This is a genomic window from Roseivirga sp. UBA838, from assembly GCF_002296035.1.
Classification (GTDB): Bacteria; Bacteroidota; Bacteroidia; order Cytophagales; family Cyclobacteriaceae; genus Roseivirga; species Roseivirga thermotolerans.
The window spans coordinates 53,919-111,589 of record NZ_DBHC01000022.1 but is presented as its reverse complement, the minus strand read 5'-3'; the positions used below and the strand labels follow the sequence as shown (position 1 = coordinate 111,589).

The 57,671-nt window shown below is 43.3% G+C and carries 50 protein-coding genes and 1 tRNA gene (1 of these 51 only partly in view); 19 read left to right on the top strand and 32 right to left on the bottom strand.

The features are described from left to right. From B3O12_RS08880 to B3O12_RS08835, 10 genes are all read right to left on the bottom strand, one after another. Nucleotides 1–94: the 5' portion of a hypothetical protein gene (locus tag B3O12_RS08880; RefSeq protein WP_286756028.1), read on the bottom strand. Its footprint begins 374 nt before the window's first position; only the first 94 of its 468 coding nucleotides appear in the window; the start codon lies at nt 92–94; its stop codon lies off the left edge, out of view. 13 nt (nt 95–107) lie between these two features. Then, the gene (locus tag B3O12_RS08875; RefSeq protein WP_286756026.1) at nt 108–3,692 is read right to left on the bottom strand and encodes a hypothetical protein; all 3,585 of its coding nucleotides are present in this window, start codon (nt 3,690–3,692) and stop codon (nt 108–110) included. 15 nt (nt 3,693–3,707) lie between these two features. Further along, entirely contained in the window at nt 3,708–4,799 is a 1,092-nt protein-coding gene (locus B3O12_RS08870; RefSeq protein WP_286756025.1) for a hypothetical protein, read from the bottom strand. A 3-nt stretch (nt 4,800–4,802) separates the two neighbouring features. Next, complete coding sequence (locus B3O12_RS08865; protein WP_286756024.1) at nt 4,803–5,894, bottom strand: hypothetical protein; 1,092 nt, start codon at nt 5,892–5,894, stop codon at nt 4,803–4,805. Nucleotides 5,895–6,061: 167 nt separating this feature from the next. Beyond that, nucleotides 6,062–7,057: a hypothetical protein gene (locus tag B3O12_RS08860; RefSeq protein WP_286756023.1), complete on the bottom strand. Its 996-nt coding sequence runs from the start codon at nt 7,055–7,057 to the stop codon at nt 6,062–6,064. Nucleotides 7,058–7,165: 108 nt separating this feature from the next. Beyond that, complete coding sequence (locus tag B3O12_RS08855; RefSeq protein WP_286756022.1) at nt 7,166–7,582, bottom strand: hypothetical protein; 417 nt, start codon at nt 7,580–7,582, stop codon at nt 7,166–7,168. A gap of 57 nt (nt 7,583–7,639) precedes the next feature. After that, on the bottom strand, nt 7,640–8,098 hold the full coding sequence (locus B3O12_RS08850) for a hypothetical protein (protein WP_286756021.1): 459 nt from the start codon (nt 8,096–8,098) through the stop codon (nt 7,640–7,642). Between the two features lie 143 nt (nt 8,099–8,241). Beyond that, nucleotides 8,242–9,009 (bottom strand): succinate dehydrogenase/fumarate reductase iron-sulfur subunit, encoded by a 768-nt coding sequence (locus tag B3O12_RS08845; protein WP_189631694.1) that lies wholly within the window; start codon nt 9,007–9,009, stop codon nt 8,242–8,244. Nucleotides 9,010–9,035: 26 nt separating this feature from the next. Continuing rightward, nucleotides 9,036–11,045: a fumarate reductase/succinate dehydrogenase flavoprotein subunit gene (locus tag B3O12_RS08840; protein WP_286746887.1), complete on the bottom strand. Its 2,010-nt coding sequence runs from the start codon at nt 11,043–11,045 to the stop codon at nt 9,036–9,038. A gap of 10 nt (nt 11,046–11,055) precedes the next feature. Then, a complete protein-coding gene (locus B3O12_RS08835) occupies nt 11,056–11,745 on the bottom strand; it encodes a succinate dehydrogenase cytochrome b subunit (RefSeq protein WP_189631692.1) in 690 nt (229 codons plus the stop codon). Between the two features lie 310 nt (nt 11,746–12,055). Between B3O12_RS08835 and B3O12_RS08830 the strand changes: the two genes are divergently transcribed. From B3O12_RS08830 to B3O12_RS08815, 4 genes are all read left to right on the top strand, one after another. Then, on the top strand, nt 12,056–14,923 hold the full coding sequence (locus tag B3O12_RS08830; protein WP_286746890.1) for a gliding motility-associated C-terminal domain-containing protein: 2,868 nt from the start codon (nt 12,056–12,058) through the stop codon (nt 14,921–14,923). Further along, complete coding sequence (locus B3O12_RS08825; protein WP_189631690.1) at nt 14,923–15,324, top strand: thiol-disulfide oxidoreductase DCC family protein; 402 nt, start codon at nt 14,923–14,925, stop codon at nt 15,322–15,324. The genes B3O12_RS08830 and B3O12_RS08825 overlap by 1 nt, the downstream gene beginning before the upstream one ends. Nucleotides 15,325–15,366: 42 nt before the next feature. Beyond that, entirely contained in the window at nt 15,367–16,239 is an 873-nt protein-coding gene (gene fabD, locus B3O12_RS08820) for an ACP S-malonyltransferase (protein WP_286746893.1), read from the top strand. Nucleotides 16,240–16,596: 357 nt separating this feature from the next. Beyond that, entirely contained in the window at nt 16,597–17,454 is an 858-nt protein-coding gene (locus tag B3O12_RS08815; RefSeq protein WP_229838770.1) for an alpha/beta hydrolase, read from the top strand. Between the two features lie 12 nt (nt 17,455–17,466). Here B3O12_RS08815 and B3O12_RS08810 read toward each other — a convergent pair whose 3' ends face one another. Then, nucleotides 17,467–17,844, bottom strand: a complete 378-nt coding sequence (locus tag B3O12_RS08810; RefSeq protein ID WP_286756020.1) for a hypothetical protein — start codon at nt 17,842–17,844, stop codon at nt 17,467–17,469. A 263-nt stretch (nt 17,845–18,107) separates the two neighbouring features. Further along, entirely contained in the window at nt 18,108–18,602 is a 495-nt protein-coding gene (folK, locus tag B3O12_RS08805; protein ID WP_189631687.1) for a 2-amino-4-hydroxy-6-hydroxymethyldihydropteridine diphosphokinase, read from the bottom strand. Between the two features lie 74 nt (nt 18,603–18,676). Here folK and bioB point away from each other — a divergent pair, with 74 nt between their 5' ends. Then, nucleotides 18,677–19,780 (top strand): biotin synthase BioB, encoded by a 1,104-nt coding sequence (gene bioB / locus B3O12_RS08800; RefSeq protein ID WP_189631686.1) that lies wholly within the window; start codon nt 18,677–18,679, stop codon nt 19,778–19,780. Between the two features lie 32 nt (nt 19,781–19,812). Here the strand turns inward: bioB and B3O12_RS08795 are convergent, their stop codons facing one another. The 9 genes from B3O12_RS08795 to B3O12_RS08755 form a co-directional block, all read right to left on the bottom strand. Further along, nucleotides 19,813–20,415: an outer membrane beta-barrel protein gene (locus B3O12_RS08795; protein WP_286746905.1), complete on the bottom strand. Its 603-nt coding sequence runs from the start codon at nt 20,413–20,415 to the stop codon at nt 19,813–19,815. A 179-nt stretch (nt 20,416–20,594) separates the two neighbouring features. After that, complete coding sequence (locus B3O12_RS08790) at nt 20,595–21,185, bottom strand: outer membrane beta-barrel protein (protein WP_189631684.1); 591 nt, start codon at nt 21,183–21,185, stop codon at nt 20,595–20,597. Nucleotide 21,186: 1 nt separating this feature from the next. Then, nucleotides 21,187–22,083 carry a flavin reductase family protein gene (locus tag B3O12_RS08785; protein WP_189631683.1) on the bottom strand — a complete coding sequence of 299 codons (897 nt, stop codon included), beginning with the start codon at nt 22,081–22,083 and terminating at the stop codon, nt 21,187–21,189. Continuing rightward, nucleotides 22,080–22,484: a DoxX family protein gene (locus B3O12_RS08780; protein WP_286756019.1), complete on the bottom strand. Its 405-nt coding sequence runs from the start codon at nt 22,482–22,484 to the stop codon at nt 22,080–22,082. The genes B3O12_RS08785 and B3O12_RS08780 overlap by 4 nt, the downstream gene beginning before the upstream one ends. Before the next feature lie 134 nt (nt 22,485–22,618). Then, the gene (gene fahA, locus B3O12_RS08775) at nt 22,619–23,890 is read right to left on the bottom strand and encodes a fumarylacetoacetase (RefSeq protein WP_286756017.1); all 1,272 of its coding nucleotides are present in this window, start codon (nt 23,888–23,890) and stop codon (nt 22,619–22,621) included. Nucleotides 23,891–23,985: 95 nt separating this feature from the next. Beyond that, nucleotides 23,986–25,125 carry a 4-hydroxyphenylpyruvate dioxygenase gene (hppD, locus tag B3O12_RS08770; protein WP_286756016.1) on the bottom strand — a complete coding sequence of 380 codons (1,140 nt, stop codon included), beginning with the start codon at nt 25,123–25,125 and terminating at the stop codon, nt 23,986–23,988. Between the two features lie 107 nt (nt 25,126–25,232). Then, entirely contained in the window at nt 25,233–25,589 is a 357-nt protein-coding gene (locus B3O12_RS08765) for a hypothetical protein (RefSeq protein WP_189631679.1), read from the bottom strand. Nucleotides 25,590–25,614: 25 nt separating this feature from the next. Then, on the bottom strand, nt 25,615–26,772 hold the full coding sequence (locus tag B3O12_RS08760; RefSeq protein WP_189631678.1) for a homogentisate 1,2-dioxygenase: 1,158 nt from the start codon (nt 26,770–26,772) through the stop codon (nt 25,615–25,617). A gap of 172 nt (nt 26,773–26,944) precedes the next feature. Further along, entirely contained in the window at nt 26,945–28,171 is a 1,227-nt protein-coding gene (locus B3O12_RS08755) for a Glu/Leu/Phe/Val dehydrogenase dimerization domain-containing protein (RefSeq protein ID WP_286746916.1), read from the bottom strand. Nucleotides 28,172–28,408: 237 nt separating this feature from the next. Here B3O12_RS08755 and B3O12_RS08750 point away from each other — a divergent pair, with 237 nt between their 5' ends. The 4 genes from B3O12_RS08750 to B3O12_RS08735 all read left to right on the top strand — a co-directional run bounded on the left by B3O12_RS08750 (nt 28,409) and on the right by B3O12_RS08735 (nt 33,915). Next, a complete protein-coding gene (locus tag B3O12_RS08750) occupies nt 28,409–28,879 on the top strand; it encodes an Lrp/AsnC family transcriptional regulator (protein ID WP_189631676.1) in 471 nt (156 codons plus the stop codon). Between the two features lie 11 nt (nt 28,880–28,890). Then, nucleotides 28,891–29,682, top strand: a complete 792-nt coding sequence (locus tag B3O12_RS08745; protein ID WP_286756015.1) for a DUF6090 family protein — start codon at nt 28,891–28,893, stop codon at nt 29,680–29,682. Between the two features lie 39 nt (nt 29,683–29,721). Next, a complete protein-coding gene (locus tag B3O12_RS08740) occupies nt 29,722–31,071 on the top strand; it encodes a methyltransferase RsmF C-terminal domain-like protein (RefSeq protein ID WP_286756014.1) in 1,350 nt (449 codons plus the stop codon). A gap of 159 nt (nt 31,072–31,230) precedes the next feature. Continuing rightward, a complete protein-coding gene (locus B3O12_RS08735; RefSeq protein WP_286756013.1) occupies nt 31,231–33,915 on the top strand; it encodes a valine--tRNA ligase in 2,685 nt (894 codons plus the stop codon). 60 nt (nt 33,916–33,975) lie between these two features. On the opposite strand, the gene B3O12_RS08730 is transcribed toward B3O12_RS08735, so the two are convergent. Then, nucleotides 33,976–35,292, bottom strand: coding sequence for a phosphatidylserine decarboxylase (locus B3O12_RS08730; protein WP_286756012.1), 1,317 nt, complete (start codon nt 35,290–35,292; stop codon nt 33,976–33,978). A gap of 250 nt (nt 35,293–35,542) precedes the next feature. Between B3O12_RS08730 and B3O12_RS08725 the strand changes: the two genes are divergently transcribed. After that, nucleotides 35,543–36,352: a thioredoxin family protein gene (locus B3O12_RS08725; RefSeq protein WP_286756011.1), complete on the top strand. Its 810-nt coding sequence runs from the start codon at nt 35,543–35,545 to the stop codon at nt 36,350–36,352. On the opposite strand, the gene B3O12_RS08720 is transcribed toward B3O12_RS08725, so the two are convergent. Both B3O12_RS08720 and B3O12_RS08715 read right to left on the bottom strand, forming a co-directional pair. Then, nucleotides 36,349–37,983 (bottom strand): B12-binding domain-containing radical SAM protein, encoded by a 1,635-nt coding sequence (locus B3O12_RS08720; RefSeq protein WP_189631670.1) that lies wholly within the window; start codon nt 37,981–37,983, stop codon nt 36,349–36,351. The genes B3O12_RS08725 and B3O12_RS08720 overlap by 4 nt on opposite strands. 271 nt (nt 37,984–38,254) lie before the next feature. After that, nucleotides 38,255–38,962 (bottom strand): TIGR04283 family arsenosugar biosynthesis glycosyltransferase, encoded by a 708-nt coding sequence (locus B3O12_RS08715; RefSeq protein WP_286756010.1) that lies wholly within the window; start codon nt 38,960–38,962, stop codon nt 38,255–38,257. A gap of 137 nt (nt 38,963–39,099) precedes the next feature. On the opposite strand from B3O12_RS08715, the gene B3O12_RS08710 reads away from it, so the two are divergent. Together B3O12_RS08710 and B3O12_RS08705 are read left to right on the top strand one after the other, a co-directional pair. Further along, entirely contained in the window at nt 39,100–39,366 is a 267-nt protein-coding gene (locus B3O12_RS08710; protein ID WP_189631668.1) for a phosphoribosylpyrophosphate synthetase, read from the top strand. Between the two features lie 12 nt (nt 39,367–39,378). Continuing rightward, on the top strand, nt 39,379–40,458 hold the full coding sequence (locus B3O12_RS08705) for a glycoside hydrolase family 130 protein (RefSeq protein WP_286756009.1): 1,080 nt from the start codon (nt 39,379–39,381) through the stop codon (nt 40,456–40,458). A 131-nt stretch (nt 40,459–40,589) separates the two neighbouring features. Here B3O12_RS08705 and B3O12_RS08700 read toward each other — a convergent pair. Continuing rightward, a tRNA-Val gene (locus tag B3O12_RS08700) sits at nt 40,590–40,664 on the bottom strand. A 200-nt stretch (nt 40,665–40,864) separates the two neighbouring features. On the opposite strand from B3O12_RS08700, the gene B3O12_RS08695 reads away from it, so the two are divergent. From B3O12_RS08695 to B3O12_RS08680, 4 genes are all read left to right on the top strand, one after another. After that, on the top strand, nt 40,865–41,356 hold the full coding sequence (locus B3O12_RS08695; RefSeq protein ID WP_189631667.1) for an RNA polymerase sigma factor: 492 nt from the start codon (nt 40,865–40,867) through the stop codon (nt 41,354–41,356). A gap of 14 nt (nt 41,357–41,370) precedes the next feature. Beyond that, nucleotides 41,371–42,261: a FecR family protein gene (locus B3O12_RS08690; RefSeq protein WP_286756008.1), complete on the top strand. Its 891-nt coding sequence runs from the start codon at nt 41,371–41,373 to the stop codon at nt 42,259–42,261. Beyond that, nucleotides 42,261–44,996 carry a carboxypeptidase-like regulatory domain-containing protein gene (locus B3O12_RS08685; RefSeq protein WP_286747818.1) on the top strand — a complete coding sequence of 912 codons (2,736 nt, stop codon included), beginning with the start codon at nt 42,261–42,263 and terminating at the stop codon, nt 44,994–44,996. Before B3O12_RS08690 ends, B3O12_RS08685 begins: the two co-directional genes overlap by 1 nt. Nucleotides 44,997–45,202: 206 nt before the next feature. After that, nucleotides 45,203–46,147, top strand: a complete 945-nt coding sequence (locus B3O12_RS08680; protein WP_286756007.1) for a FecR family protein — start codon at nt 45,203–45,205, stop codon at nt 46,145–46,147. A gap of 108 nt (nt 46,148–46,255) precedes the next feature. Here B3O12_RS08680 and B3O12_RS08675 read toward each other — a convergent pair whose 3' ends face one another. After that, nucleotides 46,256–47,536: a UDP-N-acetylmuramoyl-tripeptide--D-alanyl-D-alanine ligase gene (locus B3O12_RS08675; protein ID WP_348655482.1), complete on the bottom strand. Its 1,281-nt coding sequence runs from the start codon at nt 47,534–47,536 to the stop codon at nt 46,256–46,258. 95 nt (nt 47,537–47,631) lie between these two features. Between B3O12_RS08675 and B3O12_RS08670 the strand changes: the two genes are divergently transcribed. Further along, nucleotides 47,632–49,788, top strand: coding sequence for an FG-GAP-like repeat-containing protein (locus tag B3O12_RS08670; protein WP_286756005.1), 2,157 nt, complete (start codon nt 47,632–47,634; stop codon nt 49,786–49,788). After that, the gene (locus B3O12_RS08665; RefSeq protein ID WP_286756004.1) at nt 49,785–50,174 is read left to right on the top strand and encodes a hypothetical protein; all 390 of its coding nucleotides are present in this window, start codon (nt 49,785–49,787) and stop codon (nt 50,172–50,174) included. The genes B3O12_RS08670 and B3O12_RS08665 overlap by 4 nt, the downstream gene beginning before the upstream one ends. Here the strand turns inward: B3O12_RS08665 and B3O12_RS08660 are convergent. From B3O12_RS08660 to B3O12_RS08635, 6 genes are all read right to left on the bottom strand, one after another. Then, the gene (locus B3O12_RS08660; protein WP_286756003.1) at nt 50,164–50,940 is read right to left on the bottom strand and encodes an amidohydrolase; all 777 of its coding nucleotides are present in this window, start codon (nt 50,938–50,940) and stop codon (nt 50,164–50,166) included. The two genes, B3O12_RS08665 and B3O12_RS08660, sit on opposite strands and share 11 nt — an antisense overlap. A 24-nt stretch (nt 50,941–50,964) precedes the next feature. Next, entirely contained in the window at nt 50,965–52,236 is a 1,272-nt protein-coding gene (locus tag B3O12_RS08655) for a DASH family cryptochrome (RefSeq protein ID WP_286756002.1), read from the bottom strand. Further along, nucleotides 52,233–53,762 (bottom strand): cryptochrome/photolyase family protein, encoded by a 1,530-nt coding sequence (locus B3O12_RS08650; RefSeq protein ID WP_286756001.1) that lies wholly within the window; start codon nt 53,760–53,762, stop codon nt 52,233–52,235. Before B3O12_RS08650 ends, B3O12_RS08655 begins: the two co-directional genes overlap by 4 nt. Nucleotides 53,763–53,809: 47 nt before the next feature. Further along, nucleotides 53,810–53,974: a DUF2256 domain-containing protein gene (locus B3O12_RS08645; RefSeq protein ID WP_286756000.1), complete on the bottom strand. Its 165-nt coding sequence runs from the start codon at nt 53,972–53,974 to the stop codon at nt 53,810–53,812. A gap of 120 nt (nt 53,975–54,094) precedes the next feature. After that, nucleotides 54,095–55,564 carry a cryptochrome/deoxyribodipyrimidine photo-lyase family protein gene (locus B3O12_RS08640; RefSeq protein WP_286755999.1) on the bottom strand — a complete coding sequence of 490 codons (1,470 nt, stop codon included), beginning with the start codon at nt 55,562–55,564 and terminating at the stop codon, nt 54,095–54,097. A 41-nt stretch (nt 55,565–55,605) separates the two neighbouring features. Next, the gene (locus B3O12_RS08635; protein ID WP_286755998.1) at nt 55,606–56,325 is read right to left on the bottom strand and encodes a hypothetical protein; all 720 of its coding nucleotides are present in this window, start codon (nt 56,323–56,325) and stop codon (nt 55,606–55,608) included. An 86-nt stretch (nt 56,326–56,411) separates the two neighbouring features. Here B3O12_RS08635 and B3O12_RS08630 point away from each other — a divergent pair, with 86 nt between their 5' ends. After that, the gene (locus B3O12_RS08630) at nt 56,412–57,551 is read left to right on the top strand and encodes a methionine aminotransferase (protein WP_286755997.1); all 1,140 of its coding nucleotides are present in this window, start codon (nt 56,412–56,414) and stop codon (nt 57,549–57,551) included. Nucleotides 57,552–57,671: the final 120 nt, after the last annotated feature.

Below are 57,671 nucleotides of genomic sequence, written 5' to 3'. Positions count from 1 at the left end.
CCAACCGTGACTCCCCCCTTGCACTTTGAGCATTAGAAGAGTCTATTATTAGAAAAAATAGCACAAAAACTATCGTTAGCTTTAGCAAATTCATGTGTTTATCAAATTTAATTGCAGGTGTTTTTTACTTGAACTGTAGCATCATAGGTATTTGGAAGACCATTGGTACTATTGGAATAAATCCTGATGTTAGCGCTCTGATCCCAATTATTAATATTTGTACTACCCGTATATCGTATTCTGAATACACCACTTGATTGAGGTGCTATATAGAGAGGTAATTGGTAAGAACCTGAAATACCCTGACGCCACTCTCCACTTGGATTGTACAATATTTCTAATCCGTCATTCTGATCAGCTTGATCCAGAACAATTTGCTCTACCTCTAGATAATCATTTCCACTATTCTGAATGGTAACAGTAGTTTCTACAAATGGAGCCGTCACAGCAGCACATGTAGAAGTCAGTGACATAATTCTGGAGGGAGTTTCGACACTGGCACTAAGATTAAAACTTAAATATACAGGTCCACTACTGACTTCCTTGATCACAGCACCACCGCTAACCCCTCCTTGTGATGAAGGGGCAGTGAAGGTAATAGGAAGGTTAAAGGTTTCACCCGGTGCTATTGCAAAACTCGAAAAAGAGGTATAAAAATAGGTTGGTAATGCTAAGTGACTGATATCCATAACAGTATTACCCGTATTCTTAATCTTGAATACCTTAGTTTTGGATTCATTTGGTGCAACAACTCCAAAATCTGTTGAACCTTGATTTAGTATGAGCGATTTTGCTTCAGCAGGCTCAAAATTGTAATCATACTGTTTTAAAATATGTCCATTGTCGTCTTTTAAATGTCTAAGACGTTCGTTCACATCATACTCATATGACACACTTAACCTATTGGGATCTGCCTGCTTAATCATTCCCACAAAAGGGTTATGCACATAGGTAGTAACATAGGCTGCACTAGTGTTAGAATGACTTCTAATATCTGACTCAAAATCACTTCCGCTCAAAGCCACATTATATGCCACCAACAAGTCGTTGTAACTAACTCCATTAGCTCTAACAACTGGTAATGTATTATTGTATCCCCAAATCAAAGAACTATATACCCCGGCCTTATCCACTACTTCCAATAATCGGCCTTGGGAATCATACTTGGTAAAATGATTCTCCAACTCATACCCACCAGTAAAGGAAGTGCCGGTAGTTGGCACAAAACTTCCTTTGTCTTTATTATAGCTATATGTCTTTCTAAGCACAATTAGATTGCTGGCATCAACTTCGAAGAGATTTGCCTGGGCAGAAACTAACTGATTATTCACTTCAAACTGGGTTTCGATAATGGGCTCTACGAGGTTCCTTTGAATCATATCTACTAAGACTTGAGGACTACTGCAGTTATCGCAAAGATCATACGGCCTGATATACCTTGTCCTAGTCATTTTCCCTCGTGAACCGAAGGTTTCTTCACTTTGAAGTTGATAATGGGTGTTGTATGAGTAGTTAGTAGTCTGGTCGATATTTCCTGAGCTATGATAGCTTGTAGTTTGTTTCTGACTAATTCCGTCAAAAGTTTGTAACACTTTGTACCTAAAAAAGAACTCTAAGGAGTTATTCGAAAAGATCAAGCGAATGCCCTTTACCTCCCCAGTTGAACTATTGAAATAAGAGTAGGTTGATGACTCTACCGTAAGGCCCTGAGAATTCTTGGAAGTTTCCCCAATCAGCTGTCCATTTTTGTAAGCTTCAGACCCTAGAACTCTATAGTTCTCCCAGTCAGGTTGTAACACCGTGGGCACGTTCTCGAACTCGTAAATCCTTTCATAGCTCTCAGTTATACCTTCGAAAACCTCAACAACTCTCGAATACCCAATATTTTTTCCCTGTGCCGAATGCACAGCCAACATTTCATTGGCAGAAATAAATCGAGTCGCATATGTCCCATCGTTTTCAGGATCCCAATAAAAATAATACCACAGTGGGGTCATTATTTTACCCGATGATTTATTGGGGTTTGTGGCATCCACATATAAGTAACTGGTTTTGCTAGCCCGTTGCCCTTTCTCTGAGTAAGTGCTTTGCCCCTTCAACCTCAGACCGCCTCCATGTACATTTCCTGCATCCCCATTACTGTTAATACTTTCAGCACCATTCTGAACATTTGCACCATCTACATAATAATCGTGCAATTCGTATTCAAACTCTGTGTATCCCCCTGTTGGATAGTAAACTCTTTTAAGTGCCCCTATTTTTGCCATATCGAAGTTAGCCTTAGCATTGCTCGTCTGATAAAAAGTAGCGTTTTGAGGGGTTGAGGTAGAGAAATTATTAATAGCGAACCTTTGAAAAGTAGTTCCATCATAGTTTTGGATGTCTTTGAAGTAGTATCCAAAATTATCTATACCCCAGTTGGATTTATTAGGTAAGCCAAAATCCCCATATTCATACTCAAAACGATATACCTGATCTTCAATGGTAACGGCATTTAGCCTACTCCTCAAGAACTGATAGGCGTCAGTTTGCTGTATGTAATCACTATTAAAATATCCTTGATTAAAGCTTATTTGCTTTTCAAGTGTAGAAAACCCTTGCCCAATTACAGAAATTGAAGTGTAACGTTTAAGATAGGCGCTGCTACTCATGATATTCGAACTACCTGCAGGCGCGTAGCCACCTGCACCCAAGAACCTCTCTAGGTCATAGCGGTCTTCCATAGAAAAAACTATATTAAGCTCACCACTCAGAGTAATGCTTTTAAGGTATACATGCTCTTGAATTGTTCTAAACATTGGAGTGCTGCCCGTTGATAGTGTTTCTCCAAAAGAAGGCTGGGTAATTGAAACATATTTACTTCTTCCATCCGCTTCAAGGTCATATTCGAAGTTAACTACCTTACCATTAGGAGCTTCAAGTCTTTCAATATACCATGAGGTAATATTTCTATAACGACCACTATTTTTTAAATCCGTAAGTGAAGGATAATTAGAGTAACTAACCCATGTGGCCGGACTAGTACCGGCAGTCCCCGAAATTGACGTTGTTCTCTCCTTGACGGAGAAATATCCTTTAAACCCCGCTGGTGTGGTTATTATAAAGCTTTGATCAGCTTCATTAAACGTAACCTTAACGTTGTCGTTATTCAATTTGATCGCTGGAATACCCGAATCAACTATTTTTTGCTCGAGAGTAAATGACCCTGAGTATCCAAAAAAGTTGTAATGAAAAATATCAGGTTGCGTATCTATCCACCCTGAGTTGATATTAGTCCAATAGGTGTCTCCATATTGAATATTATCTACTAATTGCTGAGAATATACGTATCCCTTGGCATTACCATAATTGACCAAATCATCCTTTCCTTCAATAGTCCGAGAAATAAGCGCAGTTGCATTAAGTGTCCAACTTAAGCCTACTTCCGAAGCTTCTTGATTTACCTTTACTCCACCAGCATCATAACTCAATGATATTGGCAGTTTAATTCCCTCAAAATCAAATCGATATAAAGGTATATTAACATTAGAAGTTCCTGTATAAAGGTTGGGTTGTTGGGCACTGAAATTTGTCATCTGAAAGGCATTTGGTGTAGGAGGAACTACCCCTTGTATACCACCAGAAGACTGTGCTCTCAAGGAAGTACAAGTCAAACTTCCTATTATCAATAAAATTAAAGTGGGTTTATTCATGATTGTGTCAAAATTCTAGTTATCCAGTGCCTTACGTAGTAGGTTCATTATTAGCTCATTATCTCTTTTAATACGGTCGACATCTTTTTCCAACTCCGATATTCTATCATTTTTAATATTAATGTTCTTTTCGAGTTCAATAATATAAAGCGTCAACTCCTCTATCTTCTCTAATAGCTTTTGTTGGATTAGCCCCAGATCCTGACCATTGGCTTCTACTTCCTTAGCGGTGGGCACATTGGGAAGGTGGTCGTTTTCCTTAATGAAGGCTTCTAGCTCAGACAAACTTTTGAGCTGATATTCATTTGCAAATACATAATCTGGGAATGAGCCGGGAGCGGCAGAGACTTTTACTTTCTTGGATTCGAGATCACCCTGAATTAAGGCATTTCCATTTACCTCTAGCTTTTCTGAGGGAGAGGTCGTTCCGATACCAACAAATCCATTGTTTTGGATTCTAAACTTTTCTGATTCCGTGTAAGCACCATCTCTTGTAAAAAAGGCAATATCTGGCTGCCCATTGCTGCGATATATTGATCTTATGCTACCTAATGGAGTAGCTCCATTGGCACCTTGGGTGAAATAAATACCATCAAAACTGCCATCGGTAATTCCACCAACGTTTCTTAATTCTAATTGACCTGTTGTAGACTGAACATCCCTAGATATCGTCAACCTCCTTCCTGGATTCATCGTACCAATTCCAACAAACGCATTGTGCTTAAGGCTCAGGACAGGCTTGAATAATGACAAGTCTTTTTCCGAATTATCATTATTCCAGTCTATTCCAACAAAGTTCAAATTTCCATCTCCACCGGAAGTCATATGCATAATCATTCCTTTGCCAGTAGCGGTACCGTTGCCAGGCCACTCTGCCTGAAACCGATTATAATTACCCGAAACAGAGGAAGAATTTAGAAATGCATTAAATCCGATGTACCCGAAATTATTCATCCGTGTACTACCAATAGAGGTGTAAGCACCAACTTTTACATCTTTGCGACTATTATTGTAGTCTGTGGTTCCACTAGTATTGTAGTACTGAATTTGACCGACAAGAGATAATGAGGAAATTAATCCCAGGAGGGTAAAGGCAATTCTTTTCATATACTACCATTTGTCTTTCTTGATTATTTCTTCCTTCAATTGCTGCATTTGTTGTTCCAATTCAAGGTTTTTGATTTCCAGATTTTTCAGCCCTTTGTTTTGTTCGAGTATGTATAAGGTCAGTTCCTCTATCTTCTCTAAGAGCTTTTGTTGAATGAGGCCCAGGTCTTGTCTTTCTTCCTCTATTTCCTTAGCTGAAGGAATTCCAGGTAAATGACCATGCTCCTTAATGTATTGCTGAAGTTCATCTAAAGACAGTAGAGGGTGCCCATCGGAAAAAACATAATCAGGCCAAGCCCCCTCTACCTGAACTTTTACCTTTTCCATTATGGCATCTCCACCAACAGAGAGCTTGTAGCCAGAAGGTAAATTGTCTGTTCCTACCGAGAGCTCATCCAAACTATTGGGCATAATACCCAAAAGTTCTGCAATGGTAGGTTCGTTACCATTCACTTCATCTATGCGGGGGGCATAGAAGTATTGGCGATCGGAGGTATTTGAATCGTAATAGAGGTATGAGCGGTGTCGAAGGCTCGATGTTGAGGTTTGAAATTTGAAATCAGTGATATTTACCACCTTTTTACCAGTCACTCCATCATAAATCCCACCATAATTCTCGGTGCTGTTATCACCACTGCCATGAACATAGCCAACAATCAAATACCATCGATCTAATGTTGGGGGGTCACCTACCCAGAAATAAGCATTGTTGTTTACGGAACCGTCCAAATTCAAAACATGACTCCCGCCCCCAGTGCAACCAAGGTAGCTATGGCCATTATTGGAATTGGTCTTCTTAATCCAAACAGACACTCTATATTCCTTTGAATGGTCAATAGCATAATAATTAGAGTCCCATCCTCCACTTGTCCCCCCCCCTGCATCTGGACTTGCTTTCCAAAGAATCACCCTGTTTCCATGAGGACCAATGCCCCACTCTCTTGTGTTTTCGGATGTTGAACCATTTTGACTGAAGCCGGAAGCGCTACCAGAACCTATAGTCCAGCCATTTAGGTCAAGAAGGTTTTGTGCATAAAAATTGAATGGAAGGCTTAATAGTAATAAACAGGCTAGGGATTTCAGTGTGTGTTTCATTGTTTGAAATTTACCTAAAGTATTAAGTATTTCGATTATTTACATATTAATCTTTCTTAAATCTTACTCTAAAATTGATCATCGGCAAAGTGAATGAAAGAAGTTCATCCAATCATATATTCAAACAACAAAAAACTATATTCGAACAGGAATATGCGTGATCATTCTTAATTGTCACTTTTTAGCTTTTCTATTTCAGCGGCCTGGCTTTTTATGGTCTTTTCCATTTCAATCATGTGAAGCGTCAACTCTTCAATCTTCTCCAGTAGCTTGAGCTGTAAATCTCCCACATCCTGACCATTGACTTCTATTTCTTTGGCATTGGGGATATTGGGAAGGTGGGAATTGGTTTTGATAAATTCTTCTACCTCACTTAAAGACTGAAGCTTATAGTCATTAGCAAAAACATAATCGGGAACCGAGCCGGGGTCGGCCGTAACTTTTACTTTCTTGGATTCGAGATTGCCTTGAACAAACGCATTACCATTAAGAGTGGTATTTCTGAAACGGTCAAAATAAATGGCCGCATAATTCAAATTACCCTTGCCAATAGGCAAGTCTCCGCTTGTAGTTCCCAAACCAAAACCTGCAGTTTCATTATCTGCGTTTATAAAAAAATCGAGATACCTCAAACTTCCAGAAGTATTTTTTGAATCAAACCTCATGCCTTTATTCAAGTTCCCCGTTGAACCTTGAGAATGGGCGAACCGAGCCATTAAATTACCAGTAGAAGAGTTATTAGAGACCGAAAACATCTCGCTACTTGAGGGAGTAGCACCAATACCTAAACTAGAGTTTATAACTCCTCCACCTTCTGTCAAAACTCTATTACCTAACTCGTAGATATGACCATTAGAATTGCTAATGTAAGTACTTTGGAAATCATAAGACATAATATCATCTCTGACCTTAAGCTTACTCCCAATATAGACACCCGTTCCAAAATCATTATTAGCATTGATATAAAGCCAGTTATTGTTAAACGAAAAAGCCCTGCGATCATCAATATCAATACGGTCAGTTTTTATTATGCCTGTTGCCCTTAGGTTACCGTTAATGGTTTGCCCCACAGAAAAGTCATTATTAACATCTGTATATGCCGGATTTTGAGCACTGAGGGAAACTGAAGCCAAGAAGCTTATTGCAATCATTATTTTTTTCATGAGATTTTATTTTGTGTGTAAAGAGGATTTAAAAAAAGTAGAATGGAAGATAACAAAAAAGCCTCCAAGTCAGAGGCCTTCATTTCATAGTTCTATCAATTCAATTTTCTAGTTGGAAGACCTACTTTCCAATATCTTGATTTTCTCAGCCTGACTCTTCACTGTCCGTTTGAGCTCTACCATTTCCTTGTTCTGCTCAATCATATAAAGTGTCAACTCCTCAATCTTCTCCAACAACTTCAACTGCAAGTATCCTACATCCTGCCCATTGGTTTCAATTTCCTTGGCATTGGGAATATTGGGCAAATGGGAGTTTGCTTTGATAAATGCCTCCACTTCTGCCAAGGTCCATAGTTTATAATTGGAGAAGAATACATAGTCGGGAACTGACCCCGGAGTGGCAGTGACTTTTACTTTTTTGGATTCTATATATCCTTTAGCCAAGACATTTCCTCCAACTGATAATTTAAAGTTCGCGGAAGGTGTAACTCCTACACCAAGATTGCCTTCCTTATTTAATCTCATCCTCTCACTGCTTCCTCTAGCTCGAAATACTAAATCATGGTTAGTAGTAGTTCCCATTCACCCATCAGTACCAGCAAAAACAATTTCATTGTGATCCAGCCCCAAACCAAAGTCAGTGCTTCCAACCAGCAACCAAGCACCTGATAAATTTGGGGCTCCTGCAATGGTCAAGTTGCTACTCAAGTTTAATTGGCCATTGGATGCCTTAGTTACCACTTGTTTCCAATTCTGCCAACTGCCATTGTAATTATACCTCAACCATAAATCCTGTTGATTTAGCCCGAAGGCCAATTGAGCATCGTACCTTACATCTCCAAATTGTGTTTGAAGAATCGACCACCAGTTTTGTTGATTAGGAAAATTGTTGGACGCAGGAGGAGCCATAGTGGTATTTATCCAGAACTTGGTGACCGCACCAATTGCATTATTAGCATTGTTAGAAGGTATTCCACGTTCTGCAGTAACATTAGCCTGAGACAAAAGAGTTGAAGAGGTCAATAGCCAAATCAAAGTCATTAATTTTTTTATGATTTTTTATGCGTAAAATATCATTCAAAAAATGAAAACCAATATAAAAGCCTCTTCCAGAAATCTGAAAGAGGCTCTAACTTTTGATGCGAACCCAATATTAGGGTTTGAGATTTGAGACTTTAAAGAAACTATTCCCCTTTTAAGGTAGCGTTCAAATACTCCCTGTTCATGCGGGCAATATTCTCAATAGAAATTCCTTTGGGGCATTCCACTTCGCAGGCTCCGGTATTGGAGCAGTTTCCGAAACCTTCTTCGTCCATTACTTTCACCATATTTCTTACCCGCTCCTTGGCTTCTACTCTCCCTTGAGGAAGAAGAGCAAACTGCGATACCTTAGCTGAAACAAAAAGCATGGCTGAGGCATTCTTACATGAAGCCACGCAGGCCCCGCAGCCTATACAGGTGGCCGCATCGAAAGCTTTGTCTGCATTTGCCTTTTCTATAGGAATAGCATTGGCATCTTGTGTATTCCCTGAAGTGTTTACACTTATAAAACCACCGGCAGCCATAATACGATCGAAAGCAGAACGGTCTACTACCAAATCTTTTATGACAGGGAAAGCCTTAGCTCTCCAAGGTTCAATGTAAATGGTATCTCCATTCTTAAACTCTCTCATATGTAACTGACAGGTAGTAATTTCTCTACCCGGCCCATGTGCTTCTCCGTTAATGTACATTGAACAGCTACCACAAATGCCCTCACGGCAGTCATGATCGAAGGCTACCGGTTCTTTACCTTCCTCAATAAGCTGCTCGTTCAATATATCCATCATCTCAAGGAAAGAGCTATCTGGTGAAATATCAGAGACCTGATAAGTTTCCATCTGGCCTTTTTCCTTTTGACTTTTCTGTCTCCAGACTTTTAGTGTAAGGTTTAATCCTTTATTGGCTGACATATTTCGTATATCTAGGTTCTAAATAATTATTTGTAGGAACGGGTTTTGAGCTCAATATTCTCATAAACCAATGGTTCCTTATGCAGTACAGCCTCAGAAGGCTCTCCTTTATATTCCCATGCAGAAACATAGGTGAAGTTGGCATCGTCTCTCATGGCTTCTCCATCTTCTGTGCTATACTCTTCTCTGAAGTGACCACCGCACGACTCATTTCTGAGTAGCGCATCTCTGGCAAACAGTTCACCCAATTCCAGGAAATCTGCCACACGGCCTGCTTTTTCAAGCTCCTGATTTATACCATCAGGCGAACCTGGTACTTTCACGTCTTTCCAGAACTCTTCTCGAATTTCCTTTATTTCTTCTATGGCTTCTTTAAGTCCTTTTTCGTTTCTGGCCATACCTACCTTATTCCACATTACCTTTCCGAGTCTCTTGTGGAAGTGATCGACCGACTTAGTGCCTTTGTTGTTTACAAAGAAGTCTATCCTGTCTTTCACAGCCTTTTCAGCTTCATCGAACTCGGGAGTGTCAGTCGGAATTGGACCGGTCCTAATATCATCGGCCAAATAGTCGCCAATGGTATAAGGCAGCACAAAGTAACCATCAGCCAAGCCCTGCATAAGTGCAGAAGCCCCCAAACGGTTGGCTCCGTGATCGGAGAAGTTGGCTTCTCCTATAGCATAGCAACCCGGAATAGTGGTCATCAGATTGTAGTCTACCCAAACGCCACCCATGGTGTAGTGTACAGCCGGGTAGATCTTCATTGGGGTTTTGTACGGGTTGTCGGCCGTAATCTTCTCATACATCTGGAACAGGTTTCCATATTTCTTTTCAACTACCTGCTCGCCCATTTGTCTTATCTGCTCTTGGCTGGCATCGTGAAGTCCCTTTACATTGGCCTCCTCTTGTCCATAACGCATAATAGCCGAAGAGAAGTCCAAAAACACAGCCTCACCGGTTTCATTGGTACCTACACCATAGCCGGCATCGCATCTTTCTTTGGCAGCTCGCGAAGCCACATCTCTGGGCACAAGGTTACCGAATGAAGGATATCTGCGCTCCAGGTAGTAATCTCTATCTTCCTCAGCTATCTTAGTCGGGTCCAGTTTACCTGCTCTAATCGCCTCTGCGTCTTCCTTCTTCTTAGGCACCCAAATTCTTCCATCGTTTCGTAGCGATTCAGACATAAGGGTTAACTTAGACTGTTGGTCGCCATGCTGGGGTATACAGGTAGGGTGAATTTGTGTAAAGCAAGGGTTAGCGAAAAATGCTCCCTTCTTATGCACCTTCCAGCTGGCCGATACATTAGAACCCATGGCATTGGTGGAGAGGAAAAACACGTTTCCGTAACCTCCTGAGGCTATTACAACAGCATGAGCCGAATGCCTTTCAATTTCTCCGGTCACCAGATTTCTGGCAATAATTCCCCGGGCTTTTCCATTCACAATCACCAGATCCAGCATTTCATGGCGATTGTACATTTTTATCTTTCCTTTACCAATCTGCCGCGACATGGCCGAATAGCACCCCAACAGCAACTGCTGGCCTGTCTGACCTTTGGCATAAAATGTTCTGGAGACTTGTACTCCACCAAACGATCGGTTGTCCAACAGCCCACCATAATCGCGGGCAAAAGGAACCCCTTGCGCGACACATTGGTCTATAATATTGGTTGAAACTTCGGCCAAACGATACACATTAGCCTCTCTTGAACGATAATCTCCCCCCTTTACCGTGTCGTAGAACAAGCGGTATATTGAGTCTCCATCACCCTGATAGTTTTTAGCGGCATTAATACCTCCCTGAGCAGCAATGGAGTGTGCTCTTCGGGGCGAATCCTGATAGCAAAATGCTTTTACATTGTATCCCAACTCGGCCAAGGTAGCAGAGGCCGATCCTCCGGCCAAACCCGTTCCCACCACTATAACATCAATAAGTCTTTTGTTGGCAGGGTTTACCAGCCTGATATTATTCTTATGCTTGGTCCACTTTTCTGCTAAAGGACCTTCTGGAATTTTTGAATCTAGTTTAGTCATTCTTCCTTACTTAGTGTGAAGTTAAATGATGGAACAAGGCAATGAAGATAAAGCCTGCCGGAATGGCAATAGCATATATATTACCTAATTTCTTTATAGCGGGAGTATATTTGGCGTGTCTTGCTCCCATCGACTGGAAGGCCGAAGCAAAGCCATGTAGCAGGTGCATAGAAAGCAACACAAAAGCCACTACATAAATACCCACTCTCACAGGGTCGACAAATTTGTGAACCAGCTCTTCGTAGTAGCGAAAACTACCATCGGCCAGCAAACCAGACATATCGCCCTGAACATATTTTACATTTATTTCCGGAATCCAGAAATCATAAAAATGTAGCCCCAAAAATGCCAGCACCACAGCTCCTGAAACAATCATATTTCTGGAGAACCAGGTCGAATTGGCAGAGCCTTTATTCATGGCATACTTTACTTCTCTGGCGTTACGATTTTTAATTTCCAACACAAAACCCATTACAAAGTGATACACCACCGCAAAAATCAGCACCGGCTGCAGTACAAACTGCACCAGAGCGTTGGTACCCATAAAATGTGATATCTCATTGAAGGTATCTTTGCTCAAAACCGAGATGAAATTGATTGTGAAGTGTTGTAACAAGAAGATCATGAGGAATAGGGCTGAAAGCGCCATGGCAAACTTTCTCCCCACTGAACTACTAAAGGTATTTTTTACCCAACTCATTTAATTTCAATGGTTAAAATTCCGGTCAAAATTACAGTTCAAACGTTACCAAACAAAAGCAAATATGCTTGGAACAATTCTAAATAACAGCAACAACCCGCTAACATAGTGTGATCATACTTTGTTTGCTACTTAAGAAAAAAGTGGAGAGAATTTGCCTTAAAACTTAAGCCTGGTGACATTGCACCCAAAACAAGTGGGGTTAAAGCCTCCCTTAGGTGTGATATTACAACCTAATGACAGTTTTTTGTGTTGGAAGATATAACTTAGTGACCCTGGCGCGTTAAACTTCTTAGGCCAATAGAATCTTATGCTACGAAAAATATTTGTGCTCCTATTGCTCACTTTCCTGGCTACGGAAGCCTGGGCAACTCATATTAGAGCTGGCGAACTAACAGCAGTAAGAATATCACAGTCCAGCTTAAGATATCGCTTTACTCTGGTTATTTACCGCGACACTGAATCGTCCATTCAAGTGGGGTCGAATGGCATTATGAACTTTGGCCAGGGTAGAATTATCAGAGACAAGCCCGCACTGGAAGCCGCCTCGGTAGAAGGCCGGTTCATTATTACGCCCATTGGCCATCAGACCGAAAAAGTTACCATTTCCTGGGAACACACCTTTGATGGACCGGGAGTGTTTGTGGTGAGCTATACCGAAGAAAACCGAAATGGAGGAATCATTAACCTTGGAGGAGCAACCTCCGACAGTATTCCTTTCCACATCGAAACCGTTATCCGTATCGATCCGGGATTGGATGTAAATGGCACCCCACAACTAACCATTCCGCCAATAGATAGAGGCTGTGTGGGAGCACGATTTATCCACAACCCCGGGGCCTATGACCCGGACGGAGACAGCCTGGCCTACAAAATGGTTGTTCCCCTGCAAGACCGCGGCACGGAGGTTATTCCTTATCTTCCGCTAGACGACCCCAGCATAAGCAAAATCCGAGAAGATGGAGGCACCCCCACCAACTTTAGTATAGACCCAATAACGGGAGATATGATTTGGGATGCACCGGAGTTTGCCGGTGAATACAACATTGCCTTTATCATAGAAGAGTGGAGATATTCTGAACTCACCGGGCGCTATGAACTGCTGGGCTACGTAACCCGAGACATGCAGATTCTCATAGAAGATTGCGACAATGAAAGGCCATTGCTCGAAGTTCCGGCAGACACCTGTATTGAAGCAGGCCAGCTGTTAGAAGCTGTTATTCGTGGAACCGACCCCGACAATAACGACATCCTCGTAGAGTCTTTTGGTGGGCCATTTAGAGTAAATTCATCACCCGCTCAGTTTTTTAACCTGCCCGATATGTCTCAAGACAGAGACTTTAGGCCGCAACCTGCCGAATACCTTTTCAAATGGCAGACTAACCTTTCGCACGTTCGAAGAAGACCATACGAAGTACAGTTTAAAATTACTGACGATCCGTTTGACCCGGATGCCCCAAACCTGACCGACTTTAAACGTTGGAACGTTACTGTGGTGGCACCGGCACCCAAAGGCCTCACTGCCAATATTGTCACCGGGCAGTCTATAGAGTTAAATTGGGACAACTACGTTGGAGGCAACCTAAACCCGAGAATCGAAATTTACCGGAGGGTAGAGAGCTACGACTTTCAGCCCGAACATTGTAACGTGGGCATACCGGCCAATTCCGGCTACGAACTCATTGACGATGTAGCCGTAAGCGAGACTTCGTATCTGGACGACAATGACCTTCGGCCCGGAGTTAATTACTGCTACCGCATTGTGGCAGAATTCCCTTTGCCTGAAGGCGGAACGAGTTACGCCTCTGCAGAAGTGTGTGTAACCATACCGCTCGATGTGCCAACCATAACCAATGTTTCAGTAGAAGCCACAGACAACACCAACGGAGAAATGTATGTGCGCTGGACCTCTCCATTAGAAATAGACCAAACCCTTTTTCCCGGCCCCTATACCTATGAGCTAATCCGCTATACCGGCCAGAATGGAGGCAGCAACAGAACCCTGCTCACTTCTACACAAGACACTGTGTTTACCGACACCGGCTTAAACACCAAAGACCTACCCTATCACTATCAGGTAAGGTTCTATGATGCAGGAAACAACCTGATTGATAGTTCTTCTACGGCTTCTTCCGTATGGCTCGATGCCTTTGGCAATGTAAAATCCATAGACCTCTCCTGGACGGCCGATGTGCCCTGGTCCAATCAGGTGCAAAGCAGCCCCTACCACCTTATTTACAGAAACAGAACAGATGCCGCGGCAGAAGATGTAGACAACTTTGTGCTCATAGACAGCGCTCTGGTTACCTCACAAGGTTTGAAGTACCACGATGATGGCAGCTTTAATGGTATAGAATTAAAAGAAGACCGAGAGTACTGCTATTTTGTGACTACCCGGGGTAGCTACGGAAATCCCATTATTCCGGCTCCCCTCATTAACGACTCTCAAAAAATCTGTGTACAGCCCAATGATGAAGAGGCACCAGAAAAACCAATCATAGACAAAGACCCCGATAATGGCAAAGAAATCATTGGACCGGACGGACCTCTGCTGATCGTTGACAATGAGAACTGCGACAGGCTAAGTACTGAACCTTGTGGTTTTGCCAACTTTACCAATACGCTTAACTGGACCGTTCAAGACACACAAAACGATATTGCCCGCTATAACATTTATTATTCGCCAACCGGTGCCGAAGCCGACTATGAACTGGTGGGAACAAGTACTCAAACCACCTTCAGACACACCGGTCTTAACTCTATAAAAGGTTGTTACAAAATTTCGGCACTAGACCGAAGCAATAACGAAAGCGAACTGAGCGATCCTATTTGTTTTGACAACTGTCCATACTACGAACTACCCAACACCTTCACCCCTAACGGTGATGGTATCAATGATACTTTCAGGGCTTTTGACCAACCTAATGGCAAATGTCCGCGATTTGTAAGCTCGGTAGAGTTCCGGGTATTCGACCGATGGGGGGGCACAGAAATATTCAATTATACCACCCGCGGAACAGGCGAGCCCAACCTATTTATTGACTGGGATGGACGCGACAAAAACGGTGTGGAACTGCCTAGCGGAACTTACTATTATACCGCCACTGTTACCTTTGACGTATTGGATCCTTCAAAAAGGAAACAAGAGTTTAAAAACTGGGTAAAAATTATTCGATAGTGCAAAAAGACATTCTGCTTTTTGATGGGGTATGCAACCTTTGCAACAGTTCGGTCAATTTCATTATCGACCACGATCCAAAAGGTCATTTTAGGTTTGCCGCACTACAATCAGATTTTGGTCAAAAAAAGCTGAAAGAATTAGGCTATGATCAGGCCGAATTTGATAGCCTTGTGTTGCTCTCAGGTGGCAAGGTTTACAAAAAAAGCTCTGCAGCCTTGCGCATTGCCAAAAAACTATCGGGCCTATATCCTCTGCTCTATATCTTCATAATCATTCCGCCATTTATAAGACACGGGGTTTACGACATAATTGCCAAAAATCGCTATAAATGGTGGGGTAAAAGAGACAGTTGCCGCATGCCCACCCCTGAGCTAAAAGCACGCTTTGTTGAGGCCTAAGGATTTATCCTTAATTTTGTTCCCCAAATTAAATCACAGTATATGAAAGCATATGTTTTCCCAGGTCAGGGAGCACAATTCCCCGGAATGGCGAAAGACTTATACGAGTCTTCTGAAGAAGCTAAGAGACTATTGGAAAAGGCCAACGAAATTCTAGGCTTCAGAATTACCGACATTATGTTTAACGGTACCGATGAAGAACTGAAACAAACCAAGGTAACCCAACCGGCCATTTTCTTACACTCCGTTGTATTGGCCAAAATCTCCGATTCATTTAAGCCCGATATGGTAGCCGGTCACTCTCTGGGAGAGTTTTCGGCACTTGTGGCCAGCGGAGTACTTTCTTTTGAAGACGGCCTAAAGCTGGTGTCGCAAAGAGCCATGGCCATGCAGAAGGCCTGTGAAACAAACCCTTCTACCATGGCGGCCATTCTGGGTCTTGAAGATGCCGTAGTAGAAAAAATATGTAATGATATTGACGAGGTTGTCGTTGCTGCCAACTACAACTGTCCGGGCCAATTGGTGATTTCCGGAAGCCACAAAGGTATAGAGCTAGCTTGTGAAGCGGCCAAAGAAGCAGGGGCAAAAAGAGCCCTTCCCTTACCTGTGGGGGGCGCGTTTCACTCACCCTTAATGGAACCCGCTCGCGAGGAGTTGGAAAAAGCCATCGATTCGACCGTATTTAATAAAGGAATTTGCCCAATTTATCAGAACGTTACAGCCAAAGCTTCTACAGACATTGATGAGATCAAAGAAAATCTCAAAATTCAGTTGACTGCCCCAGTGCGCTGGACTCAATCTGTTCAGGCAATGGTGGCTGATGGAGCCACCCACTTTATTGAATCGGGGCCGGGTAAAGTGCTGCAAGGTCTGGTGAAAAAAATCCACAGAGAGGCTGAGGTAGATAGCATCTAGTTTGACCTTAAGAAAAAAACCAGAGAGGGTGTCACAAAAATCGTTTTAGCTTCATTCTGAAGAGCTGTCAGCCAACCAGCAAATTTTGAATGATGTTTTCTTCGATCTTTGTGTCACCTTTTTTTGTAAACCAATAGCCTCCCTCTGCCTTTCACTTCTCAAAGGCTTAACAAAAAAATCGGCCCGTTCTGTCCTTCCGCTCATAACATGTCTATTGTGATTGACTTGCCTTTTCTGGAAATTCCTGATCAGCCTGTGTGTTGTTTGTAAGAAAAACTCTATTGGGAAAATAGGCCACATTTGAAGTTTGGCCCTCCCTTACAACGACCTCAGGTAAATCCATCAAAATTAAAACTTATGAAAACGCGCTTCATTATCATCCTCCTTTGCATTGCCGGATGCCTTTCGGCACAAACCGGCAAAGTATTCGACAACCTATCCATGAAAAGTGAAATACTTAAAATGGACCGAAAGTTTGCCATATACCTTCCTCCCGACTACGAAACTTCTGAAAGAAGCTACCCCGTATTGTATCTGCTTCACGGAGCAGGAGACGATCAGACGGGTTGGGTGCAGTTTGGCGAAGTATTGCGAATTACCGATCAGGCCATAAAAGACGGAACTGCCACTCCAATGATTATTGTAATGCCCGATGCAAAAACCGGCCAAATGGGCTACTTCAATGTACCTCAAACCGACTGGCGTTATGAAGATTTCTTTTTTGAAGAACTTATGCCTTATGTAGAAAACAACTATAGAATAAAGAAAGAAAAAAGATACAGGGCTATTTCCGGACTTTCTATGGGAGGCGGAGGCACTTTTATGTATGCTATGCATCGCCCGGACTTGTTCTCTTCTGCAGCACCCCTGAGTGCCTATGTGGGCCCATTATCTTTAGAACAGTTTAAAGAGCAGGTAAAACGCATGAACCTCAAAGCCTCTGATGAAGAAATAGAGGCCTATTTCAAAAGACACAATGCCATTTCTTTAATAGAAGATGGGGATCCTAAACAAATTAGTTCGGTGCGGTGGTTTATAGACTGTGGTGATGACGACTTTCTTTATGAAGGCAACAGCCTGGTGCACATTGCAATGAAGAAAAAAGAGATACCGCATGAATATAGAGTTCGCGATGGAGGACACACTTGGACCTACTGGCGCGAATCTCTACCGGTTGTGCTAAAGTTCGTTTCAGACGCATTTCATCAGTATTAGACACAGAAAGCCTTATGCTGCACTCCAGAGAATTTCTTTGTAGTCGGTCGTAAGGCTTTTCATTTCTATGCGCATAGGAAACAACCTGATGCTCACTGTAGCTTGCACTCCGGGGAAGTCGTATGCCGATACCTGAACCCCGCGCTCGTCTTCTTTCAACGAAAAGTACTCCAAAATATCCTTGATCTCATCGTCCGGACAGAGCTCATCATACACTTCAAAAAGCCTGTCTCTGAGTCGTGCCCCATGGAGTCTATCGAAAAATAGCTGAAGAGCCTCAAGACGCTTGGCAAAGTACGTTTGCATGGCCAGGTGAGAGGTGTCTTTCATTTTTTTTAGTGCCTTATACTTTTTAAACACATTGTAAAATTCCTGATCTCTTCGTTCCATAGTCGTATCGTTTTATGCTTCAATCTACTATTTCACTTAGAATCAATGAGTTAAAAATCGATAACTGAACATAAGTTATCGACAACAGGAGTACATGAGTAGATAGGTTGCAATGAATTGGCCTCACCCTACAGAAGAAAGAGTAAAGCAATAGCACCTGTATCTTAAATTTGGGGCTGAAACAAGCCTCTACTCCCGTTGCTCATAGCATTGCCATAACTCAACAGTGTTGGAGTGACAACCCTTTCTAAAAAACCTGTAGATTACCCCTGCTGTGGTGCAAAAGCCTTTACTTCAAGAGTATCAGGGCAATCGTTTAGTAGTTCGTGTTGGGTCTTTTGGAGTTCAGGATGAACAAAATCAGGGGCTATCTCTACCAAAGGGATTAAAGTGAATCTGCGATCGGCAATTCCCGGATGCGGTAGCGTAAGATCGGCCTCTTGAAAAACCAAATCGTTGAAGTATAGCAAATCAATGTCAATGAGTCGTTTACCCCACTTCTCATAACGAACTCTACCCATTTCATTTTCTATTAGCTGAGAAATTTTGAGTAGTCTTTGGGGCGATTTAGAAGTTTCTACCTCAATTACCTGATTAAGAAAATCTTCCTGATCTTCGTTCCCCCAGGCCGCTGTTTCATAAATCTCCGACTCCTTTTTTATGGTAATCCCGTGGCTTACAATCATTTCCCTGGCTCTTTCCAAGTTCTTAGCCCTTCTCCCAATATTTGATCCTAACAAGAGGTAAATTCCCGACATGGCTGCAAATATAGGGTTTGTTATTGGAGTTGAGGTTGCCCCTAACTATTTTGCCAACTCTTAAGCAAGAATACATGAGTGAACTAAGACACGACTGGACGAAAGAGGAAATTCTTGACATCTATAACAGACCACTGCTCGACCTGGTCTATGAAGCTGCCACTATCCACAGAAAATATCACAACCCAAACGAGGTACAGGTTAGTACCCTGCTATCCATTAAAACCGGAGGATGCCCCGAAGACTGTGCTTATTGCCCTCAGGCTGCCCGATACCATACCGATATTGAAACCAACGACCTGATGTCGGTAGAACAGGTGAAAGCCCAGGCACTACGAGCTAAAGCCTCAGGTTCTTCTCGGGTATGCATGGGAGCTGCGTGGAGAAACGTGGAAGACGGCCCTGAGTTTGATCAGGTTTTGGATATGGTGCGCACCATTAACTCCCTTGACATGGAGGTATGCTGCACCCTGGGCATGCTCACAGAAAATCAGGCACAACGATTGGCCGAAGCCGGTCTATATGCCTATAATCATAACCTGGACTCTTCTGAAGAGTATTACAAAGAGATTATTTCTACACGAGGGTGGGAAGACCGACTGGAAACCCTTAAAAATGTTAGAAAAACGAATGTTACGGTATGCAGTGGCGGAATTATAGGCATGGGCGAGTCCATTGAAGACCGTGCAGGCATGCTGGTGGCTCTTTCATCGCTGAGCCCTCACCCGGAGTCGGTACCAATTAATGCCTTGGTTTCCGTAGAAGGCACCCCACTGGAGGAGCAGGAAGTTGTGCCTATTTGGGATATGATCCGCATGGTAGCTACCACACGAATTGTTCTACCTTCTACCACCGTGAGGCTTTCGGCCGGAAGAACGGAAATGAGTAAAGAGGGCCAGGCTTTCTGTTTCTTTGCCGGAGCAGGGTCTATCTTTGCCGGAGACAAACTACTTACCACTCCAAACCCAGATGTAAACGAAGACATGGAGCTCTTTAAAATTCTGGGCATTAACCCAATGAAACCCTATGCAAAAGGAGCCAAGCCGCAACCGCTACCTGTTGAGGAAACTACTCCTCCGGAGGGCGAAAAAGTAAAATGGAGCCGACCGGGTCACAGAATTGAGAAGAACGTAGAAGCCACCAAAAAGGCCAATAAAAAAAGAAAGGAAGCCATATAGGCTTCCTTTCTTTTTGGGTTCTTTTATAGGATTTATTTCTTACCACTCACTAGTTTTAGGCCTACGGAAAACACCAACATCTTTTGGCGTTGATCTGACTCGAAGCCTAGTACACTTTGCTTATTAATATCTTGCAAAGCACCATCATACTTTAAGTCAAGTGCAAAAAGGTTGAGCAAGTCCATGCCTACTCCCACCTGATAACCAACCGTTGCTTTACGGTAGTTGTCGCTAATGTCTTGAATGGTTCCATTCAGGTTGCTCTCTGCTTTAGTAATGAAATTGAACGAAGGCCCTGCCTGAAGTCTTAGGAAAAGCAGTTTTACACCAAAATTGAATGGCACATTAATTTGGTTAAAGTCAAGATCGGCCCGCTGATTATTATTAGAAATAGTTGCCTGGGTATCGGAGAATAGAATTTCCGGCATTAGCATAACCGACTTGCGAATACCAATACGCGCAAAAACCCCAAACTGATAGCCAAACTCTGCATCGCCAGACTGGGCATTGTTCACATTTTCAGAAAGTGAAAGTTCTGTAGATAGCAAACTGAACCTGGGGCCAAAGGCTCCATTTTGAGCCAGTACCAAATGAGAAATAAATGCTAAGGCGAAAATCAAAGTAAACTTCTTCATAGTCACAAATTTTATCGCAATTACGGTAGAATCTTCAAAAGGAAAAAGGCTACCCGAAAAGCCACAGATCTAAAACGCCATTATAAACTTCATAAACGATATTTATAGTAACCTTAACAAAGCAAACCCTCCATAGCTACAGCTATGGAGGGTTTGCTGAATTCCGGGTTGGGGATGGCTTAGAAAAGCTTAAACCCAACGGCAAACACCCACTGTGAGGTTCGCTGATCTGTATTTACTGTGGTATTGCCTACACGGATGGTTTCTCCAAACTGGCTGAGGCTACCTTCATATTTTACATCGAACACAAATTTGAGAAGGTCCAAACCAATACCAGCCTGATAGCCCACACTTGTATCTTTATAGTTGTCTTTTATGTCTCCGGCTACATCGGAACGCGAGGCGTCTGTCAAAAAGCTCAACGAAGGACCTGCATTAATTCGCAAGGGGCCCACCTTACCGCCAATCATTATAGGCACATCAATTTTGTTAAACTCAAAACTTACATCCTGATTATTTACGCTCAGTACAGACTCCGCCTTGCTAAAAAGTATTTCTGGCTGAACATACAAGCCAATAACCGGTACTTTAGCACGCATAAATATTCCAAACTGATAGCCAAATTCAGCATCGCCTTCCTCCACATTTGCCACCGCATCTTTGAGCGTGAGTTTTGAATTAACCAAAGTAACTCTCGGACCAAGAGAGAATTGAGCCGATGCACTAAATCCTAAAGCCATCAGCAAGCAGATCATTACGAGTTTTTTCATTTTAAGCATTTTTAGGTGACTGAAGGAGTGTTAACCACGCCTCCTCCAACTGATTATTTTCTAAATAATTCTGAGCTAAGTTATGTAAAGCATTTACAAAACCTTCTTCATTGTTTGAAAAACGCTCTCGAATTTGAACTATTTCATGCATTGAAGAAAACGCTTCTACGGCTTCATTATCAGGCAATTTTTCAACATTTCCTAATCTCCCCAAATTGTTGCCGGTAAGCACCGAACTATTGCGGATTGCATCAGGGATCTGGTCTATCCCAATGCCCAGATTTCTGTTGGGTTTAGGGATTTCGAACAGAGCCGTACCGTTGGCTCGGCAATACCAGTCTCCCCCCATTCTTGCCACAAGATCGGTCTTTCGAGGGTCGGGCTTTCCGTCTTCACCCAGCACCTCGTCTTTTACATGACCCAACAGAATTTCGCAGATTATTAAATTACCTGCCCCCGGCTCATCTCCAAGATGCACCACTTGTTTTACCTTGCACTCATAAGAAGCAATAGCCTCTCCAACTCTGGGCGGCTTTACCTTTTCAGACTTCACCTGGGTCACCCCTGCTTTCACAAACTCATTGGTTCCTTTTGGATATGCCGTACTACTGAGAGACATCTGCTCAACAACGGCATGGCTTACAATGTTAATGACCACCTCTTCTGTTTCCAGTACATTCAGTAGTGTGTCTTTACGCTGCCCTCCTCTGGGTATGGCGGGCGAAAAAATCAATGTGGGCGGCTTAGTGCCAAAAACATTGAAAAAGCTATATGGGGCTAAGTTCACCCTTCCTTCCTTATCAATGGTACTTGCCCAGGCAATAGGACGCGGCCCAATGGTGCCCAGTAAGAAGGCGTGTAAATCCGGAACAGAAAGTAACTTTGGATCGAGTATCATTTTTTAATCGCAGAAAGTAATTGATTCTTAATTTCTTTAAAGTGGAGCAATATCAACAGGGTGCAGGCCATAAAAACGGTAAGGGCCAGAATAAATAGGTAGCCTCCATCGCCCTGCACCTCTATGCCCAAAACGGTCAGGTGAAAAAAGATAGCTCCGGTAATAGTACCCAACCCCACTATGGCACCCAAACCATACCAGCGGGTGAGCAATAAAATTCCGGCCAACAGCTCTGTAGTACCCACTACATACCGACCCCAGGGCTCCATACCAATGCGGGTGAAAATATAAACCGACTCTTCGGCTCCGGTAAACTTAAAATACAGTGTCTGAAGCATAATAATTGCCGGAATAAGCCTCAGAGCCCAGTTTAGTATATTTCTGGCGTTCAACTTGTTCATTTCTCATATGTTTCAATGCCCATACGCAGCAAACTCATCTCTGCCGTAGGTATTTATCGGTCAGATGACATTTACATAAAATGAAAGAGCCTTGAACCACTGTTCACCGTGCCATATCACCCAAAGCAGGCTTCTTATTTGGCGGGCAATACTTTGGCTCTTACTTCTCCAAAACCAACACGCACACCATTTCTTTCCGCATGTCCGCGCATAATCACAGTATCATGATCTTGAATAAACTTGCGTTCCCCTCCGCCTTTCAGGGCAATAGATTTAGTGCCTCTCCAGGCCAGTTCCAGCATAGAACCATACTCTTCAGGAGTTGGCCCCGAAATGGTACCTGATGCGTACATGTCGCCTACCTGCATATTACAGCCGTTTACGGTATGATGGGCCAACTGCTGCAGGCAGTTCCAATACATGTATTTGAAATTGGAGTTGGTTACCACCGTCTCATCTTGTCCTTCGGGTTGAATAGCCACCTGTAAATTCAGGTCGAAGTGGTAATTTCCCTCATACTCAAGATAAGGTAAGACTTTAGGCTCTTGCTTGGGCCCAGGCACTCTAAAAGGCTCCAGCGCATCCATGGTGACGATCCATGGTGAAATGTGTGAAGCGAAGTTCTTTGCCAAAAATGGCCCTAGCGGCACATACTCCCACTTTTGCATGTCTCTAGCCGACCAGTCGTTGAAAATAACGAAACCAAAAATGTATTCTTCGGCCTCACGGGTAGAAACCGGATTACCCAAACCGTTTTCTTTTCCCGTAATAAAGGCCATTTCCAGTTCGAAGTCTAACAATCGACAAGGGTTAAAGGAGGGCATTTGTGCGTCATCGGCCTTAGTCTGTCCTTTAGGTCGATGAAAGGGTGTTCCACTTACCACAATGGATGAAGCTCTGCCGTGGTAACCCACCGGAAGGTGTTTCCAATTGGGCATCAATGCGTTGGCCGGATCGCGAAACATGCAGCCCACATTATAGGCATGTTGTTCCGATGAATAAAAATCGGTGTAGTTGGGCACGTGCACCGGCATGCACATTTCAACCTCAGATTGCTCAAAGAAAGCCAGGCCACATACCTTCGCATCAGACCTGAGTTCCTCATTACCTGCTTCCAACAAATCGGATATTCTATTTCTTACCGCTCTGGTGGTTTCCTTTCCTAAACCAATAAAATCGTTGAGTACATGATTGGAAAAAACCTCCTCAGGAAGGTTTAGACCATCGAAATAGCCCTCTCGTTGCAATACAGAAAGGTCAAGTACTTTGTTGCCAATAGCCGTGGCAGCTCTGGGGCCAAGACTATCTGTTTTAAATACACCAAATGGTATATTTTGTATTGAAAAGTCTGAATCGGAAGGTATTTCTACCCATGATTTTAGCTTTGGATCGTTTGCTTTGATCATAGTTTCTCTCCTACCGTCATGCCCGCATAGATGGGGATCTCCAACTCACTTGGGAGATTCCCGTCTTCACTGGAATGACGTTCTATTTAAGTTTATTAAAGTGTCTGTCTTAATTCCTGCTCTCTTTCAATGGCCTCGAAAAGGGCTTTAAAGTTCCCCTTACCGAAAGACTGTGCTCCTTTTCTCTGAATAATCTCGAAGAACATGGTGGGCCTGTCAAGTACCGGCTTGGTGAATATCTGCAACAAGTACCCTTCATCATCTCTATCGATCAAGATGTTCAGGTTTTTCAGTGGCTCCAGGTCTTCATCAATTTCGCCTACCCGGTCCAGCACATCGTCATAGTAAACCTCAGGAACACGAAGAAACTCTACCCCTCTGGCTCTTAACTGAGCCACCGTCTCAATAATGTTGTTGGTAGCCACTGCTATGTGCTGTACTCCTGCACCATTGTAAAAGTCTATGTACTCTTCAATTTGCGACTTCTTCCTGCCTTCGGCCGGCTCGTTGATTGGAAATTTGATTCTACCTGTTCCATTGCTCATTACCTTGCTCATCAGTGCGGTATACTCGGTAGAGATGTCTTTGTCATCGAATGAAACCAACTGAGTGAAACCCATCACTTTGGCATAGAATTCACACCATTTGTTCATTTCTCCCCAACCTACATTACCCACCATGTGGTCAATATATTTCAAGCCAACTTCCGTAGGATTGTAATCAGACTTCCACTCTTTAAAGCCGGGCATAAAGGCCCCATGATAGTTCTTTCTTTCTACAAAAATATGAACCGTTTCTCCGTAGGTATGAATACCACTTTTCACTACATAACCGTGTTCATCTTCTTCCTTTATAGGCTCCATGAATGACTCGGCTCCACGGCTTGTAGTTTCTTGCCAGGCTTTGGTGGCATCGTCTACCCAAAGGGCTATTACCTTGACTCCGTCACCATGTTTGTTAATGTGTTCGTTTATTGGCCCATCCTGTTTGAGAGGCGAAGTAAGTACCAGGCGTATCTTATCTTGCTGTAGCACATATGAAACCCGGTCTTTCAACCCTGTTTCCAGACCGGCATAAGCTACCGACTGAAAACCAAAAGCTGTTTTGTAGAAGTGAGCCGACTGCTTGGCGTTGCCCACATATAGCTCTACATAATCCGTTCCGTTAATAGGCAGGAAGTCTTGAGCTTCCTTGAATATTTTTTCTCCTGAATAGGTTACGTTATCTGTTGCCATATTCTTTTATTTACTGTTTACTTTCCTTCTTTATTCCGATGGTGAGGACACCATCGGTGGCTGCAAAGCCCATTACTACTATTCGCCAGTCTTGGTGTCTCCAATGCTCAATCCAAATGCATCTCCACCCATTTCTCGTCAGCAGATATGTTTAACACATCCTCAAGATTTAAAGGAATACAATCTTCCAAACATTCATTTCTTGTTATTCTTTCCAGAGCTAGGACACCTAAAAAAATGGTCATGTCGAACTTTGTTTGTCCGTCTTGTCCAATCCATGCTGTGGTTTCAATAACCTTTTCGATTAACAACTTTTGAATGCTAATCTGATCAGGTAAGACACCATCACACCAAAAATCCTTTAAATCAGGATCATTGATTTTACGCAATGCTTTAGTTAAAGCATATTCAAGCTTATCGCAAAACGATTGATCAAAATGTTTATATGTAGCGATTACCTCCATTGAACTTTAAACCCCAAAACTTGAACTATTCCAACCACGACTTATGATAGTCCTTTGTCAGAATCTTCATTGCTTCTTCAGTGACCATTAGTGGTTTGAAGGTATCTACCATTACCGCCAATTCTTCCGTTGACTTTTTACCCAAACTGCGCTCCATAGCTCCCGGATGCGGGCCATGCGGTATACCGGCCGGATGAAGCGTAATCATTCCTCGCTCAATATTGTTTCGGCTCATAAAATCACCATCCACGTAGTACAACACCTCATCCGAATCAATGTTACTGTGGTTATAAGGGGCTGGTACTGCTTCAGGGTGGTAGTCATAAAGCCTGGGCACAAATGAGCAAACCACAAAAGCATCGGTTTCAAAAGTCTGATGTACCGGTGGTGGCTGATGTACTCGTCCTGTAATCGGTTCGAAGTCATGAATAGAGAAGGCATACGGATAGTTGTAGCCATCCCAGCCGACCACATCGAATGGATGCGTGGCATACACATATTCATGAATCATTCCCTGCTTCTTCACCTTAATGATGAAATCTCCTTTTTCATCATGCGTTTCCAGGTCGGTTGGTCTTCTCAGGTCGCGCTCACAATAAGGGGCATGCTCCAATAGCTGACCAAACCAGTTTCTGTAGCGCTTGGGTGTATAAATAGGCCTGTGTGACTCGACTATAAAGAGCCTGTTTTGCTCAGTTTCAAAGTCTATCTGATAAATCATTCCTCTAGGAACCATCAGGTAGTCTCCATAACTAAAGCTGAGGTTACCGAGTAAGGTTCTTAGGGTTCCTTTACCTTCATGAATGAAAATCAACTCATCGCAGTCGGCATTTTTATAGAAATAGTCTCGCAAAGACTTCTGCGGAGCAGCCAGTACAATATGGCAATCATTGTTGACCAACACCGGTGTCCTACTTTCCAGATAGTCGGCTTTTGGTTCTACAGAAAAACCTTTTATGCCCAGTGCCAGCATATTTTTCTCTACCGCAACCTTGGGCGAAACATCATATGACTTGACGACTTCTTTTACCTGAGTAGGGCGGTGTACATGATAGAGCAAGGAAGACATACCATCGAAACCAATGGTGCCGAATAACTGCTCGTAGTAATAACCTCCTTCCGGTTTTTTGAAAGTGGTGTGCCGCTTATGCGGTATTTTTCCAAGGTGATGATAAAATGGCATAGTTTACCTTTTATTGTTCTTTAACCATCGTTCCATCCCGATACTTATCGGGTTATTTCGGAATCTGTTGATCAGGATCCTGATCCCGAAGTCTCGGGACAGGATGACGTTCTGTATTATTACTCCCTACCAATTTCTCCCCTCCAAGGGAAGATATAGAGGGTGAAAGGGATTAAACAAGCTGCTTCAACGAATGCTCTAAAGCTCTTTTTGATATTCCTGTTTTCTTATCAGAAATACCATAGACATTCTGAAGCGCCTTTTCGATTACCTGCGAAGTATCACTAAAAATCGCTTCATCGGTAAGTGCTACTCCTCTCTCCATAAGATACGCAAAAACGCGCGCCATTCCACAGTTGGCAATAAAATCAGGAATTACAGAGAGGTTGTTATCGGCATACAAGCCGGTTTCACCAAAGAATATTTCAGGGTCGTTGAATGGAACATTGGCACCACACGAAACAACCTCGAGCTTGGTATTGATCATACGATTTACCTGTTCGCGAGTAATCAGCCTTGAGGCCGCAGCGGGAACAAAGATTTCAAAATCCAGATCCCAGATTTGCTCGTTTATCTGCTGATACGGGATCATGTCTTTGGCAACCAATTGATTTCCTTTTCTATTAAGAAAAAGCTTTCTGATTTCTTCGAAAGAGAAGCCTTCTTGCTTAAGCACTCCTCCTTCCCTGTCGATAATTCCTACTACAGAAACTCCCATTTGAGCCAGATAAAAGCCAGCCGCGGCTCCTACATTGCCCCAACCTTGAATTACTGCTCTTTTCTGCTTATAGTCTCCACCCCAAATGTTGTAGTAATGATGCACGGCTTCGGCCACTCCATAGCCAGTAATCATATCGGCAATTTTGTACTTGCGAGTCACATCGGGCGAAAAGAATGGGTTCTCGATTACCTTAACCACACCATTTCTCAGTTGGCCTATTCGGTTAATCTTTGAGGCCTCGTTGGGCTTGAAGTGCCCATTAAACACGCCTTCCTGAGGGTGCCATATTCCGGCCTCCTCTGTCATGGCTATTACTTCATGTACTTCATCCACATTAAGATCTCCACCGGTGCCATAGTAAAACTTAAGCAATGGACTAACAGCACTAAACCACCTGCGCAACACTCCTTCTTTTCGCGGATCGTTAGGATCGAAATTGATCCCTGATTTAGCTCCACCTATCGGAGGACCTGAAACGGTAAACTTCACCTCCATGGTTTTGGCCAGCGACTCAACTTCACGCTTGTTCAACCCCTTCCTCATCCGGGTGCCTCCACCGGCAGCTCCGCCTCGCAGTGAGTTTATAACCACCCAACCTTCGGCCTCAGTTTCCGGGTCTTGCCATTCAAAAACGATCTCCGGTCTTTTCTCCTCAAATCTTTTTAATAAATCTTCCATAGGTTTCTTCTCCACGTCATCTCCGCTTAGGTGAAAATCCTCATTAATTGACGAGCCTCCTGTTTTCACGGGAATGACGAAAACATAATCCGCACAAATCTATGCAGAAGTTAATCTGTTAATACCAATCAACCAATCAGATTTAAATCTTTGGAAAATTATTCTTCAAAAAGACTGATTAAAAGAAAAAGTCAATTATGATTTTCTAAATTCGCGTGTATTCCAGAATAAAATTCTATGCTTAAACTTGACGCAGTAGACATCAAAATTTTAGAAACCCTCCAAACGGATGCACGAATTACCACCAAAGCCCTGGCCGATCAACTCAACCTTTCGACAACACCTGTATTTGAACGGGTTAAGCGACTGGAAAGGGAAGGCCTCATAAAACGATATGTTGCTCTGGTAGACAACAAAAAATTGGGGCTACGACTAATTGCCTTTATTTCAATTAGCCTTACCAAGCACTCACGTTCTTACCTGGAAAAATTTGTAAACGAGGTCAGTCAATATCCGGAAGTTATGGAGTGTTATCACATTGCGGGAAATTTCGACTTTTTGCTCAAAGTGGTAGTCAAAAGCATGGATGTGTATGAGTCTTTTATACTTACCAAACTCTCTACTATAGCCAATCTTGGGCATGTTCAAAGTTCTTTCGTACTTTCAGAGAATCTGCACTCTACTGCTTATAGAGTATCGGCCCATTAACATGAACCCAAATGCTTGCTTTCTTACGCTCTATTAGACGCAAAAACCTTAAAGATTCGAAACTTAGGGGATATCTTGTTTATGCTATTGGCGAAATTGTTCTGGTGGTTTTAGGTATTCTAATTGCCCTAAGCATTAATAACTACAATGAAGGGCTCAAAAGGAAAGACAAAGAACTTGAGATTCTTCAGCAGTTAAAAGGTGAATTCAAGCTCAACCAGTCTCAGCTCGAAGAGAAAATCTTGATGAGAAATGAAGGACTGGAAGCAGCATCTCAAATTCTGTCATATTTCGACAACAAACAGACGTTTGATGAAACCGGTTTCTACCAAGCGCTCTGGAAGCTGGTCAGAGATCCCACATTCGACCCCATTGAAAATGACATCGTTGGAACTGAAAACCTGCGCATGCTAACCAATGCCGAAATTATACAGCAACTTTCCAGATGGTCTTCTGATGTCTATCAGGTTCAAGAGCTGGAACTAGAGTATCAAAAGTTCAGGAGTTCACAACTTAGCCCTAAGCTCAATGCACTGGGTTTAGGCAGAAACCTACAAAATGAGCTCTGGAAAAATGGATACACACCTTTGGAGGCCTTAGACAAAAGTGCCAACTACAAGCAAAATATTGGCGAAAGCCATTCCAAAATAAATTACGACAAGGTATTGAGGGATGTTGAACTGGAGGGAATGGTTGCTACCTCTATCACCTTCCATAGAATCACCAACCTTCAATCGGACTATCTGAGAAATGTAATTGCCAAAACCCTTGAATTGATCGACTCGGAAATTGAAAGGTTCTAATTTTCTGAGGAACCTCCTCTAAACTCTTATCCAGCTTTAATGATACCTTCAGAATTCCAATCCCGAATCCGGCAACTCCTACCCAACGAAGCTGAAGCATTCTTTCAGTCTTTAAATACTGATTCTCCCACAAGCATCCGCCTTAATCCATTAAAGGAGTATGCGGGCCAATTGGAAGGTGACAGAATTCCATGGGCAGAAGATGGGATTTATCTACCGGAACGCCCTTCATTCACTTTAGACCCTGCCTTTCATGCCGGAGCTTATTATGTGCAGGAAGCCAGCTCTATGGTTTTGGAGGAAATATTGAAACAAGCGGTTAATTTGAAAGAGAATCTTTTGGTTCTCGATCTATGTGCTGCGCCTGGTGGAAAGAGCACCCATATTCAAAGTTTGTTGAGTGATGGCAGCCTGCTGGTGTCCAACGAGGTGATCAAAACCCGGGCAAATATTCTAGCTGAAAATCTCACCAAATGGGGCTTTCCTAACGTGGTGATCACCAATAATGACCCTTCTCATTTCGACAGGCTGAATGTGCAATTCGATGTAATTGTGGTAGATGCACCCTGTTCTGGCGAAGGGCTGTTCCGCAGAGAACCCGAAGCCATGAATGAATGGAGTCCTGAAGCCGTAAAACTTTGCGCGACCCGCCAGCAGCGAATTCTGGCCGATATTTGGCCGGCATTGAAACCAGGCGGTGTACTCATTTACTCCACCTGCACCTATAATTCGCTGGAAAATGAAGAAAATCTAGAGTGGTTAAGTAAGCAACTAGATGCCGAAGGTATTTCCATTAACCTAAACGATGACTGGGGCTTTGCCGAAACCGAAACTAGGGGCATTAAAGGTTTTCATGCCTATCCGCACAAAGTAAAAGGTGAGGGTTTCTTCATTGCTGCGGTAAGAAAAAACGATGGCTTTGAAAAGAAGCTCCGAAAGCAGAAGAAGCCGATGAATTTTGCTTCGAAACAGGAAATTGGAACTGTCAGCCAGTGGCTGAAGGAGCCTGAACAATTCGACTTCATCAAACACAACGACCTGTTCATTGCCCTTCCCAATCAATGGAAAGAGGTAATTCATGACCTCAACTCCAACCTCTACATTATTTCAGAAGGCATAGACATTGGCCGATTGAAAGGCAAAAAACTAATCCCTAACGAAGGACTGGCATTTTCAACAGCATTGGATCACAATCAACTTTCAACCTTTGAGCTGAACCTGGAAGATGCCCTGAATTACCTTCGCAAAGAGAATTTCAACTTTGAAGCCATGAACAACGGCTGGAACCTGATTACTTTCCAAGGCCTGGGACTAGGCTGGGCCAACCGTATTCAGCAACGGGTGAATAACTACTACCCTACGAATTGGAGAATCAGAATCAGTTCATAACTGATGATTCATAGTTCATAGTCACCAAAGTTCACCATGAGCCATGAACTATGTGAACTATTAACTATGAACCAAAACGAACGAATCTTCCAGCCTCCAGCTTCCAGCTTCCAGCTTTTCCCCCTATTTTTGCACCTTCATTTTAAGCAGTACACTTTTATGTCACTTTCAAGCAAATACGAACCGCAAAAGGTAGAAGACAAATGGTACAAACATTGGATGGATAAAGGCTATTTCAAAGCCCGGGTCAATCCGAAAAAAGAGCCGTTTACCATAGTCATTCCGCCTCCAAACGTGACGGGTGTATTGCACATGGGCCACATGCTCAACAACACCATTCAGGATGTACTCATCCGCAAGGCCCGAATGGAAGGCAAAGAAGCCCTTTGGGTACCGGGTACCGACCACGCTTCGATTGCTACCGAAGCCAAAGTGGTAAGAATGCTTCGCGAAAAAGGAATCAAGAAATCTGATCTCACCCGCGATGAATTCATGAAATACTCCTGGGAATGGAAAGAAAAGTATGGAGGAATTATCCTTGAGCAGCTAAAAAAACTGGGCGCTTCCTGCGATTGGGAACGAACTGCTTTTACCATGGATGATGCCTATTATAAGGCAGTTATTCGGGTTTTCGTAGACCTGTACAAAAAAGGCTACATCTACCGTGGATGGAGAATGGTGAACTGGGATGTTGAAGCCCAAACCACAGTTTCCAACGAAGAGGTGATTTATGCGGACAAAGAAGAAGTTTCTAAACTTTATAAGGTTCAATACAGCATTAAGGACTCTGATGAGAAGGTGATCATTGCCACCCAACGCCCTGAAACTATTTTGGGTGATACGGGTATTGCCGTAAACCCTAAAGACGAACGCTTTAAGCACCTAATCGGCAAAAAAGCTCTAGTGCCGTTTATTGGTAGAGAAATCCCCATTATTGGCGATGATTACGTAGAAATGGATTTTGGTACCGGATGCCTCAAGGTAACTCCGGCTCACGACCCTAACGACTACGAAATAGGTCTGCGCCATAACCTGGAGGTGATAGATACTATCAACCTTGATGGCACCCTGAATGAGAAGTGTGAAGTACCGGCTTACGTAGGCATGGATCGATTTGCCGTTCGCAAACAGATCATCAAAGACCTGGAAGAAGCCGGTTACCTTATGGGCTTTGAGGAATTTACCACCAAAATAGGTCGTTCAGAACGCACAAATACGGTGATTGAGCCTAAGCTCTCTTTGCAGTGGTTCATTAACATGAAGGAAATTTCCAAAACTGCTCACAAGGTGGTAATGGACGATGAAATTGAACTACTCCCATCTAAGTTTAAAAACACCTACAACCATTGGATGGAAAATGTAAAAGACTGGTGTATTTCGCGCCAGCTCTGGTGGGGACAAAGAATTCCTGCATACTTCTATGGCGAGGGCGATGACGATTTTGTGGTAGCAGAAAGCCTGGAGGAAGCTGTAGAATTGGCCAGAAAGAAATCGGGAACTAATGACCTGACTGCCTCAGACCTGCGTCAAGACGAGGATGTACTCGATACCTGGGCGTCTTCATGGCTATTTCCAATGGCTGTTTTCGATGGTTTTAATGACGACTGCTTCGACAAAGAAACGGGCAAAATCATCAAAGGAAAAAACGCTGATCTGGATTACTTCTATCCTACCTCTGTATTGGTTACAGCACCAGAGATTCTGTTTTTCTGGGTGGCCAGAATGATTATTGCCGGCTATGAATACATGGACGACAAGCCCTTCAAACATGTATACCTAACCGGTATTGTAAGAGACAAGCAGCGCAGAAAAATGTCTAAGTCACTAGGCAACTCTCCTGATCCGCTCGACCTGATTCGCGACTATGGAGCTGATGCCGTTCGCACGGGTATGCTGTTCTCTTCCCCAGCCGGAAACGACTTGCTATACGATGAAAAACTTGTTGAGCAAGGCAGAAACTTCGCCAATAAAATCTGGAATGCTTTCCGTTTAGTAAAAGGCTGGGAGGTAAAAGGCAATGCTACTCCGGGAGAAAATACCATAGCCATACAGTGGTTCGACTCAAGATTCAATGAAACATTGGCCGAAATTGAAGACCATTTCAGCAAGTTTAGAATCTCCGATGCCCTTATGGCCACCTACAAGCTCATCTGGAACGACTTCTGCTCTTGGTACCTCGAAATGATTAAACCCGCTTACGGGCAACCAATCGACCCGGCTACCTACGAGGTAACGCTCAACTTCTTCGAAAAAATCATGAAAATTCTGCATCCTTTCATGCCATTTATTTCTGAAGAAATATGGAGTGAATTGAGAGAAAGAGGTGAAGAGCAAGACATCATTGTTTCTGCATGGCCAGTAATGGGGGGCACCGATGCCCAACTCACCAAAAATGCTGAAACTGCATTTGAACTGATTTCGCAAATCAGAAACGCACGCAGCAGCAAAGGCATTTCTCCCAAAGAAACTCTCGACCTGTACATACGGGCCAAAGAGCAAGAAGCCTACCAGCGCTTTGCCGGGGTAATCACTAAACTTGGTAATATTGGCGAACTCCGATTTACCGAAGAAAAGGTAGACAACTCTCTGAGTTTTGTCATAAAGTCAGACGAGTTTTACCTACCCCTACCGGAAGGCTCAATTGATGTTGAAGCCGAAAAAGCCGAAATAACCAAAGAACTGGAATATACCAGAGGGTTTCTGAACAGCGTAATGAAAAAACTCAGCAATGAGAAGTTCGTCAATGGAGCTCCTGAACAAGTAGTTGCCAATGAGAAGAAGAAGCAGGCCGATGCTGAATCTAAGATTAAAGTATTGGAAGAGAAACTGGCTTCCCTCAGTTAAAAAAAGAGAACTTGAGAAGTGACTACTTAAGTCACCTCTCAAGTTCTAGTATATCCCTGCCTATTTAAAAATCACTGAGGGCTGTCCATATTTAAAGTGGAACGGAGCAACCTGCTTTTGAGCGTCTGTAGCATTCACCTGTCGGTTGTCCCAATACTTCACAAACCTTAAGGCTTCTTGTGGACGCTCGAACACCATAATGATGTCGGACCCACCGAAAGCAAAATAGCCAAACTCATCGCCTTTGTGCACTACAGCACCATTTTGCAATTCCATGTGCACTGAAGACACCTGTGCCATTCCAATTGGAATAGTAGCAACTAAGCCTACATCACCAGCATCACTACCCGAAGTATCTACGATAATTACCCCTCTGGCTTGGGTAAACTCATAACCATCTCCGGCACCGTCAGGAGCATCAAACTGGTTGTCGGTAATCTCTACATTCAAGAAAACATTGCCATGCACTTTTTGAGAATCTACCACTTTACCAGCCACAGGCACATGAAAACGGTGGTAATCAAATGGATTCAAGAAGTAGTGGACAAACGTACCTCCGTAAAAACGCTCAGCCAATGGACTGTTATTCAACAATTGCTGTACAGTACCAATGGTATGTGTATGCTTCAAAGTAATACCTTCCGCATTGGACAACGGCTCAACCACATTGCCCTGATCGTCAATGTTATAAATTGCCTTAAACGTGCAGTCAGCTGGCGAGCAGACAATGGTATTATCATTAGGTGCCGCTACCGGACGCATAGGCTGCAGATTAGGTTCAATTGAATTCAGTTGTCTGAAGAAAAACTTATTGAACGTAGTCCAATTGGGTTTGTCGTCTGAATAATCCGGAAGGTTGTACATCACATCATCTTCAAAAGACTTAAGAGTTTCTGGAGTCATAGAAGCAGGAGTGTCCAGGAAGCTTCCCCAGGCATTGGCGTACTGATCTAACCATTCAGCAAAACTGAAATCATTAATTTTACTCTTATAGTCTTGTAAAGTAACTTTAGCACCACCTACTTCGGGGCCTTGATCGACCAACCAATAAAACTGGCAGAGTCTATCATATACCTGCTGGCTGTAACCGTTTTGTTGATCATTATTATTCCAGGCTGTGTAGCCAGGCACTTGGTTCTCTGAGGGAATCACTTCTGCAAACGTCTTGAGGTACCTTAAATAATCCTCTGATGTTGTCGGCCAAGCGTTGTTGTCATACAGCTTATTCAATGCATCATAAAGGTCTGCATTGAGTTTACCATCCGCAGCATTCTCTTTTGCGGCCTTGAGCGATAGAACAAGTGCTTGAGCAAAGATCTTGTCTTCACTGATTTGTTTTTTGAGGTTAGCAATAACCTCTAAAGATTGATATTCCATTTGTGTGTGTTTTAAGTTAATAACGAGATAAAGCTACGCAATGCTTTTTTTAAATAGACAGGCATAACTACTTGATTCCCAGATCAAGTAATACAACCTACTTTGGGAGTGAATCCGTAATTAAGGAGTATAAACTAAGAAAAAGCAGCCTTCAAGAGCTGCTTTTCAAATTTTCTTCCATTTCAATTTGAAACCTAGTTTTTAAATTATTATAATTATTCGATTTTTATTTTATCTAAAAATAATAAACATGCAAAAACTCATTCTATCAACACTCTTTACTTTTCTGCTAACTCCGGCCTTTTCGCAAATCAACTGGTACAAAGATTATGAACTTGCCAAGAGCCAGGCAAAAGCTCAGGGAAAACTTCTAATGATCGATTTTTGGGCTATTTGGTGCGGCCCCTGCAAGAACATGGACTCAAAGCTCTGGTCTTCTGAGGAAATGTTGAAAATGGCCGATAAGTTTATTGCTTATAAAGCGGATATAGATTTTGAGGTGTCTTTGGCCATGAAGTACCAGGTAAAGGGCATACCAAGGGTAATTTTTATTACGCCTGACGAAAAGATAGTTTGGGACAGAACGGGCTTTGCTTCCAGCGATGAATTTTTGACTTCCTTTGCACATTTACCCACAGACTTAAACGCCTTGTTTAGTGCGATCGAAGCCAACGAAAAAGAAGAGTCTCAGCTATCCTATCTGCGGCTGGGAGAAGCCTACAGCCAAGTGGCCAGGGAGATAGAGTCGGAACAAGTGGCCAACAACTTTTTTAAACTTAGCAACGAACACTTCAGAAAGGCAGAAAAAGGGGATGACGCAACTATTTCTCAGTTGGCCGAGCTGAATCAAATACTGAATGTGGCACTCGGGGGCAATACCAAAAGAGCATTAAAAAAACTGGAAAAGGTAGACAATCCGGAATCTGAAATTACCAGAGACTTTATTGCTTACGTGCGTGCCTACTGCTATAAGTGCAATGGGCAAAACGATGAGTTTCAAAGAGAAAAGTCGCAGATAAAAGACGAAAAACTGGTTGCCGAGTTAGATAAGAATAATTAGCTCGCTTTATACCATTCTACTTCTTTGGCCAGGTCTTTAGAAAGCTCAATATCGGTTTCTAATGCTTTAACATTGCCGTCCATTCTAGCTTGTAAAGCTTCTTGAATCTCCTTCTTCACCATTTTACGATATGGGAGGAAGTGCTCCATAAAGACCGCAAAGGTGAAGAAATTGCCTATTCCTCCGGGGTTCTTCTTAAACATCAAGTAGAGATACTTCCAGAAAACAAAACGGGTGCTTCTTACAAAACCAAGCTTAAAGAGCATTTTTAGCCCAAACAAAACCCCTTTAAAATCAAAGTCTGTCTTATGCCTATTTTTAAGCTGCGCCCTAAGCTCCGGATCTCTGTGAACCCTGGCCTGACCAACCATCATAAAGTGATCAAAAACCCGCTTAAGGTAAACCTTAGGATCGTATAGCTTCCAAAAAGCCTCTACATATTCTTTGGCTATATCTTCAATCGGACGGGTAGGAACAAAATTCAGCAGGGTTGTCTGATTCAAATTAGCATCGTCCAGAAGCCTGCCATTCTCCTTCAGCCTGTCCCATAAAGCCGTTCCCGGAAGTGCCTGCAGCATACTGAAAGTTACTCCCGGAATAGCGTTTTCGGTAGCGAATTGAAAAACCCTTTCCCCGGCCCCCTTCTTTTCATCGTCAAAACCAATAATGAACCCGGCCATAATTCTCAGACCAGACTTAGCTATCTTCTCCAAAGATTCATTCATGGGCTGGCGATTATTCTGATGCTTGAGTGTAAGGGCTAAACTATCTGTATCGGGGGTTTCAATCCCAATAAAAACAGTGGAAAACTTACTCATTACCATTAGCTCCAATAACTCATCGTCATGAGCCATATCTATAGAAGCCTCGGTAGTAAAGCTAAACGGGTAGCCATTTGTAGTTTGCCAGTCTATCAGTTTTTCGAGAAAAGGTTTTACCGTACGCTTGTTACCAATGAAGTTGTCATCCACAAAGAAAATTCCTCCACGCCACCCCAGTTCAAAAAGAAGATCCAGCTCGGCCTGTACCTGACTGAACGTTTTGGTTCTGGGCTTTCTGCCATAAAGAATGATGATGTCGCAAAACTCACAGCGAAAAGGGCACCCTCTGGAATACTGTATGGCCATTAGAAAGTAAGCATCCAACTGCAACAAGTCATATCGGGGCACCGGGCTCAAAGTTACATCTGGCTTATCTTTAGACCTGAATATGCCCGAAGCCTCACCCCTGCTCAGAGCATCTACAAAAAGGCCTATCGTATACTCTCCCTCATCCAACACCAGAAAATCGGCACCAGCATCAAGCATGTCGTTGGGCAGAGAAGTAGCGTAAGGGCCTCCAACTGCCACCGGCTTACCCCTTCTCTTAGCCTCTCTTATCTGCCCTAAAAAATCCTCCTTTTGAGCGATCATTCCGGAAAACATGACCATATCGGCCCACTCCCAGTCTTCTTCCGTCACAGATTCAATATTTCTGTCTCTCAATTTGAAATTCCATTCCTGAGGAAGCAGAGCCGCAACAGTAACTAAACTAAGGGGAGGCATAAAGGCTTTTTTACCCATGCCTTGCACAGCCTTTTCAAACGACCAGAAACTTGTGGGAAAAATAGGGTAGCTAAGCAGTACGTTCATAAGTATTATAAAGGTTGAAGGCGGACACCCCACTATACCTACCCTACTGACTGGCCCGATTTGAATATGCTAAATATTCACCTCTTAAAAAAGTGTCAACCACTTATTTAGATCGAGCGGAAATGACCCCAACATCCCGGGCATGAGAGGTGTGCTCAGAACTTCTTACACCGGCTAATAGCAAATACCTAAGGAAGACAAAACATAAAACGCACCAGATGTTTATTGGTAAATAAGACAAAAGAAGCATCTGAAAACTAGATGCACATGGTTACATGCGATACTTAGACCCCTTCACTTGTCTGCTGTAAATATTGACCAACATTTTCTGGGGAGCTCCCAGGAAGAACAACACGAACACCAGCACATTGATTATGTTGGTTTTGAAGTAGTTATTCTGCTCCATTTTACGAGCCGAGATAATTACCTTTTGCGGCATAATATGAATTTTGCCATACTTACGAGCCCTCAACAATATCTCATAATCTTCCATAATCACTATGGTTTCATCAAACCCTTCAATGTGCTTAAATAGCTCACGGGTTATATACAGAGTTTGGTCTCCCCCCCTAAAAAAAATGCCCTGGTATTTAGAAAGACTACTATTGAACCTGAGTCCCTTCACGGGTCTATCGAAAGCCACTTGATAGCAACCGTAGCTAAATCCACCGGCCACAGCCTCTCTAATATCCTCAACAAAGGTATCCGGCACCGTCAGGTCGGCATGCACAAAGTAAAATACATCGCCCGTAGCCCTGGCCGCTCCGGCATTCATTTGTACCGATCGACCGGGAGCAGAATCAATTACCTGAGCACCGGCTTTTAAAGCAAGCTCTCGGGTATTATCCGAACTCCCCCCATCTACCACAATTACTTCCAAAGCAGAGTCGTTGCCTTTATGAAAGAGCGACTTCACCTGACTGTAAATAAGGTCTGCTTCGTTGAGTGCAGGAATGATTACACTAATTTTCTCTTGCATGGCTTAGATACGAAAGGCAGCCCCGGTTTAGATGAGGTTGAGTTCATGTTTTTAAATCTATATCTACAGGAACATTTCCTGTACTGACCTGTTCAATAAATATGATGAAAACCAACGAAAAAACACTTTCAACTGTCATGCAGAAGCTACATGAGCAAGGCTTCACAGCACAGTTTGCTTTACAAAAAGAAGAAGTAGAGGTATTAGGCCGGGGAGATAAATTTCTTCCAACCCAGCTAAAAATAGTAGCACGCTATCACTTTGACGGAATGACTAACCCGAGCGATGAAGCCGACTTATTCGCCATTAAGGCACAAGATGGCACTCAGGGTACACTTGTTGTTTCCGGCCAGACAGAACACCACTCCACTCTACAAAAAATTCCCATTGAAGAGGAGAATTAAGTAGATTAGGGTGTGAAAAAGATTGCGATACTACTGTTTGTAGCTCTTTTGAGTTGTGAACCGAAAGAGCCCTGGCTTACCGGTTTCGAAAAACCGGAAATGAACCCCATCTTAAAAGCCGATAGTACCTATACCTTTTTAGACCCACTAACCAACAACCCGGTGGCCTGGCAAAAGGCCGATGTTTTTAACCCGGCTGCGGTAGTAAAAGACGATACGGTGTTTATGTTCTTTAGGGCCGAAGATAACCCCAAAGCCTATTTAGGCGGAAGAACCTCAAGAATTGGGCTTGCCTGGAGCACCGATGGGCTCAACTTTAACAAATTCGATTCTCCGGTTCTCTATCCGGACTCCACAGCCTTTATAGCCTACGACTATCCCGGGGGCTGTGAAGATCCTCGGGTGGTAAAAGCACCTGATGGGCGATACATCATGACCTACACCTCGTGGAATCAGGATGTAGCCCGCCTATCCATTGCCAGCAGCAAAGATTTAAGAAACTGGACCAAGCATGGCCCTGCTTTGCTTAATGCCCTTCAGGGAAAATTTGTAGACACTTGGAGTAAGTCTGGATCCATTGTGTGCAAGCAACAAGGCAATGAACTCATTGCCACCAAAATCAATGGCAAATACTGGATGTATTTTGGCGAAAGAGGAGTAAACCTGGCCTGGTCAGAAGACCTGATTAACTGGACTCCCCTAACCGATGGCGACCAGCTGGCCATAGTTATGGATACCCGTCCCGGCTATTTCGACAGTTTTCTCACCGAACCCGGACCTCCTGCCCTACTGACCAGTGAAGGCATTCTGCTCATATATAATGGTAAGAATGACGAAGGCGATATTGCGGACCCTGACATTGCCAAAGGCACCTATTGTGGTGGGCAAGCCTTGTTTAGTGCTGCCGATCCATCCAAGTTTATAAAGCGCATGGATGAGCCCTTTATTTGCCCAACACTGCCTCACGAAATTACCGGGCAGTACGCTGCAGGCACTACCTTTCTGGAAGCCCTGGTTCCTTATAAAGATCGGTGGTTTATGTACTACGGTACAGCCGACTCCTTTGTGGGAGTAGCCGTTGCCAATCAATAAATACTGTAAAGGATTTGAAGGCAGATGAGCACCCACCTTACCGTTTGAAGACCCAAAAGCCTGGACTATACTCGACCCACTAAAATAAAGTGCATAAAAAAAGAGGTTACCTTGCGATAACCTCTTTTTTGTGGGCCCTGCTGGATTCGAACCAGCGACCCCCTGCTTGTAAGGCAGGTGCTCTGAACCAACTGAGCTAAGAGCCCTTATTTCTCACTTACACCAGGTTTTACCCTGTTTTTGTTGTGCTTGTGATCAAATGGGAGTGCAAAGGTAGCACCGGTTTTTAATAATGCAAATGGGTCGGCAAAAATATTTTAAAAAATTATAATCGCTCCACAAAAGCTCTCCATCTTACGGAAAAGTGTTTTTTATTTATCTTTAGCCAAAGCATTTTTAGCACTGCATGACCCTCTCAGAGTTCAAGAGCCTTTTCGATCAGTATTACACCCCCATCAAGAATTTCCTATACTACAAATCGGGTAATATTGAGCAGAGCGAAGACATTGCCCAAGATGTGTTCATGAAACTTTGGGACAAGCGGGAGGAAGTTCAGCCGGAGACTGTAAAAAGCTACTTATACACCATTGCCAACAACATGTTGCTCAACAAAATAAGACATGACAAGGTGGTGATGAATTTTGCAGAACGGCACAAAACCCAACAAGAAGAACACTCTCCGGAGTTTGCTTTGGAAGAAAAGGAATTCAAAGCCGAGTTGGAAGAAGTTATTGGTGCTATGCCCGAAAAGCAACGCGAAGTTTTTCTAATGAACCGGATTGATGAACTCACCTATAAAGAAATAGCCGATAGGCTCGCACTAAGCGTCAAAGCTGTTGAGAAAAGAATGCACGGAGCTCTGGCACATCTTCGCGAACACATTAAGTATAAAATTTAAGTTAATTTAGACCGGTGAAAGAAGATAATCTCATAGACAATTGGCTCAAACAGGAGCTTCCTCCGGAAGAGAAGGAAGCTATGGAGAAACTTATCGCTTTCACCGAGAAGCTGGACGTTCCGCATGGTAAATCGCAAAACGAAGCCTGGGAGCAACTCACCAGAAAAATAGAAGAAAGAGCTCCTGACAACGAAAAAATTATGCAGCCCTCAAAGCCTCGCAGGGCATGGCTGTGGGCTGCGGCTGCCGCTATTATATCCCTGGTTATCTACGTTAACTTTTCGGCAGGCAATAAGATCATCACCGTACGGGCGGCATCGGGCCAGCTTACAACCATTACACTCCCCGACAACTCTATGGTTACCCTCAATGCCGGAACCGTTATGTCTTACAAAGAAAAAAACTGGGAGCGCAATCGTTGGGTGGTACTATCGGGCGAAGCCTTTTTCGATATTACTCCGGGCAACGAATTCAAAGTAATCGGAGACAATTATCAGGTAAAAGTGCTGGGCACTTCCTTTAACCTTTACAACCGATCCAAACACCTGCGTGTTTCCGTATTTACCGGTACAGTAGAGGTAAGCAACAATGAAGATAAAGTAGTTTTGAACCCCGGTGAGGAAGCTTTACTGCACAAAGACCAGTTGAAAATCCAGGCTTTCGATCTCACACGAACAGCCACCTGGAGGTCGGGCAGCTTTTACTTCGATGCTCAACCCCTGTCGCAGGTAGTTGAGGAGCTGGAAAGGCAGTTCAATATTAAAATACTTTCAGAGCAACCACTAAGCGAAAGATATTACTCAGGCTACTTCAATACTTCGAACCTCAACGAGGCATTGCAGTTGGTTTTTGTACCTATGGGGCTTAAATTCAGTAGAAACGGAGATCAGGTAATTGTTGAATAGTGCGCATTATAAGTTGGCTTTTATGTGTATTGATTTGCAGCCAGATCAGCCTGGCTCAAGACATCCGTTCGGTGGCCATAACCGAAAACTTTGACAACGCTTCACTGGCCAAAGTACTCCGAATACTCAAAAACAAATACGACCTTAAAATTGCCTATGACGATGCCCTTATAACAGGCACTACGGTTTCCGGGCAGTTTGCTCAAAAGCCTGTGACCGAATTTCTGGACGCCATCTTGCGCAATAAAGGAATAGACTACCAATTGCTCAATGATAAAATCATCCTCATCCCCAAAAAGGTAAATCTTGATGTAAATACGCCCAGTCTGTTCGACATAACCGTATTTGGGTTGGTGCAAGATGCCAGCACCGGAGAAAGTTTACCCAATGCCGTGGTAAGAGTGAGCGGTTTGCAACGCGGAGTTATAACCAATAAAGACGGCTATTTCTCTTTACCCCAGGTACCCACCGACACCAGCACCATTGAAGTTAGCTACCTGGGCTACCAAAAATCGCAGGTAAAACTGAAGCCGGGAGAAACCAAGCAGACCATCAAAATAATGATGCAAGAAAGCTCACTAGATCTCTCCGAGTTTACGGTGGTAGAAAATAAATTCTCCACGGTTAAGTATGGCGATCAGATATCTCAGATCACCATAGACCCCAACAACCTCTCCGCACTACCAAGCCTTGGTGAACTGGATATTTTTCGTTCGCTTCAGTATTTGCCGGGCATTGGGGGTTCTGACGAAACCTCATCGGCCCTATCGATTAGAAACAGCCCTTCTACTCACAATTTGGTACTATTCGATGGTATAACCCTTTACCGGCTAGATCATTTTTTTGGTGTTTTTAGTGCCATCAATGCCGATGCTGTTCGAGACATTAAAATTTACAAAGGAGGCTTTGGAGCAGAGTACGGAGGTCGGGTCTCCGGGGTGGTAGACATTACGGGTACCACCGGGAGTTTCAACGAACCCAATTACTCCATGGGCTTAAACCTGCTAAGCGCTCGGTTTAGTGCCAATGTGCCTTTTGCCAGTGGAAGAGGAGCTTTTCATGTGAGTGCAAGAAGAGCATACACCGATATTATTCGCAGCAATCTCTTCGAAAAACTCTACACCAACTATCGAAAAAAATCTAATCAGGTAAATCAGCAGGCTTTTAACGGGCTGGCCAATGAAGACGACCTCATACGCCCCGATTTTCATTTTTACGATCTCAATTTTAAGGCCACCTACAAGGTTTCTACCCGCGATGTAATGAGTCTGAGTGTTTATCAGGGCCGGGACGACCTGGATACGGACTTTGACATAGTGAACTTCCAGGATCCGAACAATCCCGGCACCATTAGCCAAATTGACAGCTACAATGAAAAGGCCGACTGGGGTAACAATGGCATTGGACTGGCCTGGTCCAGAAACTGGAACAGAAAGTATTACTCAAACCTGCAGCTGGCCTTTTCCGATCATTACTTCGACTACTTCTACAACAACGAAAGACGCAATGGTGCTGGCGATCAAATCGGGCTTTACGAAATCACCCGAATGAACGAGGTAGAAGATCTTCAGTTAAATTTAAAAAATGAACTCACGGTGGGCGGACGGCATAGCCTTGACTTTGGCATTAACCTTTCCAGCATCAACGTATTCAACAAGGTAGATATACGCGATTTATCGGGCATGACTCCGGATGACCGCAACCCCAGCTCTGACGGAACCATTCTTTCCTTCTATCTGGCCGACAATATTACGCTCAGCAAAAACCTTGAGTTGCGACTGGGTGGCCGGCTCAACACCACCAGTGTAAGTGACAAAAGCTTCTTTGGGCAACGGGCGGCCCTCGTATATCAGCCCCTTCCACACCTGGAACTCAAACTAAGTTCGGGCAAGTATTTTCAGATTATGCGAGAAGAGGTTTTTGACGACCCCTTTTCGAATAATGAAAACAGTTGGAACCTGGCATATGAAAGCAGCAAACCAGGGCCCAGGCACCTTCCGGTAATGGAATCGGACCACCTAATAGCAGGCTTTCAATATGAAAAAAACGACCTTACCATAGACCTTGAGTTTTATGAAAAACAGGTAAGCGGGCTCACCGAATACAACATCTCTCACCTGTACAATCCCAACACCAACCGCCAAAGTCCGAGTATTCTTATAGCACCCGGCACCAGCAATATCAGGGGTTTAGATCTACTTATTCAAAAGCGTATAGGCCCATACCAGGGCTGGATTGCCTACACCAGAAGTAAAGCACTCAACCGCTTTGAAAGCATAAATAACAATAGTGAAATAGCTGCAAGAGAAGACCAGCGCAATGAACTTAAGTTTGTACATATTATTGAACTACCGGCCTGGAACTTTTCAGCTACCTGGGTCTATGGTAGCGGCAAACCATTTTACCGTCCCACTATTAATTTTATTCGAAACAATCAGGGTGAGTTGATCAATTTTGAAGTGGTTAACACCCAAAAAACAGTTGAACGACTTCCTGATTATCACCGGTTAGACATCTCCATTGCCCATAAGTTTGAGGGAGAACATATGCGTGGAGAAATGGGGCTATCTATTCTCAACGTGTATAACCGGCAGAACATACAAGGCAGGAGACTCAAGCGAGATGAAATTGAAATGGCCATTAATAACAATGAACAAATGGCCCCTACCAATCTTTACAGAGATATAGTACTGCTCGACTTTACCCCTTCCCTGTTTCTCAATCTGTATTTTTAAATTATAGGGCTACTTATCCAGATCAGATAGAAGCAAAAGACACTTGACCTACAAGCTGCCTTAACAGCCCCTATATGTGTCATTCCATTCGCAAATGGCAAGACTAGTGGAAAAATGTCAAAACACACACCATACGACTTAAATAAGCTACACTATAAATATACTAAAAGTAGGGTGTTGCTCACGCTTGGTGTATTAACAGCACAATGACAGGAAAAAAGCACCATAACAATTGGGAGCAGGCGTGGCTTGAGGGAGAAATAACTCACCGGGAAGCAAAACAACATGCCGAAAACGACCCTCAATTTGAGTCATTGCAGAAGTTTGTGGAACAGTCCGGCAACCTCTGTGTGAGAGAAACCATTTCTCAGGAAGAGGCCTGGAAGAAGCTGGAAAGCAAAATTTCTAACCACGATTCACCTAAAGTAATTTCCATTTCGCGCAGAGATTGGATAATCGGAGTAGCGGCCTCTTTCATCTTAGCTATTGGTGCTTTTTTCATTTTACAACCACGAACCAATCAAGTTTCTATAGCTACCGGTTTGGCAGAAGTACGAACAGTAAATTTGCCCGATGGATCGGTGGCATACCTGAATGCTGAAAGTTCCGTTTCATTTCCTGAAAAAGGCTGGACAGACCACCGAGAGGTGCGCTTAACTGGCGAAGCCTTCTTTGAGGTGAAGCGGGGCAGCAGCTTCAAGGTGCTAACAACCAACGGAAAGGTTGAAGTACTAGGCACCAGTTTTAATGTGAGAACCAGAGGCCAGCTACTGCAAGTAGCGTGTAAAACCGGCAAGGTAAAAGTAAGTAGTCCGGAAGGCACTTCAGAGCAAATAATAACTCCGGGACTCTCCGTTTCGGTTGAAAATAATGTTGTTTCCGAACCTGTAGAAACGCGGCTAGACAGAATTGACAGCTGGAGAATCGGTCAATATGACTACGAGAGTGTACCGCTACAACAAGTTCTGAACGAAGTAAAAAGATTATACAGTGTAGAAGTTGAGCACGACTTCTCTGAAAGCGAATTATCAAGCCCTATAACCACCACATTCAAAAGCCTGAAAGATGCCGCCCAAACCATTGCACTATCCAAAAGCAGAGGATTTGAGGTAAATACTGAGGCTCAACGAGTGGTGTTTAAGGTGAAATAATATTTAAAATAAGGTGACAATTGTTTTTATGGTTAAGCAGTTCAGTCACCGATTCTTAGGTTGAGGTTGAGGGATGGGTGGTGCCATCCCTCTTATTTTTTCAAGACATCAAAAACTCTCCAAAAGAGTTTCCAGGCTCATTCCCCGCGAACCCTTAATTAGTATCTGGCTATCTTGCAATTGAAGTCCTTTTAAGTAAGTCGCCAATTCTTGTTTATCTTCAAAGTACTCAGCCTTCTTATTCGTTTCATAGGCATGCTTCATTAGCTCACCACAAAAAATCACCTGATCCAGAGCGAGGCCGGCCGTCAGGCTACCCACAGCAGCATGTTCTTCGGCCGCTGACTCACCCAGTTCGAACATATCGCCCAGAATAGCCACCTTATAACCCGGTTTGGCCGCAAAATTTTGCAGTGCAAGTGCCATAGAAGTGGGATTGGCATTATAGGCATCCATTACCACGGTATTTGAGCCTAATTGCTTAATCTGAGACCGGTTATTTTCAGGTATATAGGCGGCTATAGCTTCCAGGGCTTCATTCTCAGGCACCCCAAAATAGGCTCCAATGCAAAGAGCCGCACAAATGTTTTCAAAATTATAGCTTCCGGAAATCTGAGTATCCACCACCTTGCCTGATCGGGCCCTCAGTTTCACAAAGGGTTGGGCATCGATTAACTCAGCATGGTAAACATCATCCTTATCAGGGTAAGTCGCTATCTCACTTACTAACCGACCGGCCTTTTCCATCAGGCGCTGATTACGAGAGTTCACAAACAAAACACCCCCTTGTTTGGCCACATGTTCATATAGCTCGGTTTTACCCTTAAACACCCCTTCTATTCCACCGAAGCCCTCCAGATGAGCCTTTCCTATGTTAGTAATCAAACCGAAAGTGGGTTCGGCAATGGCACAAAGTTGAGCTATATCTCCTACAAAATTAGCTCCCATTTCTACTATAGCCATCTCCGTGTTGGCCGTCAGCCTCAGCAAAGTAAGAGGTACACCAATGTGATTGTTAAAATTGCCCAATGTGGCCAACACACGAAATTTTCTAGCCAGCACATCTCGCACAAGTTCTTTAGTTGTAGTCTTTCCATTAGAACCCGTAATGCCAATTACCGGAATATTAAACTGCTTGCGGTGATGATTGGCCAACTGCTGCAGAGCCTTCAACCCATCTTCAACCACCAGATAACGATTATCTCTGGCATAGGCCGGGTCATCGATTACCACCGCACAGGCACCAAGCTCCAAAGCCTTATCGGCAAACTTGTTGGCATTAAAGTTTGGCCCTTTCAGAGCAAACCACAGGTTATCTTTTTGGATAGTGCGGGTGTCTGTAGACACACCCGTAGAACGAAGGTAAACCGAGTATAACTGATCAATCATTGCCATTGCATTTGGTCGGTAAAGTTACAACACTAAAGCGCAAAAATTGCGTTATTCTGAATGACTGATCGTAATTTAGCCTCAGAGTTGCTCGCATGAAATACCTGATTGTCTTAATAACCCTTTTCTTCGCCACTACAGCCAAGGCTCAGGTTGCCTTCGCCTTCGATCAGACGGTAGAACTCCGGCAAGACAATGAACGCTTAGCTAGGGCTTTTGAGGGGGGCTTAAATTCTGCGCAATTTCAAACCATGGATCTGAATATGGACGGGCAACAAGACCTGGTCATCTTCCACCGGCAGTCCGGCCACCTTACCACCTACATACGCCAGGACGATGAATGGGTATTTGACCCTTCTTATGCCTTCCAGTTTCCGGCCGATGTGGTGAATTGGATGGTACTGACAGACTTTGACTGTGATGGCAAAAAGGATCTTTTTACAAACACAACGCTGGGCATTAAAGTATACCGCAACATGAGTACTTCCGAAGGTGTGGCCTGGCAACTAGCCAGTGAATTTCTGCGCTTCGATCAGGGCTCTAATTTACAGGTGAGCGCCACCGATATACCCGGCTTTGCCGATGTTAACGGAGACGGAGCATTAGACATTCTTAGTTACCGCTTTGGAAGTTCCGGTTCGATAGAATACTACCAAAACACAGGTTCCTGTGGTAGCCTTAATTTTACCCGAATCACCAGAAACTGGGGCGATTTTTACGATTGTGGCTGCAACAACTTTTCGTTCGGACAACCCTGTCAGGAAAACTCTGGAGAAGCTGCTGAGGAGGCCGAGACTTCAGAGCCGGCTGTGATTTTGCATGCAGGAGGCAAAACCATTCTTCCCTTCGATGCAGACAATGATGGCGATATAGATATTGTAGCCTCAGATGAGCTCTGTACTAATCTCGTTTTTTTTGAAAATAAGGGAACCACGCAACAAGCCTCTATTACCGATTTTCTTCCCTTCCCCTCTCAAGACCCTGTGGCCTTTGAGTTTTTTCCTTCAGCGTTCCTTTTAGATACCGATTTTGACCAGGTAATGGAACTGGTGGTTTCCACAAACATCGACCGCAATCTGGGCAACAGGGTAAACTTTACAAACCACATACAGGTATTCGACAATTCCGGCAACAACCTAAACCCCACCTTTGAAGGGAAACAGCCTTTTTTACAACATGAGATGGTAGATTTGGGGGAGGATGCCTATCCCGCATTTTGGGACTATGATGCCGATGGTGATCTGGATTTATTCGTTGGGCACGCTGGACAACCAACCCCAAACGGACTGGTAAGCAGTCTTTGGCTGTTTGAAAATACCGGAAACCGTTTTAACCCCTCATTTGCTTTGGCAACTACCGACTTCCAGAATCTGTCTTCGCTGGGTTATGCCGGGTTTAAACCCCAGATGGCCGATATAGACAATGACGGCATTACCGATATAGTTCTTCAGGCACAAACCGGAGGAAATTCGGCTGCTATTTTTCTTCTAAAGGGCCTTGGTGATGGCCGTTTAGAAACTCCTGTAAATCTTAACCTGCCTACTACACCCAATAGCAACCCCTTGGTGTATGACATTGACGGAAACGGCCTGGCAGACGTGCTGCTTGGCGGAGCTTTTGGAGGACTGACGGCCTTTATCAACGAAGGCAACCTAAGGTTTAGGGAAGAGGAACAGTTTGGCGGTTTTGAAAATGATTTTACCCGTCAGGTGCTTTCTGTTGCAGTGGCCAACTGGTCGGGCACCAGCAAACCGCAACTACTTACCATAGATAGTCAGGGAGCATTGACCCTCTATGAAGCTCCTTTTAATGCAGCATTCCAAAAAGGCCCCTCTGTCACTACACTAATTAGCGAAGCAAATAACCTCAGACCTTCACGACAGGGCCGAAGCAACTACCTGGCCGCAGCCGATTTATTTGGCAATGGCAAACCATCGCTGGTTATTGGCACCAAAAGAGGTGGACTGTTGCTTCTCAGAAATGTGGGAACCGGAAATGGCGGAAGCGAAAATGACCTACGGGTTTCACTGTCTCCAAACCCATCAGCGGACTCCGTCAGACTTTTGTTAAATGCCAACGCCATGGTCTCAGTGGTAGATACCAGTGGACGACTAATTTCCGAGCCTGTAGCTGTAGCCGATGCTGAAGTAACTACTTTGGATTTCTCCAGTTACCCCGTTGGCCTATATCTGATTCGAATTGTAAGTTCGGACGGACGGAGTATTACTAAAAAGCTATTAATTCAGCGATGATCCTCTTCTGTTACTTTCAGATAAAACCCATAGAGCAAATAGCTTTTAGCTTTCCCGAGAAAGACGCATTAAGTGAAATTGATGCAGCGTTTAACTTTGTGGAAGCCGATAGTAAATCGGAGCCATTTTTAGTTCAGGAGATCGCTAAAATGATAGCTGAATCAGAACAAGTCATATGCTTTTTCGATGTAGTTGAATCAGAAGGTCTAGGCACTCTTTCTAAAGCGATAGAAGCCTTAAGAAAGAGCAAAGCAAACCAGCTATTCTTTGTGAATGGAAAGAACCAACAACTGCAGAAAGTCTTACAGATGTTGAAACAACCAGTGCACAACTTTGAATCTACCGCACAGTTGAAAGCAGTCTTAACTGAATCTATCAACTCTTGATTTCAAACTCATCGGCATCCAGGTGAGCAGGAAACTTTTTACGGAACGACTGAAGGCTTTCAGCAGAGAGTTCTATGTAAATAATCTCTTCCTTTTCAGAAAACGCCAACTGCTCTCCTTTTGGACTGTATGCCGCTGAATGACCATTATATTCAATACCAACTCCATCTTTCCCTACACGATTGAGACCAATAGAATAACTCACATTCTCAATAGCTCTTGCTTCCAGTAGCGTGTCCCAAGCATTCACTCTAACAGCCGGCCAATTGGCCACATAAAGCAACAGATCATAGGCTAAGTCTACATTTCTAGACCACACAGGAAACCTTAGATCATAGCAAACCATTGGACATATCTTCCAGCCCCTCCACTCTACTATGAGCTTTTCTGCACCCATATCGAAATGCTCGTGCTCATTGGCCATTCGGAAAAGGTGACGCTTATCATAAGTCTTAAACTGTCCATCGGGTTGCATCCACAAGAGCCTATTGAACACCTTGCCCTCCTCTTTGACGATGTAAGAACCGCAAACAGCTGCATTCTTTTGCGCAGCCATTTGCTTCATCCACTTAAAAGTATTGAAGTTCATGGGCTCGGCTAACCCCTTATGCTCCATAGTGAAACCGGTCTGGAACATTTCTGGAAGTAGAATAAGGTCTACGTCATTCTGAATTTGCCAGATTTTCTCTTCAAACATGGCTAGGTTCGCACCTATTTCATGCCAATGAATATCAGATTGGATAAGAGCTACGCGAAGGTTTTGCATAGCCAAATGTAGAAAGAATTAGGCTTAATCTGCCCACAACTCCTGGTACTCTCCTTTGGGATCGTACATCTCTTTTTGACGTTCAATGTTGAACTCTCTACCTCCTCTTGGGTCGTTTCCAACTCCAGCAATGTAAATCCAATTACCGTAGTTTGAACATGGGTCGTAGTCTATCAGCATTTTCTCGAAATAGGCAGCTCCTAGCCTCCAGTCAATCTTCATTTGGTGCATTAGGTATGAGGCTACATTTTGCCTTCCTCTATTACTCATAAACCCCGTGGCATTCATTTCCCGCATATTGGCATCAACAAAAGGTTCACCTGTTTTTCCATCTCGCCATAAGTGAAAAAGTTTATCAGATCCCCAGTCGATTTTATCTTCACCCAAAATTCCTTTTCTCTGATAAATCTGATTGCCGTATTTCTTGGCCACAAAGTGGAAATAATCTCGCCAAACCAGTTCGAAAACCAACCAATAGGTTGAGCTGTTTTTCTTTACGTACTTCTCGAATTTCTTTACTTGCCAATAGATTTGTCTTGGTGAGATACAACCATGAGCCAACCAAGGAGAGAACTTGCTGCTGTAATCACCTCCAATAAGGCCATTACGCGTTTGTTTATAGTTACCAAGCAACTCCTTATCCCATAAATAATAATTCAACCTATCATTGGCTGCTTTAGCTCCTCCAAGAAACTGGATAACCGACCTATCATCTACTTCAACTGGCTCAAAGCCTAATTCTTCCATAGAAGGCACTTCAGAACCGAAACCTTGGGGTGAATGAATTTGCAAAGGTGCTTCTAGTAGTTTTCTTACATCGGCCTTTTTCTCAACCGACTTTCTAAACTGCGTGAATATATCTGGAAGCTCATCCAAATGATAAGGCAGATCATTAATATGATAGAGTGTTTCACCCCAAATGAACTTAGTGTTTATGGTTTCTGAGAGTTTTTCCTCCAGCTGTACTTCATCATAAGCAGAAGCCTTTTGAGCATAAAGCACATCGCAATTATAGGTTTTCCTGATATCGTTAAGAACAGTCGCAGTATCTCCTACTTTGACCATTAAATCTGAGCCGAGCTGCTGTAAATGAGCCTTAAGATCCTCCAGCGATTCCAAGAGAAATTTAAGACGATGAGAGCCCATTCTTTCAATACCCCACTGCTCTCCCCTCAATAGGCTCTCATCAAAAACATAAACGGGCAAAATCTCTGGATTCTCCTCAACAGCCTTGTTTAAGACTTCATTATCCTCCACCCTCAAATCGTTCCGAAACCAGTAAATCGCCCTGCTCATATTTCCTCCATCTTATTCAGGTACTTAGCCGCTTGTTCAATGATTTGGTTTTTCTTTTCAGTAGAATTTTTATCCCAAACCCGGTAAATCATGCCCATTCGATGATTCTTCTCGAGCTTCTCTCTATTTCTGTCGAGAAAATCCCAGTATAGACTGTTGAACGGACAGGCCTTCTCACCTAATTTCTCCTTGTACTTGTAATGACATGAACCACAGTAATGACTCATTTTATGCATGTAATTAGCAGAAGAAACGTAGGGCTTAGTAGCCACCACACCACCATCGGCAAACTGGCTCATTCCTCTAGTATTGGTAATTTCCACCCACTCAATTGCATCGATGTAAATCCCTAGATACCATTGATCTACCTCATCGGGATCTATACCCGCCAACAGCGCAAAATTCCCCGTTACCATCAATCGCTGAATATGATGTGCATAGGCATAGTCCAAAGATTGTCCAATGGTGTGAGAAAGGCACTTCATTTTGGTTTCACCTGTCCAAAACCAGTCTGGTAGTTTTCTCTTATGGTTGAAGAAGTTTTCTTTGGCATAGTCCGGCATATATTTCCAATAGATGCCTCGCATATACTCTCGCCAACCTAGTATTTGCCTAATAAAGCCCTCGATTGCTGAAAGCGGAACATCCTCATTATTCCGCCCATATTCTTCAGATTTTCGAATAATCTCTTCTGGAGAAAGGATTTTCGAATTCAGTAAGAAAGATATTCTCGAGTGGAATAAAGACCAACCTTTGGTGGTCATAGCATCTTGATACTTACCAAAAAATGGCATACAATCATTCAGAAAGAAATCGAAGAGTTCTAACCCTTCTTCCCTTGTTACGGGCCACAGAAAATCTTTAGAATCTACATTTCCTATTGTTTTAATGCCTCTTTCCTCTAACAGCTCAACCAAGTCTGTTACATCTCTTTGAAATGATTTTGGCTCTGGAACAAAGGTATCTTCTGGCATTTTGTTCCTATTGTCATGGTCATAATTCCATTTACCTCCAACAGGATTATCTCCGTCCATTAGCACTTTATGCTTTTTGCGCATGTTTCTGTAGAACGACTCCATGAGCAACTGCTTTTTACCTTTGAAAAAGTCAGCAAGATCAGTTCGAGAAGTCATGAAATGCTCGGTATCGAAGGCTTTGAAATCAGCATCTATGGCTCCACAATACCCCTGAATCTGTTTATCGAGCCTGTATTCATCAGGCATCTGGTATTCGAACTTTTTGATCTTGTGCTCCTCTATTATCCAAGAAAGATTATCTGTTAATGACTGCTTATTCTTTTCATCATCTAGCTTTAGGTAAAGCACTTGATGTCCTTGCTTTTCCAAATGCTCAGCAAAGGCTCGCATGGCTAGAAAGAATGCAATAACCTTCTGAATATGATGCGTGGTGTAGGTTAGCTCCTCCCCCATCTCCATCATTACATAAAGCGTATTTTCGTCTTTCTCTTGATACCAAGAGTGTTGGTGATTCAGCTGATCACCTAATATTAGTCTTAGTCTCCTCATTTACTTGCGTCACCCTGTCCCGATAGTTCGGGATTATTTCAGGGACTTTAAGGTTTAGATGCTGAAACAAGTTCAGCATGACGTTTTCTGCTTCTTCTACATTTTTCTGAACAGTAAACCACTTCTTGCCAGCAGTTTCTCCATTTCTTTCGCCACTCAAAGGGGCGATTGCAAACGGGGCAAATCTTGGTTGGCAACGGTCCTTTTTTCATTGATGGGATAACTACATCCCAATAGAATAGTTTAATAGATCAACTCATCACCCTGAATTCATCTTAGGGTACTTCAAATAGATACCGAAGCAAGTTCGGCATGACGCAGTCCATGAACAGTTATTGCATTCGCCTACCTGGAATGGCATGCTTTTTTAGGATGCGGTAGTTTTCTTTTCTCACTTCAGCATGATTGCGATGTGACCACAGTGCTTTTCTAGCTCTTTCAGCCGCGGCTTTAACATCTACCACTGGCTTAAGGTCTTCGGGGTTTATGTTCAGCATACGCGCCTCCAAAGGTGGCATTTGCCAAGGCTCATGAATGTATTCAGAAGGAACGCCAGAGAGCTCTGGCACCCATTTTTTTATAAACTTCCCTTCAGTATCATGATCTTGGCTTTGCTTGATGGGATTGTAGATTCTGATGGTATTTATGCCAGTCATGCCGGCTTGCATCTGAAACTGTGGATAGTGAATACCAGGTACAAAATCTAAAAACTGTGAAGCCAAATACTGGGCTCCTTCTTTCCAGTGTTGCCATAAATGGTGCGTTAGAAAACTTACAAGCATGGCTCTCATTCTGAAATTAATATAGCCAGTCTCCTTCAAACACCTCATGCAAGCATCGACCAATGGCACTCCAGTTTTGCCATCTTTCCAAGCTTGAATGAGCTCTGGTTTTTCTTCCTTTTCTAAGAAATCATAACCCCGGTTGATGTTCTCAAACTCATAACGGTCTTCCATTTCGAACTTTTGCACAAAGTGCGCATGCCACTGGAGCCTAGAACCAAAGTTGGCCGACTGTCTTTTGAAGCCAAATTGATCTTTAGCAGTTAGCCTGGTTTGATAAACTTCTCTGAGACTCAAATTCCCCCAGGCTATATAAGGAGACAAACGGCTGCAGCCTTTTCTACTTTCTTCGGGTTTTGAGATTGACTTAGAATAATGCTGCACTCTATCGGTCAAGAAGCTCTTCATATACTTCTTACCTACTGAAGTACCTCCTTTTTGAAAATGAGCATGAGGAGTTTTGAATTCAGCAGGAACCGGCTTGCCGAACTTCTGCCTAATAGACTCAGCGAGTTCAATTGTTTGGGGTTTTTCTAAATCTGGTCGATCCAAAGCGGACTTCATGTAACCATGAAACTCTTTCAACCAATCTTTCCGGTTTTTAGCCCCGCGTAACACACCATTATGCAAATACTCATTCCATTGCACTCCATTCTGACCGCAGAATTTCTTCACCCATTTATCTAAATCATAAGTTACCTTAAGTCCGCTTTCTTGGTGAGAGTATATAGACTTTAGATGATAGATATCAGAGAAGTAGGTTAACGATTTTCGAAAGCCAGTATAAAACACCTCAACCTGATGACCTAAAGGCTTGAGAATTTCATTCATATCCTCAATAGATTCCCAGACAAATCGCCAATGTCGCACATCATAATGTGGGTCTGCAATCAGTTCTGGGTCGAAACAGTAAAGCAGAAGCAGCTTATCTCCAGACTCAATCGCTCTTTTCAGAGGCAAGTGATCCGTGAGTCGAAGATCTCGCTTAAACCAGACAATAGAAACTTCCTGCTTTGGCATAAATTTATAAAGCAGGTTGAAGGAAAATGTTTAGGACTTAATCAGTTTTTCAACTCTAAATCTATTTGGCTAATCAATTCCTTAGCATTGGAGAGCATTAACTCGTAACGCGGGCTATCTTCATCGGCATAGCGTTGAATAATTCCTAAAAGGTGAGGTTCTGTGAAAAACCATTTCAATGCGGAATTCATTTGAGCTCCTTCTTCTAACTCTAAGCCTAATTGTTTGGCCGAAGTCCATTTAAGGACGTGTGCCACCTCTTTACTCGATGAATTATAAAGTTCAACCTCCATGTTTTCTATAAAATTATTGAGGCTATTTTCTTCCAATAGTGTTTTTGAATAAGAGGTGTAATAGGCAAAAAGTGCATCTTCTAAGGTAGTACCTTGCAAGTCTTTTATAAAGCCTGAACTCTTTAAGGCTTCAAACCCCGATTGGTCTATCACAACACATTGTTCGGCCAAAATCTGTAACGACCCTAGAAGAGTTTCTTCAGAATATTCATCATGAATGGCCATATTCAGGTGATTCAAGGCTATTTCATGAAAGCTTTTGTAACGACTATCCGTTTCTGCAATACTTGCCGTATCGCTCACCACATTCTTCCTAATGGTTTCCAAGTACCCTTCCAACTGTTCCCTTTCTCTTTTATTCTGACTCCAATTATCAAACCCCATGGCCAAGCTGATACCTATGAAAATGAGCACAATTTCACCAAGGGCATATTTCCAATTGAACTTAAAATTTGGCTTTCTTTTCATCGGCCTACACTTAAACAATCCCTAATCTAGTCCTTTCTTTTCAATTGAAGTTTGTCAAAGGTTCTTCGCATGCCTATATTCCAACCATGCAAATTGAATCGAAACTACCCAACGTTGGGATCACCATATTCACCAAAATGTCGAAAATGGCTCAGGATTACGGAGCCATTAACCTCTCTCAGGGGTTTCCTGATTTTGACGTTGCGCCTGAGCTGATAGACCGGGTGCATTACTACATGAAAAAAGGAATGAACCAATATCCACCTATGGCCGGAGTAGCCTCTTTGCGAACCGCCATTGCGGACAAAGTGCAAAGGTGCTATGATGTGACCATTAAGGATACAGAGGTATTAGTGACTTGTGGTGCTATAGAAGCCATTTTTAATAGCATTAGTGCTCTGGTGCATTCGGGAGATGAGGTGATTATCATGAACCCTGCCTATGATGCCTATGAAGTCATTATCAACTTGCAGGGAGCAAAAGCCGTGGGGGTGAATTTGCGGCCCGAAGATTACAGCATCGATTGGGAAGCGGTAGAACAGTCTGTCACTGCCAAAACCAGAATGATCATTATCAACTCTCCACACAACCCTAGCGGAGCCATTTTGACAGAAGACGATTTAATTGCGCTGGAAAAAATAACGGAAGGCACCGAAATACTCGTTCTGTCCGATGAAGTGTATGAACACATTGTATTCGATGGTCAGGAGCATCATTCCGTACTCAGGTCGGAAAAACTGAGAAAGCGGTCGGTGGCTACCTTCTCTTTTGGAAAAACTTTTCATGCTACCGGTTGGCGCCTTGGCTATCTTGTTGCTCCTGAATTTCTAATGGCCGAAATCGTAAAAATCCATCAGTACAATACCTTTACCATACATGCACCAAGTCAATATGCCGTGGCCGACTATCTGGCCATACCCGACAACTATCTGAGCATAAGCTCCATGTATCAACAAAAGAGAGACTTTTTTCTGGAAGCCCTCAAAAAGAGCAAATTCAAGGCTATTCAATCGAACGGAACATACTTCCAGCTATTAGACTATAGCCAAATTAGCGACAAGCCCGACATAGAAATGGCCGAGTGGCTAACAAAAGAAGTTGGAGTTGCGGCCATTCCTACTTCCGTGTTTTATCAGAGCGGAGAAGATCGCAATGTGCTTAGGTTTTGCTTTGCAAAAAACGAGACAACCTTAAAAGCCGCTGCAGAAAAGCTAAAGGCTCTATAAACTTCATACTTGCCCTACTGAACCACTCCCACACCACATCAGTACCAGCCTGCTTGAAAATAGGAGAAACGAAAGGGGGCTGAAAGTTAGAAGAGGATGTATTGAGTCTGAGAAAGTGTT

Excerpts from the sequence above, each read along its gene's own strand:
- B3O12_RS08650 (WP_286756001.1), bottom strand. The coding sequence starts at position 53,762 with ATGAGGAGACTAAGACTAATATTAGGTGATCAGCTGAATCACCAACAC.
- fahA (WP_286756017.1), bottom strand. The coding sequence starts at position 23,890 with ATGATCAAAGCAAACGATCCAAAGCTAAAATCATGGGTAGAAATACCT.
- B3O12_RS08765 (WP_189631679.1), bottom strand. The coding sequence starts at position 25,589 with ATGGAGGTAATCGCTACATATAAACATTTTGATCAATCGTTTTGCGAT.
- B3O12_RS08720 (WP_189631670.1), bottom strand. The coding sequence starts at position 37,983 with ATGAACGTACTGCTTAGCTACCCTATTTTTCCCACAAGTTTCTGGTCG.
- B3O12_RS08845 (WP_189631694.1), bottom strand. The coding sequence starts at position 9,009 with ATGTCAGCCAATAAAGGATTAAACCTTACACTAAAAGTCTGGAGACAG.
- B3O12_RS08715 (WP_286756010.1), bottom strand. The coding sequence starts at position 38,962 with ATGCAAGAGAAAATTAGTGTAATCATTCCTGCACTCAACGAAGCAGAC.
- B3O12_RS08815 (WP_229838770.1), top strand. The coding sequence starts at position 16,597 with ATGAAAACGCGCTTCATTATCATCCTCCTTTGCATTGCCGGATGCCTT.
- hppD (WP_286756016.1), bottom strand. The coding sequence starts at position 25,125 with ATGGCAACAGATAACGTAACCTATTCAGGAGAAAAAATATTCAAGGAA.
- B3O12_RS08730 (WP_286756012.1), bottom strand. The coding sequence starts at position 35,292 with ATGGAATATCAATCTTTAGAGGTTATTGCTAACCTCAAAAAACAAATC.
- B3O12_RS08740 (WP_286756014.1), top strand. The coding sequence starts at position 29,722 with ATGATACCTTCAGAATTCCAATCCCGAATCCGGCAACTCCTACCCAAC.
- B3O12_RS08680 (WP_286756007.1), top strand. The coding sequence starts at position 45,203 with ATGACAGGAAAAAAGCACCATAACAATTGGGAGCAGGCGTGGCTTGAG.
- B3O12_RS08710 (WP_189631668.1), top strand. The coding sequence starts at position 39,100 with ATGCAGAAGCTACATGAGCAAGGCTTCACAGCACAGTTTGCTTTACAA.
- B3O12_RS08645 (WP_286756000.1), bottom strand. The coding sequence starts at position 53,974 with ATGAAAAAAGGACCGTTGCCAACCAAGATTTGCCCCGTTTGCAATCGC.
- B3O12_RS08630 (WP_286755997.1), top strand. The coding sequence starts at position 56,412 with ATGCAAATTGAATCGAAACTACCCAACGTTGGGATCACCATATTCACC.
- B3O12_RS08850 (WP_286756021.1), bottom strand. The coding sequence starts at position 8,098 with ATGACTTTGATTTGGCTATTGACCTCTTCAACTCTTTTGTCTCAGGCT.
- B3O12_RS08830 (WP_286746890.1), top strand. The coding sequence starts at position 12,056 with ATGCTACGAAAAATATTTGTGCTCCTATTGCTCACTTTCCTGGCTACG.
- B3O12_RS08835 (WP_189631692.1), bottom strand. The coding sequence starts at position 11,745 with ATGAGTTGGGTAAAAAATACCTTTAGTAGTTCAGTGGGGAGAAAGTTT.
- B3O12_RS08670 (WP_286756005.1), top strand. The coding sequence starts at position 47,632 with ATGAAATACCTGATTGTCTTAATAACCCTTTTCTTCGCCACTACAGCC.
- B3O12_RS08695 (WP_189631667.1), top strand. The coding sequence starts at position 40,865 with ATGACCCTCTCAGAGTTCAAGAGCCTTTTCGATCAGTATTACACCCCC.
- B3O12_RS08810 (WP_286756020.1), bottom strand. The coding sequence starts at position 17,844 with ATGGAACGAAGAGATCAGGAATTTTACAATGTGTTTAAAAAGTATAAG.
- B3O12_RS08840 (WP_286746887.1), bottom strand. The coding sequence starts at position 11,045 with ATGACTAAACTAGATTCAAAAATTCCAGAAGGTCCTTTAGCAGAAAAG.
- B3O12_RS08745 (WP_286756015.1), top strand. The coding sequence starts at position 28,891 with ATGCTTGCTTTCTTACGCTCTATTAGACGCAAAAACCTTAAAGATTCG.
- B3O12_RS08780 (WP_286756019.1), bottom strand. The coding sequence starts at position 22,484 with ATGAACAAGTTGAACGCCAGAAATATACTAAACTGGGCTCTGAGGCTT.
- B3O12_RS08640 (WP_286755999.1), bottom strand. The coding sequence starts at position 55,564 with ATGCCAAAGCAGGAAGTTTCTATTGTCTGGTTTAAGCGAGATCTTCGA.
- B3O12_RS08655 (WP_286756002.1), bottom strand. The coding sequence starts at position 52,236 with ATGAGCAGGGCGATTTACTGGTTTCGGAACGATTTGAGGGTGGAGGAT.
- B3O12_RS08875 (WP_286756026.1), bottom strand. The coding sequence starts at position 3,692 with ATGAATAAACCCACTTTAATTTTATTGATAATAGGAAGTTTGACTTGT.
- B3O12_RS08635 (WP_286755998.1), bottom strand. The coding sequence starts at position 56,325 with ATGAAAAGAAAGCCAAATTTTAAGTTCAATTGGAAATATGCCCTTGGT.
- B3O12_RS08750 (WP_189631676.1), top strand. The coding sequence starts at position 28,409 with ATGCTTAAACTTGACGCAGTAGACATCAAAATTTTAGAAACCCTCCAA.
- B3O12_RS08870 (WP_286756025.1), bottom strand. The coding sequence starts at position 4,799 with ATGAAAAGAATTGCCTTTACCCTCCTGGGATTAATTTCCTCATTATCT.
- B3O12_RS08790 (WP_189631684.1), bottom strand. The coding sequence starts at position 21,185 with ATGAAAAAACTCGTAATGATCTGCTTGCTGATGGCTTTAGGATTTAGT.
- B3O12_RS08785 (WP_189631683.1), bottom strand. The coding sequence starts at position 22,083 with ATGATACTCGATCCAAAGTTACTTTCTGTTCCGGATTTACACGCCTTC.
- B3O12_RS08795 (WP_286746905.1), bottom strand. The coding sequence starts at position 20,415 with ATGAAGAAGTTTACTTTGATTTTCGCCTTAGCATTTATTTCTCATTTG.
- folK (WP_189631687.1), bottom strand. The coding sequence starts at position 18,602 with ATGTCGGGAATTTACCTCTTGTTAGGATCAAATATTGGGAGAAGGGCT.
- fabD (WP_286746893.1), top strand. The coding sequence starts at position 15,367 with ATGAAAGCATATGTTTTCCCAGGTCAGGGAGCACAATTCCCCGGAATG.
- B3O12_RS08860 (WP_286756023.1), bottom strand. The coding sequence starts at position 7,057 with ATGAAAAAAATAATGATTGCAATAAGCTTCTTGGCTTCAGTTTCCCTC.
- B3O12_RS08855 (WP_286756022.1), bottom strand. The coding sequence starts at position 7,582 with ATGAGATTAAATAAGGAAGGCAATCTTGGTGTAGGAGTTACACCTTCC.
- B3O12_RS08760 (WP_189631678.1), bottom strand. The coding sequence starts at position 26,772 with ATGCCATTTTATCATCACCTTGGAAAAATACCGCATAAGCGGCACACC.
- bioB (WP_189631686.1), top strand. The coding sequence starts at position 18,677 with ATGAGTGAACTAAGACACGACTGGACGAAAGAGGAAATTCTTGACATC.
- B3O12_RS08660 (WP_286756003.1), bottom strand. The coding sequence starts at position 50,940 with ATGCAAAACCTTCGCGTAGCTCTTATCCAATCTGATATTCATTGGCAT.
- B3O12_RS08865 (WP_286756024.1), bottom strand. The coding sequence starts at position 5,894 with ATGAAACACACACTGAAATCCCTAGCCTGTTTATTACTATTAAGCCTT.
- B3O12_RS08735 (WP_286756013.1), top strand. The coding sequence starts at position 31,231 with ATGTCACTTTCAAGCAAATACGAACCGCAAAAGGTAGAAGACAAATGG.
- B3O12_RS08665 (WP_286756004.1), top strand. The coding sequence starts at position 49,785 with ATGATCCTCTTCTGTTACTTTCAGATAAAACCCATAGAGCAAATAGCT.
- B3O12_RS08725 (WP_286756011.1), top strand. The coding sequence starts at position 35,543 with ATGCAAAAACTCATTCTATCAACACTCTTTACTTTTCTGCTAACTCCG.
- B3O12_RS08675 (WP_348655482.1), bottom strand. The coding sequence starts at position 47,536 with ATGATTGATCAGTTATACTCGGTTTACCTTCGTTCTACGGGTGTGTCT.
- B3O12_RS08755 (WP_286746916.1), bottom strand. The coding sequence starts at position 28,171 with ATGGAAGATTTATTAAAAAGATTTGAGGAGAAAAGACCGGAGATCGTT.